The following is a 57,428-nucleotide window of genomic DNA, read 5'->3' on the forward strand; positions in this document are numbered from 1 at the left end:
AACGCACCGCTTTCGCTGAATCCGGATTCAACCAGCACGGTCTGTCCGTAGTACATGATCGAATTGATCCCGGTAAGCTGCTGGGCCACGCCGAGCCCGATGCCGACAAGCAGGATGCGCAGGAGGTTGCGGTTGCTGAGGATGGCACGCCAGCCAACCTCGTTCGACTTCTCGGTCCGCGCAATGTATTCGACCTCGGCAAGTTCGGCCGCCGCCCGCTCCTGGGAGCGCACCGTCTTCAACACGGCAAGCGCCTCGTCCCGGCGCCCCTTCTCCACCAACCAGCGGGGTGATTCAGGCATTCGCAGCATTCCGAAGAAAAGGGCGACTGCCGGCACCGCACACACCGCGAACATGATCCGCCACACGCCCTCAATATGGCCGAACAGCCCGCCGATGATCGCATTGATGATGAAGGCGGCAAGCTGTCCGACAACGATCGCAAGTTCATTCCGGCCCGAGAGGGAACCCCGGATTTCGTAGGGCGCCAGCTCCGCCAGGAAAACGGGGACGACCGCGGAAGCGCCGCCCACGGCAAGGCCCAGCATGATGCGCCCGGCGACCAGCACTTCGAAGTTGGGGGTGAAGACAACAGCGAGCGTTCCTGCGAAAAACAGCACCGCGAGCAGGATGATCGTCTTGCGCCGGCCCCAGCCATCGGAAATCCGCCCGCAGGAAATCGCGCCGAGCGCGGCGGCGAAGACCAGCGAACTGGTGACGATGCCTTCAGTGATGGCGGTCAGGCCAAGCTCCGCAGTCATGGGGCGGAGGGCGCCGTTGATGACCCCGGTGTCGTATCCGAAGAGCAGGCCCCCGAACGTGGCAACGAGGGCCACCAGGCCAAGACGCTTCCGGTGCGGCCCTCCCGTCAGGGGCGGGAGCTTGGCGCCGTTCACAACATTGCGTGCAGTGGAATGGGAACTCATGAGACTCCTTTGTCGTCGCATCCTGCGATGTGGATCACAGCTAGCCTAACGCGCGAAAGAGACTTTGTCAGGTCATACTCTCAAGAAAGTTCATTCTGCCACTGCGCATGCCATCATTGATCCCATGCACAGCTCGGATCCGGCGGCTGCCAGGAAAGCGGTGACACAAAGCGACGTTGCCCGGGAACTAGGAGTTTCACGCACCCTGGTCTCCTTCGCCATGCGCGGTGCTCCCGGCGTCAGCGAAGACACGCGTCAACAGATCCTGCGGACCGCCGGCTTGCTCGGGTACCGCCGCAACGTCGAGGCCGCGGATCTCGCCCGCAAGCGGCCCACTGCCGTGGGCCTGCATCTCATGGATCTGCATAATGACGTCTACGCTGACATCTTCAGTGGCGTCCAGGAAGCACTCAGTGGAACCGGCTCCCGCTTGGTCATCGGCGTCAACGCCGCACCGTACCGGCCCGGCCCCGGCGTCCTGGACCCGTTACTCGAGAGCAAGGTGGGCGTCATCATCGCTGCGACCCTGCTGGATTCCGACGACCATATCCGGGAATTGAACCGCGCGGTTCCGCTGGTCAACGTCACCCGCTCAGTGCCCGGCGTCGACAGCATCCATTCCGACGACATCAGCGGAAGCCGCCTGGCAACGGAGCATCTTCTCGGGCTGGGCCACCGGAGAATTGCGCACCTGTGCGGGCCCTCCTTCGAGGGACACTTGGAGCGCCGCATCGGGTACAGGCGAACCATGCTGGCGCACGGCCGTGATCCCGTGTTCATCGAGGCCCCGGGTTTCGGCCGTTCCGATGCCGCGGCCGTTGCGGTCGAAGCACTTTCCGCGGCTCCGGGCGAACGGCCGACCGCCGTTTTTGCGCACAGCGACGAGCTGGCCCTTGGCGTCCGGGAAGCCGCCGCTTCCCTTGGCCTGTCGGTCCCGGGCGATCTTTCCCTCGTGGGCTATGACAACTCCCGTGTCGCAGCACTTCACGGAGTCGAGCTGACCAGCGTCGACCTGCACGCCCACGAACTTGGCCGCGCCGCGGGACAGGCAGCGCTGGAGCGCATCCGCTACCCCAAGTTAGCGGCCGTCGACCGCGTCCTGACCCCTACGCTCGTTATCCGCTCTTCAACTATGTCCCCGCGCTGAAGCCACCCGCCGCCGTCGTACGGTGATCGAGCCTGTCGAGACCGGGGTTTCGACAAGCTCAACCACCGGATGGACAAGCTCAACCACCGGATGGACAAGCTCGCATTAAACAGCAAACGCGGGGTCACTTCAGGCCCATTCCATGCTCTGGAATGGGCCGTAAGTGACCCCGCGTTGCTGGTTTGCCGGCTCTTAGAGGGCTGCGTAGACCTCACGGAGCAGCTTGGCGGTCTCGGACGGCGTCTTGCCGACCTTCACGCCCGCGGCTTCGAGGGCTTCCTTCTTGGCCTGGGCGGTACCGGCGGAGCCGGAGACGATGGCGCCTGCGTGGCCCATGGTCTTGCCTTCGGGAGCGGTGAAGCCTGCCACGTAGCCGACAACCGGCTTGGTGACGTTGGCCTTGATGAACTCGGCTGCGCGCTCTTCGGCGTCGCCGCCGATTTCGCCGATCATGACGATCGCCTTGGTCTCGGGGTCGGCCTCGAACGCGGCGAGGGCGTCGATGTGGGTGGTGCCGATGATCGGGTCACCGCCGATGCCGATGGCCGTGGAGAAGCCGAGGTCGCGCAGTTCGAACATCATCTGGTAGGTCAGGGTGCCGGACTTGGAGACCAGGCCGATGGGGCCCTTGCCCGTGATGTTCGCCGGAGTGATGCCGACGAGAGCTTCGCCCGGGGTGATGATGCCGGGGCAGTTCGGGCCGATGATGCGGGTGATCTGCTTGCCGTCGGCGTCCACCTTGGACTGGGCCAGGGCCCAGAATTCGGCGGAGTCCTGCACCGGAACGCCTTCGGTGATGACAACCACCAAGCCGATGCCGGCTTCGATGGCTTCAACGACGGCGGACTTGGTGAATGCCGGGGGAACGAAGACGATCGAGACGTCCGCGCCGGTCTCCGCCATGGCTTCCTTGACGGTGCCGTAAACGGTGATTTCCTTGTCGCCGTGCAGAACCGTTGTGCCTGCCTTGCGGGCGTTGACGCCGCCGACGATGTTGGTGCCGGCCTTGAGCATCAGGGCGGTGTGCTTGGTGCCTTCGCCGCCGGTGATGCCCTGGACGATGACCTTGGAATCCTTGTTCAGGTAGATAGACATTCTCGAGTCCCTTACTTCGCTGCGTTGGCGAGCTCGGCGGCCTTGTCGGCGCCCTCGTCCATGGTTGCTGCCAGGGTCACCAGCGGGTGGTTGGCCTCGGTCAGGATGCGGCGGCCTTCGTCCACGTTGTTGCCGTCGAGGCGGACAACCAGCGGCTTGTTGGCGGAAGAGCCGAGCTCGGCCAGTGCACCGACGATGCCCTTGGCCACGGCGTCACAGGCCGTGATGCCGCCGAAGACGTTCACGAAAACGCTCTTGACCTGCTCGTCACCAAGGATGACGTCCAGGCCGGCAGCCATGACCTCGGCGGACGCGCCGCCGCCGATGTCCAGGAAGTTGGCGGGCTTCACGTTGCCGTGGTTCTCGCCTGCGTAAGCGACGACGTCGAGGGTGGACATCACGAGACCGGCGCCATTGCCGATGATGCCCACTTCGCCGTCCAGCTTCACGTAGTTGAGGTCCTGCGCCTTGGCCTTGGCTTCCAGCGGGTCAGCTGCGTCCTTGTCTTCCAGCTCGGCGTGGTGCACGTGGCGGAAGTCGGCGTTCTCGTCGAGGGAGACCTTGCCGTCGAGGGCAACGATGTCACCGGCGCCGGTGCGGACCAGCGGGTTGACCTCCACCAGGGTGGCGTCTTCCTTCTTGAAGACGTCCCAGAGCTTCAGGATGACTTCGGAAACCTTCGGGGCGAGCTCTGCGGCGAAACCGGCGGCGGCCACGATTTCGTCAGCCTTGGCCTGGTCGATGCCGACTGCGGGGTCGATCGCGATCTTGGCCAGGGCCTCGGGGCGTTCAACGGCGAGCTGCTCGATTTCCATGCCACCTTCAACCGAGCACATGGCCAGGTAGTTGCGGTTGGCGCGGTCGAGCAGGATGGAGAAGTAGAACTCTTCGGCGATGTCTGCGCCCTGGGCGATCATCACCTTGTTGACGGTGTGGCCCTTGATGTCCATACCCAGGATGTTGGTGGAGTGCTCAAGTGCCTCGTCGGCGGTCTTGGCAACCTTCACGCCGCCGGCCTTGCCGCGGCCACCGACCTTAACCTGCGCCTTGACGACAGTGACTCCGCCGATCTTCTCGGCAGCTGCCTTTGCTTCTTCAGGGGTGTGCGCCACGATGCCGGCGAGCACGGGTACACCGTGCGCTTCGAACATATCGCGCGCCTGATATTCAAACAGGTCCACGGTTTAGTGTCCTTCTACGTCGAAGTAGTGTCGGTACAGCCGGCGTCCGCGGTGACCACGTAACCAGCTGCGGAAGAGAAGTGTGCAAGATTCCGCCAAAACTGCCGGTCACATTGCGCAAGTTCCTCTGGAACTCTAGCCGCCCGCGGAGGCAAGCCGGTTCTACAGTACCCGTTAAGTGAGTAACCACACACTTCTATGAATCGTAGAAAATCCGCGGAATCACGCGGATTTTTGGTAGTCCATTCCCGCTTGGCGCGCTACGCGGGAGGCATTTTGCCGCTGGTGACGGTGCCGCCGTCGGAGACCAGCATGTAACCGGCACGGTTCACGAAGAAGGCGACCCCCGCCGAGATGTTCCCGCAGGCCACGCCGCCGTTGTAGGTAGAGCAGCGGAGGCCGTTGCGCTCAATGTTCTGGCCTTCGGCAAGGACAGGCAGCTCGGCTATCGGACCCGTGCGGGTGCCCTTGGGGCCGAATTCGGCTTCCATTTCGGTGACGCCGGAGCGGCAGCTTCCGTACGTCACCGTGTCCGGGCGCAACAGGACGGTGCCGCCACGGTAGCCCAGGCGGGTTCCGCTGCAGGTGTCGGCAACATCCTTCGTTTGCGGCTCGGGGTAGACGGCCAATTCGCAGTGCACCACCGGAACGGTGGCGAGCTTGCCGTTGGCACTGTCGCCATAGTTGTTGGCCTCGTAGGGCAGGTTCAGGTGGTTGCCCCGAGCGGAGGTCATGGCGCAGACGATGTTGCGGTCCTCGGTCACGAACGCGATCACGTCTTCGCCGCTGCCCAGCTCGCTGGGCTGGGTGACGGGAACCTGCTTGATCTGCTCCAGCGGCGGCAGGGGTGGCGGCGGCACATAGTCCGGGTCTTTGGTGGCCACGGAGCACGCCGTAGCCAGCGTGAGCAGGCAGGCGGCCAGAATCCCCAACACAGTCTGTCGCATGGCACCCATTATGCCGTGGCGCTTAGCCCTCGAGTTTCGTGAGCGGCGCGTAACGCAGCAGCAGGCGCTTCTCGCCGACGTCGAACACCACCTTGGCGACCGTCTTGTCGCCGCTGCCTTCGACGCCGGTCACGGTGCCGTTGCCGAAGCTGGTGTGGTTGACTTTGTCCCCCACTGCCACCGAAATGACTTCCTTTTGCGGCTGCACCCGGTTGCGCGCGACGGCGGCCGGCACGTCGGCGTCGAACCCTGCGGTGGGGCTGGCGGCGGCACCGCGCGCGGTGCCCGCTCCCCAATAGGAACCGCCGTAGCGGTTGCCGCCCAGGGACGGGCCTCCCCAGCCGCCCAGTTGGCGGGAGCTGCCTTCGCGCTTCCATTCGACCAGTTCGGAGGGGATTTCCTCGATGAACTGGCTGGCCGGGTTGTACTGGCTTTGGCCCCACATGTTGCGGACCTCGGAGCGGGTCACGTATAGGCGCTTGCGCGCCCGGGTGAGGCCCACGTAGGCCAGGCGGCGTTCTTCGGCCAGTTCCTTGGGGTCGGTGGCGGAGCGCTGGTGCGGGAAGATGCCGTGCTCCATGCCGGTCAGGAACACCACGGGGAATTCCAGGCCCTTGGCGGTGTGCAGGGTCATGAGGGTGACCACGCCCAGGCGCTTGGCTTCGGCCACGGCGGCGTCGATATCCGCACCCGGGGCGTCCGGGATCTGGTCGGCGTCCGCCACCAGGGAGACCTGCTCCAGGAACTCGCCCAGCGAGCCTTCGGGGTTGTCGCGTTCGTATTCGCGGACCACGGCCACCAGTTCGGCCAGGTTTTCCACGCGGGATTCGTCCTGCGGATCGTTGCTGGCACGCAGCCCGGCCAGGTAACCGGTCTGTTCGAGCACGGCTTCCAGCGCGGCGGCGGGACCGGAGCCGGCGGCCACCACGGCGAGGTCGTCCAGCAGCTTCACGAAGCCCAGCACCGCGTTCACGGAGCGGGTGGCCATGCCGGGAGCCTCTGCGGCGCGGCGGGCTGCGGCCATGAAGGAGGTGCGGTCGCGCTCGGCGAGGGCCGCCACCGCGCCTTCCGCCCGGTCACCGATGCCGCGCTTGGGTTCATTCAGCACGCGGCGGAGGTTGACGTCGTCGTCCGGGTTCACCAGCACGCGCAGGTACGCGAGGGCGTCCTTGATTTCCTTGCGCTCGTAGAAGCGGGTGCCGCCCACCACCTTGTACGGCAGGCCGACGCGCACCAGCACGTCTTCGATGGAGCGGGACTGCGCGTTGGTGCGGTAGAAGATGGCGACGTCGCCCGGGCGCAGGCCTTCCTCGTCCTGCAGCCGGTCGATTTCCTTGGCGATGAACTGGGCTTCGTCGTGCTCGTTTTCGCCCACGTAGCCGATGATCTTTTCGCCGTCGCCTTCGGCGGTCCAGAGACGCTTTTCCTGGCGGTTCGGGTTGCGTGAAATCACCGAGTTGGCGGCCGAGAGGATGTTCTGGGTGGAGCGGTAGTTCTGCTCCAGCTTGATGGTGCGGGCGTTCGGGTAGTCCTGTTCGAACTCCACGATGTTGCGGATGTCCGCGCCGCGGAAGGCGTAGATGGACTGATCGGAATCGCCGACGACGGTCAGCTCGCTCGGTGGGACGTGTCCGGGACCCGTTTCGGCCGGGTTTGTGTGGGAGCCGGCATCAGTGCCGACAATCTCGCGGACCAGCGCGTACTGCGCGTGGTTGGTGTCCTGGTATTCGTCCACCAGCACGTGGCGGAAGCGGCGGCGGTAGGACTCGGCGAGCGCAGGGAAGGCCCGGAACATGTAGACGGTCTGCGCGATGAGGTCATCGAAGTCCATGGCGTTGGCCTGGCGCAGGCGCTGCGTATAGCCCTTGAAGACCTCGGCCACGGCCTGTTCGAACGGATCGTTGTAATTGGCGGCCGCGGCGTAGGCGTCGTCGTCGATCAGTTCGTTCTTCAGCGCCGAGATCTTGTGCTGGATGGCCTTGGGCGCGAAGCGCTTGGGGTCCAGGTCAAGGTTCTTGGCCACGAGCGTGATGAGCCGCAGGGAATCCGCGGAGTCATAGATGGAGAAGTTGGAGTTCAGGCCCACATTGGCGGCCTCGCGGCGCAGGATGCGCACGCAGGAGGAGTGGAACGTGGAGATCCACATGCTCTTGGCACGGCCGCCCACCAGGGCTTCGATGCGTTCCCGCATTTCGGCGGCGGCCTTGTTGGTGAAGGTGATGGCCAGGATTTCGCCGTGGTGCGCGCGGCCCGTGGCGATCAGGTAGGCGATCCGGTTGGACAGCACACGGGTCTTCCCGGAACCGGCGCCGGCCACGATCAACAGGGGGCTGCCGGCGTGCTTCACGGCCTCTTCCTGCTGCGGGTTCAGGCCAAGGAGCAGGGCCTCTGCACTGGGCATGGACTGGCCGCCGTGCTGCCCTTCACCCCACTGGGCAGGGCTGGCAGGAGCGGCACTGCCGCGCGCCGAATCGCCCGCTGTCGGACCTCCGAGCGCACCGGACGCGCCGGACTCCGGGCCAGGCATTCCGCCCCCGGCAAGGGAACGGGCAGGCTCGGTTGCGGTCTTGTAGGAGCTTCCTGCGTAGGGGTCGAACAACATATCCATGGTGACTACAAGTCTAGGCGGTGGGACTGACAGGAAAGTCCGGGCGCCGGTGCGCCCGCCGCTTTACCGGCGGGCGCACTAAGGCAGCGTTTACCGCGCCTATTTCACTGCGGTGGTGGGCGCCGAAGTCCGCGAGGCCCAGCTGTAGCCGGCCTTGCGTCCTGTAACGGTCACCGTAATGGTCTTGCCGATGTCTGCGGACGCAGGGACATACATGCCCGCAGTCGCCCCCGTAATGGCGAGACCGTTCGCCTTCCATTGGTAAGCGAAGGTGACCGGAGCCGGACCCCAGGCGCCGGGGTTCGCCGTCAAAGCCTGTCCGACGGCGGGCGTACCGGTGATCGTCGGAACTGCAGTGGTGAGCGTCCCTGCCAAAACCGCGGCAGTCGCGGCAGAGGTTTTCGAGACGCTGGTGTACCCCGGCTTGGAGCCGCTCACGGTGACGGTAATTGTCTTGCCACGGTCACTTGCCGCCGGTGTGTAGCTGGGGGCTGTCGCTCCTGTGACAGCTACCCCGTCAACCTTCCACTGATAGGCCAGGGCGACCGGGGACGGCCCCCATGTCCCGGAGCTCGCGGTCAAGGCTACGCCGACTTTCGCCGTGCCGGAGATCGTCGGGACCGGCGCCGTAAGGGTCCCTGCCACGACCGCGGTGGTTGCAGCAGAGGTCTTGGCGGCCGTTGTGTAGCCGTCCTTTGTACCTGTCACGGTCACTGTGATGGTCTTTCCCAGGGTTGTTGAGGCAAGTTTGTGCGTCGATGCCGTGGCTCCGGCAATGGAAACACCGTTCGCCTTCCACTGGTAGCTCAATGCAACCGGGGCCGGCTCCCAGGTGCCGGAATTCGCGGTCAGGGTGAGCCCGACCTTTGCAGTACCGCTGATGGTCGGAACCGGTGCAGTCAACTCACCGCCCGCGGCGACCACCGCAGCGGTGGCCGTTGAAGTCCGTGACGCCCAGTTGTAACCGGCCTTCTTCCCGGTCACGGTCACGGTAATCGTCTTGCCAACGTCCGCCGCCACCGGTTGGTAAATACTGGCCGTGGCCCCGGCGATGGCCGTACCGTTTGCCTTCCACTGGTAAGCGAACGTGACCGGCGCAGGCCCCCAGGCACCCGGGTTAGCCGTCAGCGTCTGCCCGACGGCGGCAGTGCCGCTGATCGTCGGAACTGCGGTGGTGAGCGTCCCCGCCAGAACCGCAGCAGTCGCCGCAGAGGTCTTCGCGGCAGTCGGATAACCCGCCTTGGTACCAGTCACGGTCACCGTGATCGTCTTACCCACGGTTGTCGAGCCAGGCGTGTACGTCGCCGCAGTAGCCCCTGCGATGGCAACCCCGTTGGCCTTCCACTGATACGCCAACGCCACCGGGGCCGGACCCCACGTCCCCGGATTCGCCGTCAACGTCACCCCAACCCTCGCCGTCCCGCTGATCGTCGGAACCGGAGCCGTCAACTCAGCGACGGCCGCGTAGGAAAGGTTCAAGGTGGTGGTGCTTCCGGATGTGCTTGTCACCAGGCTCGCGTTGGCCTCCGAAGTTACGTTCCCGGAGTAGAGGTCTCCAAGTGGGCTCTCGAACGGCAGCACCCTCACGATGTACTTACCTGTGGTGGTTCCGGAGATCGTGTACTTCCCCAGGCTGTCCGTGCCTGTTGATCGCGTCACGAGGGAACCATCGGGCGTGTAAGCCTGAACCATGACGTTGGGCAGCGGGTTGCCTGCTTTATCCAGGACCGTTCCGCTGATTTTCGCTCCGGTTCCCAAGGTCGCGCCGACATTCGACGTGGTCTGGCCCACCTGCACCGGGACGCCGGTGGCCTGCGCAGGCCCTGCGGATTCCGGCTTGTTCAGGTAGAACTGGGCTTCCTCCGTGGTGAACCCGCTGGAACGGTTGAAAGCCACCTTGTAGGTGCCCGAGGCGAGTCCCTTGATGCTGTAGCTGCCATCCACACCCGAATAGGTGTTGCGAACCAACCCGCCAGCGGCATCGAGCACGCTCACCGGGTAGAAGGACTTGGCTCCGGCAACCTTTCCTGAAATAGCCCCGCCGGTCTGGACAGAGAAATCGATCCCGGTACGGCCCGAACCTGCGGTCAGGCTCAGAGCGGATGCATCGGAAAATGATGTTCCACCGAACCATTGGTCCATGGCCCCGCTGGAGCCGCCGTCGAACCGGACTTTGTAGCTGCCGCTCGGGAGTCCGATCGCCTTGTAGCTGCCCTCAGGTGACACCGGAACAGAGAAAGCAGCCTGAGCGGGAGCATCGCTCCTGAATATCAGCACGCCGCTCTCTTGGAGGGCAATGCCGGCTGGAGCTGTAACTTTGCCGCTGAGCGTCGCACCCTTCACCAGGGTGGCGTTGATGCCGGTCAGGTCCTGACCCGTGGTGAGGCTTACCGGAGTCGCGGTCTCGAACGAGGTCTTGTTGTTGTACCACTGGTCAAGGGCACCGGACCAACGGCCGGAGAACTCGACCTTGTAGCTGCCTGCAGGGAGTCCTGAGATCTTGTAGCTTCCATCGGGACCCACCGACGCGCTGCCGGCCCACTCGTTGCTCGCCGTTTTCGCAATGACGGCGACTTCACTGAGCGTGACACCTACAGGCGCAATGACCGTTCCGCTGATGGTCGCACCTTTGATAAGGCTCGCGTTGATGCCGGTCAGGTCCTGGCCGACAGCCAGGGTAACAGCCGTGGCCGTCGCGAACGACGTCGCATTGTTGTACCACTGAGTAAGGACGCCTGTCTCCCATCCGTCGAACTCCAGCTTGTAACTTCCGGACTCGAGGCCTGCGACCTCGTAACTACCGTCGGCGGCAACTGTCGCGCTGGTCACCCAGTTGTTTCCGACTGCCGTGTACACAATTACCGACAATTGCGAGAGGTCAACCCCTGCCGGCGCGGTGATCGTGCCGCTGATGCTGGCGCCCTTCACCAAGGTGGCGTTGATGCCGGTGAGATTCTGCCCGTCCGCCACCTCAACCGCTGTGGCCGTTTCGAACGTGTCCGCGTTGTTGTACCACTGCTCAAGCGCGCCCGAACCGGAACCCGAGAACTTCAGCTTGTAACTACCGGCGGGAAGTCCGCTGATCTTGTAGCTGCCGTCGCTTGCAACGACAGCACTGCCGGCACTGCTCCATTCGTTGTCCGTGTACGCGCCTATCCAGAGCCGGCTCAGATCAACCCCAGCCGGAGCACTGACGCTGCCACTGATAGTGGCGCCTTTCACCAAGGTGGCGTTAATTCCCGCAACGGCCTGACCAGCCGCCACCGCTATCGGCGTCGCATTCTCCGGGCTCGAAGCGTTGTCGTACCACTGGTCAAGGGCGCTTGGGTTGTAGAACTGGACGACGAGGCTGCCTGCAGGTAGGAAATCGACGGCATAGCTGCCGTCGTTATTTACCTGCGCGTCACCAACCCATTCGGGAAATCCTTCAGGCCCTGTTGTCCAGACGGTCACCCAGGTTTCTTCTGCATTGACCCCCGCCGGAACCGTGACCGTGCCGCTGATACTTCCGGTTCCTTCAGCGCTTGCGGGTAATCCTCCCGCCAGGATCAGCAGGAAGCTGGCAACCAGGGCCAGGACAAATCTCGGGCACAGCTTTTGAGCAAGGTGTGGCATCATTTCTCCCCATTTGACGATGACGTCATCGAAATTGTCCAAGCCCTTGAGGAACCCGGAGCAAGCGAAAGAGTAGCATTCAGTTGACTTGACAAAGAAGGGGCGTCGTCTCATGGGGATCTTGCTACGCAATATGTCGGAATACGGTTTGTAAAAAGTGGGAAAGCGAAGAATTCCGAACGGTTTCCAGCAAATCACCACGCTGGCGCCGGTCGCTTGTATTGCGCTGGCGGCCATCTCACTCCTCGTATTCCAACCCGGCGGCCTCTACCGTTTTGTGTGGGCGAAAGTCATAGTCCTGGCCCTGATAATCATCCTTGGTCTGTTATCCCCCCGCGGCGGTTCAGTCCCCCGCGCGCTTTGGCTGGTCCTGTCTGTCATGGCTGCATGGCTCCTTCTCGCAAGCGCTCAGTCAGACAGCCCTGCCGCCAGCCTCATGGGGCGATGGCCCCGCTATGAAGGCTTGCCAGTCCTCGCGATCTACCTTGGCCTGTTCGCAGTCGGGGCAAGGGTCCTTGCGGGCCCGCACTCGGCATACCGCTGGTCGCTTCTTCGCGTCTGCCTCTCGCTGGTCTCATTCGTACTGCTCGCCATAAGCGTCCTTGAGGCAGCGGGCCTGCGCCCTTTGGGCGGTTCCCTTGATTCACGGCCGGGAGCCACACTCGGCAATGCCACTGATCAGGGCTTGATAGCCGTACTGTCGTTCGGTTTGCTGCTCGCCCCCGCCGGATCGACGTCGATGGCTGCGAAATGGACCGTGCGGGCCGGTCGCATCGCGTCGATCCTTGTCGGGTTGCTTTCGGGATCCCGGGCCGCGCTGCTGGGCTTGGTGCTGCTACTCGTCACCGCGTTTCTCTGGCAGCTACGCGAGTCCAAAGGGCGGTCCTGGTCTATCGCCGGGATGGGTTTCTTTGCACTTACTGCGATTGCCGGCGCGGCCTTTCTCCTACCCGGGATCGGCGAACGTCTTCTGAGCGGAGAAACGGTTACAGGACGATGGCTCCTCTGGAAGCAAACGAGCCAGCTGATAGGAGACCATTTCTGGCTTGGCGTCGGCGCAAACGGATTCGTCGACACGTTTCCGAGCTACCTAAGCGCAGAATGGTCCCGGACCGTCGGAAATGATTTTCCCGTTGACTCTCCACATATGTGGGTTCTTCAGGCCGCGGCTGCAGGTGGTATCCCACTTCTCGTGCTGGCTCTTCTTGTGTGCACATTCAGCCTTGCCTTGTGCCTAAGGAACATTCGGTCAGTTGAAAATTCCGAGCGGCGCCGCGGATTGTATTTTTCCCTGTTCGCTGCAGTGGCTTGCGGCGCCGGAATGCTGACCCATTTCACCTCACCGGGAACAACCGGGCTGTTGGCCTTCATTTGCGGTGGCATCCTTGGCACGGCGGGCGCAGCGTCCGCAAAACTCCCGGCACAGGAAACCACCCCAGGAAGATGGTCGGACGGCCTCCGCTTTGCAGGAATGCCGGTGTTCGTCCTCATCCTGGCCATCGCGATTCCGGCGGCTGTAGCGGAATGGCCGATGAAGGCCGGCGTCCAGCAGGCAGCCGCCGGAAGCATGGACGCAGCCAACGAGTCCTTCGAAGCGGCGTACTCATCACGCAATTGGGACTCCGACACTGCCCTGTTGGCGGCACAAGCCTTTGCCGGGCCCGCCGCTGACGGCGATCAGGCAGCGGCGTCCTTCGCCATCAAGTGGGCAGACCAAGCACTACAAGGAACCCCGCACTCTTTTGAAGCGGGACTCGTACTGGCAATCGGCCAACTGAACTCGGGTGAACTGGACACGGCAAGGGAGCGCCTGGACGAACTCATTCGCCGGGCGCCGTTCCACGAGGCTCCGTACATACAGCGCGGAATCGCCAACTTCGGACTCGGAAACGTCGACGCGAGCATTGCCGATCTCCACAAGGCTGCAGAACTGTCGCCACGTTCGGACACCCCGTGGACCATCCTTGCCCGGATCTACGAAAGGATCGGCAACGACGCAGCGGCAGCGTCAGCGTTATCCCGTGCGGTTGCGCTGGCGCGCTAAGAAAGCGAGAAGCCCCGCCGCGGCAACTCCCGCCAACGCGCCCGCGGTGTTCGCGATGACATCCGAAAGCGCCGTGACCCGCCCGGGAATCACCAGCTGTACAAGCTCAATGAGCACGGACGCAGCCGTCCCTGTGAGGGTGATGCGCCAGGCCACCGCCGCCGGCCGCAGCAAGCGCAGGCACAAGCCGAACGGAACAAACAACACGATGTTCGCCAGGAACTCCACAACTGTCACCGCAGGATCGAACGGCATCCCGAGGTACGTCAGCCACCCCGCGATCACCCCCACAAAACCCGTGACCGCCCCGGCTTCGCGCGCAGGCAGGAAGACCACAAAGCCCAAAGCCACCAGGTAGGCGGCAAACGCGGTCTGCAGCCAGCGCCGCGCGGCTCCCGTAAACGAGGCACCCAAAGGAGCCACAGCTAAGCGAACTGCGGCACGGATTGAAGGGCCTCGCCCAAGGCGCGGACCGCCGTCGGGCCTCCCGCGATGAACCAGTCCAGTCCGTTCACGCGGACGACGGCGGTGTCCCCACCGGCTGCGCGGACAATCGCCTTGCCGGGCAGCCAGTCCCATTCGGGGCAGCTGTGCTGGAACCAGCAGCCGAGTTCGCCGTCGGCCACTCGGCCGAGGTCGCAGGAGCCGGAGCCGAACATCCGCAGGGACGCGGCGGAGATGGCGGCGGCGTGCCAGGGCATGGCGGCGCGGGGGTCGGCCAGCCACGTGGGGTGGATGTAGGTGGCGGCGCAGAGTTCCCCGAGCGGTGTTGCGGACGGCCCGGCGATGGTTTCGCCGTTGAGGGTGGCGGGGCGGCTTTCGCCACCGATCCAGAGCTTGTCGGCCTCCGGCTGGTAGACGGCGCCGAGGATCACCTCGGCGTCGGGGTCCGGCGTCCCGTCCGGGGAATCGCGCCTGAGGGCGACGGCGGAGCACCAGTACGAGGAGCCATGCAGGAAGTTGTAGGTCCCGTCAACGGGGTCGATCACCCAGGTGCGGCCGCTCGTGCCGGCCACCGAGCTGCCTTCCTCGCCCAGGATGCCGTCCTCAGGGCGGCAGCGGCGCAGCTGCTCCAGGACATAGGCTTCGGCGGCGCGGTCCGCGGCGGTCACGACGTCGGACACGGAGGTTTTCCGGTCCGCCTGCAGGCCGCCCATCCGCACCAGGAGTGCGAGCTGCCCGGCCTCACGGACGAGCGCCGCGGCGAGGTCGTGGTCGTCAAGCGAAGGGTCAAGTTCAACAGCGGAGTGCCTGCCAGTGGTCATTGATCCAGCATAGGTGGCGGGATAATGGGTGGATGGCCAAGACCCCCGCCCAACGGATCAAGAAGCACGGCGCCAAGGCCGTGGTCCCTTCCACCCAGGCACCTCCTGTCATCAACCCCACCACCAAGCGCACTCCGGCCCAGGCCGAGGGCAACGGCAAGCTGGTGGTGATTGCCGGCGTCGTGGCCAGCCTGTTCCTGTTCTGGTACCTGCACCTGCTGACCCTGAACCAGATGACGCAGCTTTCGGACGGCTTGGCGATGCCGGATTCGCTGATCGGCGGTTTCTCCACGGAGTACGTCCAGCAGCTGCACGGGGCCATGGACGACGACGCCCGCGGGCAGCTCAGCTACATCCACAAGACCGCGGGCACCCTGTTCCCGCTGATTTTCGGTTTCAGCTGGCTGCTGCTGGTGGGCACCAATGTGGCCCGCAAGTCACTCCGCTGGGCCCTGTGGGCCGCTCCCCTGGCCTTCGCGGTGGTCCGTTTGTGGGGCAACGTCGCCATTGATTCGGTGCTGGCCCAGGCAACGCCCGACGCCGGCCAGGTCGCCTTGGCGTCCACGCTCACCGTGCTGGGCTGGGTGCTTTTCCTGCTGAGCCTCGCCGGCGGCGTGCTCGCCGTGTTCCTGGGACGGCGCAAGTCGGTGGAAGCACGCGCGTCCAAGGCCTGATGGGCACGTCTGCCCATGGCCATCTCCGGCCCCTGACCGTAGCGTAACCCCCAACGAACAGTGCCGCGGACGTCGCGGCACCTGGGGCGAACGGGGACGCCATGACCACCCTTGAAGGGCACAAGACCGTCACACTGAGCGCCATGGCCTGGGCTTTGGCCGTGGACAAAGCGGCCCACGCAGCACCGGATACATCCGGTGCTTACCTGGAGTCCGCCGGAGCAGCAACCATCGCCGCCCTGCCACAGGAGCTTCGCGAGCCGCTGGAGCGCGAGCTGTTTGCCGCCGGAATCACCGGCGGAAACGGTGCCCTCAGCGCCGACTGGCTCGCGGTCATCAGCCAGGCAGGCGCGGCGCCCATCACCGGAACTGTTGTCTCGCGGCATGCGGACACGTCCACGCACTGCGAACTGAACCTCTTCCACGGCCTCGGCCTGGCGGTGGAGTTCTCCCGCACGGTCCGCCGGGAGCCCGGCGGCGGCACCGCCGTCGAGCGCGTCCACAACAGCGTGTCGGTCACCCTGTTCCCGGAAGAAAACGTCTGGGCCGTCGTGGCAGCGTCACTTCCGGACCTCCGGGAGCTGACTGCGGACGGGAGCGGCGCCGCCGGGCTGCCGCCTGCCGACAGCAAGCGCCGGGTGCCGGCCGCCGCTCTCGAAGAGCTCGACGCCGGGGCCGAGGCCACCGTGCACTTCGCCCTCACCGCCGGGCGCGGCCCGGAAGACGCCAGGCAGTACCAGGCAGCGCACATCTGGATCCTCAACGATGGCCTCCACGAAGTGAAGACCGTTCCGGGCGGCGCACCGGATGATCCGCCCGGCGAAGCCGTGCTCATCCGGCGGGAACCCGGCGCCATCGCGCTCCAGCTGGTCTGGGACGTGCTGGGCGCCCACGAATTCCTGTCCGCTGCCACCGGAAGCGAGGCAGCGTAATGGGCATCTTCGGGATGGACATCGAACAGGGCAAGGCCCTGGGCAAGCAGATGGAACAGGCTGCCGAACGCTTCACCCAGCTGGGCCGGAACCTCACCCCGGTCATCACGGGCAGCCCGTGGGACGGTCCTGACGGCAGGCGCTTCAAGAACGACTGGGAAGGCCACCGGCACCAACTGCTCAGCACCTCCGAGGCTCTGCGCGCTGCCGCGAAGAAGGTCCAGGAACACGTCCGCGAACAGGAAAAGGCCAGCGGCTTCAAGGGTGCCCAGGGCGGACCCGGATTGTTCGAAAGCTTCGGCAGGCTGCTGTCTTCGGGTGCGTCCCGGGTGGAGTCCGCGGTGGATGGCCTGGTGGACGGGATCAAGGGCGGCATCGATTTCCTGAAGGACGGCGCCGAAGACGTCGCGGGCGGCGTGCGGGAAGGCGCCGAAGACGTGGCGGACGGCCTCAAGGACGGCGCCGGAAAGCTCCTGGGCGGGCTGAAGGACGGCGTCGACTTCTTGAAGGACGGTGCGGAAGACATTGCGGAGGGCGTGCAGGACGGCGCCGAAGACGCGCTCGACTGGGCGATGAACAGCCCCTACTCACCGATCAACAACCTCCTCGACGCCGAAGGCGACGCGCTGGACGCCATCGGCAACATCGGCCGCCTGGGCTGGGACGCGCTGCGCACCGGCGAGCCGCCGTCGATCACCGAACTCGTGGCCGGCGGCGGGCAGCTCCTGGCTGCCGGGGCGAACCTGACGGCGGTCATTGGCAGCGGTGGCTTCTTCCACCCGCACCTGCTCGATGACGGCTCCCCCGAGGCCAGCGAACCCTACGAGGTGGGCGTCGGTGACGCTCCCACGGTCGACGGGCACAAGAACACCCCGGTTCCGGACAGCCTTTCCAGCATCCTGGGCGGCGTCACCGCAGCGTACGACGACGGCGGCAAGGACAACACCCCGGACGCCGCCGTCCGCATCACCACCGTGGACAAGGGGGACGGCAACGGTCCGGCCTACATCGTCAGCATTCCCGGCACCTCCGAATGGAATGTGCAATCGGGCTCGAATCCCCTGGACACCGTAGGCAACCTGTCCGCGGCGTCCGGTGACTCGTCCACCGCCAGCCAGGCCGTCCAGCTTGCCCTGGAGGAGGCCGGAGTCCCGAGCGATGCTCCCGTGATGCTGGTGGGCCATTCGCAGGGCGGAATCATCGCGGCCGGGCTCGCAGCCGATGAGGATTTCCGCAACGACTACAACGTCACGAACGTCCTGACCTACGGGGCTCCGATCGATTCGACCCATATCCCGGACAACATCAACACCGTGGCCATCCAGCACCCGTACGACGTTGTCCCGCGCCTGGACCTCGGCAACGCCAAGCCGAGCCCCTTCGCCGGGATCCCGGCCATCCCGTGGTCCACCAGCCACGACGGTACCGTGGTCACCCTGCCCACCCCGGACGGCGTGGACGCCTGGGACGCCGCCGGCAACCACGATTACAACAACTACGCCGACTCGGTGGCCGCCAACGAAGGCTCCGGTGCCCTGGCCGATTACCGGAACGATCCGTCCACGCAGCGGTTCATCACGGACGATCCCAGCCATGTAACGTCGACGACGTCGAACATCAGCCGGAAGGAATAGCGGCTTTGCGGAAACTCAAGGTGGTCCTGCTTATGGGAATCCTCTCGGCGCTCCTGGGCGCCTGCATGGGAAACAAGGGAACCTCGGACGCCGACTACGCCGGCAAGTACAAGGCCGCGGTGGCCTCCCTCGCGCACGTCGATAGCGTCGAGAGCAGCTACAAGACCGACGCCGGGATGGGCCGCACCGCCAGCCTCTACATCCGGGCGGACACCTCGGACAAAGCTGAGATGATGGGGCTCCTCGAGGAAGCCTTCCCCGCGGTGGTCAAGGCGGCGGAGGGCGATCCCAACGTCAGCCTGGACATCCAGGTCACCGCCGCGGATGGTGCTACCGCCGTCTCGCCGACACATCTGGGCTACTCCGGCACGGGGACCCTGAACAGCTACCGGGACTTCCTGAAGAAGAAGGGCTAGGACCCGGGCTGCAGGGAGCGGAGGGCGCGGAGCCGCCTCCGCTCCCGCTGCACCCGGTACGCGAGCAGGAGTCCCACGAAGGACAGCCCCAGGATGATCGGATACGCCATCATCCGTTCGACCGCGCCGGGCTCCTCCACGCGCAGGCCCGAGGCCAGCACGAACACCGTGGCGCCGAGGGACACCAGGCCGAAGAGCAGCACGAGCCAGGACATCGAGGTGCGGCGCAGCCACACGAGGCCCAGCAGCAGCAAGGCCAGCGGCGCCGCGATGAAGTAGAACCCGGCCCCCGTCAGGTGCCAGGCCAAGAACGTGTCTTCCGGGACCAGGCCCACCACGGCCTGGCCCACCCCGCCCAGCAGGACCAGGGCCCGGAACGCTCCCGCGGCCAGCCACGGAATCCTGCCGGGCCCGCGACGGACCACCCGCTCCCCCGGCTGCGCGGCCACGCTCAGAAGGGGCGAACTCAACAGGACCGCGCCCAGCACCATGGCCACGCCCTGCAGCACGAAGGACGCGTTCATGAGCCAATTCAGCGGGGAGCAGACTTCATAGCCGTTGAACGGTCCGCAGTGGGCCGCGCCGAGGTCGCTGATCACGTGGCTGCGCCGGTCGTACGCAGGATCGCCCTGCCACGCAGTCATCGCCGCGGCCTCCACCACGAAGTAGTGGATCAGGCTCAAGGAGGCCCAGGCACCCACCAGTTCGCGCCGCCCGGCGAGGTCCGGCAAGAGTCCACGGTCCCGCGTGCGCGGGGCACCCGCCGTCGTCATAGCGCCAATTATGGACCCGCGACGGCGGCGCCGCACCGGGGCCGGATGCCCGACGGCGGCCTGCCGCCCTCAGCCGGCGGCGCGGTTCGGGCGTGCGGCGCGGGCCTGCGCCTTCAGGACCTTGCGGACGCGGCGGACACGGCGTCCGATCACCAGGCCCGCGGCGGAAAAGCCGATCGTTACGGGGTAGGCCATGAGGCGTTCCAGGGTCCCTGGTTCAGGGATGTCCATGCGGGTCACCGCGCCCACGATCAAGGCCACCAGTGTGACGCCTCCGCAGGCCAGCAGGAACCAGCTGGCCCGTGTATGTGGAATCCACAGGAAGCCAAGCAGGAGCAGCGCGAACGCGCCGCCGGTGAAGAACATCAGCGCCCCCACGAAGTGCCAGGGCGAATCGAAGTCCTCCGGGACCAGGCCGACGATGATGGTTCCGGCGCCTGCCACCCCGGTAAACACCCTGGCGGCCACGGCGCCGCTCCATCCGCGCCGGAAAGCCAGGCCTTCCCCCGGTTGTGCGCCCGGTCTGGCGGCGATGCTCAGTAGCGAAGAACCCAACAGGATGGCGCCGAGGAGCAGGCCCAGGCCCTGGACCACGAAGGACAGGTTCATGAGCAGGTGCAGGGGCGAACAGACGTTGCGGCCGTCGTAGATTCCGCAGCTGACGGCGCCCAGGTCGCTGATGAAGCCGGTGCGGCGGTCGTACGGTTCGGGGCCGGCCCAGGCGGCAATCACGGCGGTTTCGGCGGCGAAGTACTGCACCACGCTGAGCTCGGCCCAGGCGCCCACCAGCGCCCTCGGGTTGCCAAGGTCCGGCAGGAAGCTCCCCGGTACGGCCCGGGCGGGCATCTGCTTTCTCATCAGGGCCCAGCCTAGTATGGGCTCACTCGCGCAAGCAGCGCGGTGGTTCGGAGGGCCCGCACCCAGCTTGTATGCTTGTATGCGTGTCCGGCGCCTTGCGGTAACCGGGCACATGCCCTCGTAGCTCAGTGGATAGAGCACGGCTCTCCTAAAGCCGGTGTCGTTGGTTCGATTCCAATCGAGGGCACTTGACTGACATGCAGCCCGTCCCGGATCTCCGCGCCTGGCTTGCCGGCCGCTGGACCGTGGAACGCACCTTGTGGGACCGCGGCAGCGGCACCCGCGGAACCTTCACCGGCGTCGCGCACTACTCTGAAACGCCCGACGGCGGCCTCCACTACCGCGAAGACGGAACCCTTGAGTGGGGCAGCCACAGCGGCCCGGCCTCCCGCGAGTACCTTCTGAAGCCGGCGGACTCCCCGGATGCGATGGACATGTTCTTCCCCGACGGCCGGCCCTTCCACCGCATGAGCTTCGCGCCGGACGCCGCGCAGGACCGCCATTGGTGCGATCCCGACGACTACGCCGTGAACTACCGCCGGCTCGGCCCCGATTCCTTCGCGTACAGCTGGGATGTGCACGGCCCGGCGAAGGACCTTTTGCTCGAATCCACCCTGAGGAGGCACCCGTGAAGGATCTGATCGTGGTCAGCGCGGTTTGTGTGTATGACGAAGCCGGCCGGCTGCTGACGGTCCGCAAGCGCGGCACGGACAAGTTCATGCACCCCGGCGGCAAGCCGGAACCCGGCGAAACCGCTGCCCAGGCGGCGTCGCGGGAACTCGCCGAGGAAGTCGGCATCAACGTTGCCCCCGAGGACCTCGAGCTGATGGGCGTCTACCTGGCCACCGCCGCGAACGAGGCCGCCACGGACATCGAGGCCACCGTTTTCACCGCCCCGGGACACTGGGAGGCGCACCCTTCGGCAGAAATCGCCGAGATCCGCTGGCTGGACCTCGGCGCCGAACTGCCGGAGGACCTTGCCCCGCTGCTCACCGAGCATGTCCTCCCGGCCCTCGCCCGGCAGTAGCGTTTACGCCTCCGGCATGGCCTCCTGCGCCACGGCCGTCGCCTCCGCGAACTGCGTGTTGTAGAGCTCCGCGTAACGTCCGCCCGCGGCGAGGAGTTCACCGTGCGTGCCGCGCTCCACGATCCGCCCGTCCTCCACCACCAGGATGGCGTCCGCCGCGCGGATCGTGGACAAACGGTGGGCAATCACGACGGCGGTGCGCCCCTGGAGTGCCTCGCCGAGGGCCGCCTGCACGGCGGCTTCGCTCGTGGAGTCCAGTGCCGCCGTCGCCTCATCGAGGATGACCACGCGCGGCTGGGCGATCAGCAAACGGGCAATGGTGAGCCGCTGCCGTTCGCCGCCGGAGAGCCGGTAGCCGCGCTCCCCCACCACGGTCTCCAGTCCGTCGGGCAAGGACCGGACCATGTCTTCCAGCCGGGCACGCCGCAGCACATCCCACATCTCTTCCTCGGTGGCGTCGGGCCGGGCCAGGCGCAGGTTGGAGGCGATGCTTTCGTGGAACAGGTGCCCGTCCTGGGTGACCATGCCCAGGGTGTCGCGGAGCGAATCGAAGGTGACGTCGCGGACGTCCAGGCCGGTTCCGGGCCCGTGTCCGCCCAGGCGCACGGCTCCGGAGTCGACGTCGTACAGGCGGGAGAGCAGCTGGGCCACGGTGGACTTGCCGGCGCCGGAGGAGCCCACCAGGGCTACGGTCTGGCCGGCCTCCACGCGGAAGCTGATCCCGTGCAGCACCTCTTCGCCGCCGCGGGTGTCCAGCACCGCCACTTCCTCGAGGGAGGCCAGGGACACCTTGTCCGCGGAGGGATATCCGAAGCGGACGTCGTCGAACTCCACGGCAACCGGCCCCTCGGGAACGGCCACGGCTCCGGGCTTCTCCTTGATGAGCGGCTCGAGGTCCAGGATTTCGAAGACACGCTCGAAGCTCACCAGGGCACTCATGATCTCCACCCGGGCGTTGGACAGCGCGGTAAGCGGGGCGTACAGGCGGGTCAGCAGCAGGGCCAGCACCACGACGTCGCCGGCTGCCAACTGCCCTTCCAGCGCCAGCCAGCCGCCCAGGCCGTAGACCAGGGCGAGCGCGAGGGCCGAAACCAGGGTGAGCGCCGTGATGAAGGTGAACTGCAGCATGGCCGTCCGGACGCCGATGTCCCGGACCCGGCCGGCCCGCAGCGCGAACTCGGCGGACTCGTCGTCCGGCCGGCCGAAGAGCTTCACCAGGGTGGCGCCGGGCGCGGAGAAGCGCTCAGTCATCTGGGTGCCCATGGCGGCGTTGTGGGACGCGGCTTCACGGCGAAGGTCGGCCAGTTTGGAACCCATGCGCCGGGCCGGGATCAGGAACACCGGCAGCAGCACCATGGCCAGCACGGTCACCAGCCAGGAGGTGTTGAGCATGACCGCGAGGGTCAGTGCGAGCGCCACCACGTTGCTGACCACGCCGGAAAGGGTGCCGGCGAACGCGGACTGCGCGCCGATGACGTCGTTGTTGAGCCGGCTGACCAGGGCGCCGGTGCGGGTGCGGGTGAAGAAGGCGATCGGCATGCGCTGCACGTGGTCGAACACGCGGGTGCGCAGGTCAACGATCACCCCTTCGCCGATCGTGGAGGACAGCCAGCGGGTCAGCAGCCCCAGCCCGGCCTCGGCCACGGCCACGATCGCGATCAGCACGGCCAGCCACACCACTGCGCCGGCGTCGGAGCCCGCGATGATCGCGTCCACCACGCGCCCGGCGAGCACCGGGGTGGCCACAGCCAGGATGGCGCCGCCGATCGAGGCGAGCACGAAGGCGATCAGCCGGGCCCTGTGCGGCTTGGCGAACGCCAGGACGCGCTTGAGGGTTTCCTTGGAGAACGGCTGCGAACCGCTCTTGGCCCGGGTGATGTTGTAGAGCGACGTCCACGCCACGCGGTCCATGCTCATTGTGTGGGTCCTCCTGTTGCATGCTGGAGTTCGGTGACCTGGCCGTCCTCGACGTGCCAGCGCAGGTCCAGGCGCACGTTGTCGAGCAGCCGGCGGTCGTGCGTGACCAGCAGCAGCGCGCCATCGTAGCTTTCCAGGGCCTGTTCAAGTTGTTCGATGGCGGGCAGGTCCAGGTGGTTGGTGGGCTCGTCCAGGACCAGGACGTTCACGCCGCGGGCCTGCAGCAGCGCGAGCGCGGCGCGGGTCCGCTCCCCCGGGGACAGCGAGTCGACGGTCCGCGAGGTGTGGTCGGCTTTCAGCCCGAACTTCGCCAGCAGGGTCCGCACCTCTGCGGTCGGCCAGTCGGCCAGGACATTTTCGACGGCGGCCGCCAGGGTGAGGTGCCCCGCCAGGAGGCCGCGGGCCTGGTCGATTTCGCCGATGGCGAGTGACGCTCCCAAGGAGGCCTCGCCGTCGTCGGGGGCTGTAATGCCGAGCAGCAGGCCCAGGAGCGTCGACTTTCCGGCCCCGTTGGGGCCCGTGATGCCGATCCGCTCGCCGGCGTTCAGCTGCAGGTTCACCGGTCCCAGCGTGAAGTCTCCCTGGCGTACGACGGCGTCCCGCAGCGTTGCGACCACCGCGCTGGAACGCGGGGCGGCACCGATGCTGAACTGCAGCTGCCATTCCTTCCGCGGCTCTTCGACTTCCTCGAGGCGCGCGATCCGGGATTCCATCTGGCGGACCTTCTGGGCCTGCTTCTCCGAGGATTCCGTGTTGGCGGCGCGGCGGATCTTGTCGTTGTCCGGGTTCTTCTTCATGGCGTTGCGGACGCCCTGGGAGCTCCATTCGCGCTGCGTGCGGGCGCGGGACACGAGATCAGCTTTGGTAGCCGCGTATTCCTCGTAGCGTTCGCGGGCGTGCCGCTTGGCCACGGCGCGTTCTTCGAGGAAAGAGTCGTAGCCGCCGTCGTACACGGCCACCGAGTTCTGGGCCAGGTCCAGTTCCACGATCCGGGTGACGCAGCGGGCCAGGAATTCGCGGTCGTGGGACACCAGCACCACGCCGCCGCGCAGGCCCTGGACGAACTTCTCCAGCCGGGCCAGGCCGTCCAGGTCGAGGTCGTTGGTGGGTTCGTCCAGGAGGACGACGTCGAAGCGGCTGAGCAGCAGGGCCGCGAGCGCCACCCGCGCGGCCTGCCCGCCGGACAGCCCGGTCATCAGGGCGTCGTCGCCGGTCTCCAGGCCGAGTTCACTCAGCACGGCCGGAATGCGTTCTTCGAGGTCCGCGGCGCCGGAGGCCATCCAGCGGTCGAAGGCAAGGGAGTACGCGTCATCGCTGCCGGGGGCGCCGCTGCCCAGGGCTTCGGCGGCGGCTTCCATTTCCGCGGTCGCAGCGGCGCAACCGGTACGACGGGCGATGTAGGCGGCCACCGTTTCACCCGGCGTCCGTTCATGCTCCTGCGGCAGCCAGCCCACGAAGGCATCGGCCGGTGCCAGGCTGACGGTGCCTTCCTGCGGGCGGTCCGCCCCGGCCAGGATGCGCAGCAGGGTGGACTTGCCGGCGCCGTTGGCGCCCACCACGCCCACGACGTCGCCGGGCGCCACCGTCAGGGAGAGCTTGGAGAAGAGGGTTCGGTGACCGTGGCCGCCGGAGAGGTCCTTGGCGACGAGTGTTGCAGTCATTGTCCAATCCTCTCACCGGAAGCGGGCCTGCGTTTCCGGGCAGTCCGTTTCCGGGCATGGAAAAACCCGCTGGTCCGGACTTGGGGGGTGTTCGGACCAGCGGGTTCGAAACACGAGCATAATTCAAGATGATCCGCAAGTAAAATCGGACCGATTACCCTGTTTTTGTTCATGTACCCGTCGCGAAAGTCGAGCATGTCGATTCCTTCCAAGGCGTTCCAGCGCTGGCTTCACGGAGTTGCCCCGGACGTCAGCACCTCCGACGTCTGCAGGGTGTCCGGACTCAAGCGCACCACCCTTGCCCAGCAGCTGGTCCGCGGCAAAGTAGCGGAATCCTCACTGGTGCGGATCAGCCGGGCCTTGGACGTCAATCCTGTGTCGGCCCTCTCAACCTTCGACTCCTACGCGGATTTGCGCGGCACCCCGGTGGCGCCCACGGATGCCGAGCTCCTCAGCCAGGTGGCCACCATGGACCTGCTGCGGGCCGTCATCGCCCGTAACGATCCCGGTGCTCCGCAGGACTTTGAGCTGGCGGCAGCCCCGCACGACACCTCAGTGCGCGCCTGGGTGGAAGCAATCGACGACGGCGGCTTGCGGCACCGGGTCAGCCGCGCCACCGGGATCGCACCGCAGAATTTCTCGGCCCACCTCACAGCCAACAAGCTGCCTCCGGAACTTGCGGTCGCCACGGCCCGGGAGGCCGGCGTCGGGCCCGCAGGCGGACTGATTGCCAGCGGCCTGGTGAGCGAGGAGGAAGCAGGATGGCGGCGCGGCGCGCGCCGCGCCGCACTGGACCGCCTGGGCACCGCCGAGCTCGTGTCCCTGGCCGGGGAACGGCTGCAGGCACTGGGCAAGACGCTGCACCGGCAGGAAAACGAACGCGACCGCACCGAACGGATCTGGGAGAACCTGGGATGACCGCCGCACTGCCGTGGCTGACGCTCATTGTCTGCGTCGCGATGACAGCCGTCCGCATACCCAGCGCCATCAGGGGCCGCAACCGGACCATGTTCTTCCTGTTCGCCCTGCTGTCGGCGGACATCCTGCTCAGCATCAAGGAGCCGTACCTGGCCATCGACGCCGTCCTGGGCGGCTTCAATCTGGCCAACCTGCTGCTGCGCTTCATGCTCTACGGCACGTTCCTCCTGCTGGGCGTAAAGACCGCGGCGGCGTTCGGTTCGGAGGCGGGGCTGCGCGCCATCCGCGGACCGGTCGGCCTGGCGGTGCTGGGGCTCGTCGCAGCACTGACCGCATGGATCTTCTTCACTATGGACACCCGAGGATCCAGCGTGGGACTTTCCGGGCTGCACCAGAACGCGGCACTGGAGAGCTACGCAGCGCTGGGCCGGTTCTATCCGGGCTACGTGGCGGTCTGCCTGCTTCCGGGCATCTGGAAGGCCGTGCGCAGCTCGGCTCCGACGCTGCTGCGGATCGCCTCGGCCACCCTGTTCACGGGCCTTGTCCTGCTGGTGCTGACGCAGGGTTTCCCGCTGCTTCCTGACGGGGCTTCCTGGCTGCGCCCCGTGCTCAATTACTCCGCCGCATTGGCCAGCGCGCTGGGCATGGGAGGCATCTGGCTGTCGAAATCACTTGCCCGGCGGACAGCCCGAGGATAACGTTGGTGACGAATCCATAACATACCGCGTAACCTCTTTCGCAAAATCATTAAAGCGTGCCACAATAATGATTGTGTGAATGAAGCGCAGCCTGGCCCTTGAATCATGAACGGGTTTCGAGAAGCCGTGGCGCGAACAGGAGCACCATTGGGGGGATGAGTGGTGGGCGGGCTGTTGGGGACCGCCCCCCACTCAGCCTTTTTAACGGCCCTTTACGCCGGGCGGCGTGCCCGCCATCTCCCGCTTGCCGCATGGCTAAGATGGCACTCATGAAAAGCCTGCTCACCCGCCGCACCGCCATTTCCGCAGCGTTCGCCGCTGCCGCCCTCACCCTGGCCGCCTGCGGCGGAAGCCCCGCACCGTCGTCGACTGCTTCCGACACCTCCCTCTCCGACATCAAGTCCAAGGGCGAGATCGTGATCGCCACGGAAGGCACTTACCGGCCGTTCAGCTTCCATGACGAGGGCGCCGGCAAGCTCACCGGCTTCGACGTCGAAATCGCCGAGGCCGTCGCTGCCAAGCTCGGCGTCAAGGCCAAGTTCGAAGAGACCCAGTTCGACGGCATCTTCGCGGGCCTGGACTCCAAGCGCTTCGACACGATCGCCAACCAGATCTCCATCACCGACGAACGCAAGGCCAAGTACGCCTTCTCCGCCCCGTACACCGTGTCCACCGGCGTCGTGGTCACCAAGGCGGACAACAACGACATCAAGAGCTTCGAGGACCTCAAGGGCAAGACCACCGCCCAGTCGCTCACCAGCAGTTTCTACAAGGACGCTGTCGAAGCCGGCGCCAACGTGCAGTCCGTGGAGGGCTGGGCCCAGGCAGCCACCCTGGTCCGCCAGGGCCGCGTGGACGCCACGGTGAACGACAAGCTGACCTACCTCGACTACGCCAAGACCACCCCGGATTCCGGCCTGAAGCTCGCCGCCGAGACCACGGAAAAGACCGAAAGCGCCTTCGTCTTCCGCAACGGCTCCACGGAACTGGCCAAGGCCGTGGACAAGGCACTAGAAGAGCTGCGCACGGACGGCACCCTGGCGAAGATCTCGCAGAAGTACTTCGGCGCGGACGTCACCAAGTAGCCGATGACTTTCAACTGGGACCTCGTCTGGAGTTCCTTCGGGCCGATCATCGGCGGCGCCATTGCCGGCACCATCCCGCTGACCCTGGCGTCCTTCGCGTTCGGCCTGCTCCTGGCGCTGTTCGTCGCGCTGTTGCGGCTGAGCCCCAACAAGGTGCTCTCCGCCGTCGCACGCTTCTACGTCTCGGTCATCCGCGGCACTCCCCTGCTGGTGCAGCTGTTCGTGATTTTCTACGGCCTGCCCAGCCTGGGAGTGAAGCTGGACCCCTGGCCCAGCGCCATCATCGCGTTCTCCCTGAACGTGGGCGGCTACGCGGCGGAAATCATCCGGGCAGCCATTCTCTCCGTGCCCAAGGGGCAATGGGAGGCCGGGCACACCATCGGCATGTCCGGCGCGCAGACCCTGCTGCGGATCATCCTGCCGCAGGCCGCCCGGGTGTCCGTGCCGCCGCTGTCCAACACCTTCATCTCGCTGGTGAAAGACACCTCGCTGGCCTCGCTCATCCTGGTGACGGAGCTCTTCAAGAATGCGCAGCAGATCGCCGCGTTCAGCCAGGAATTCATGGTGCTGTACCTTGAGGCGGCGCTGGTTTACTGGGTGATCTGCCTGGTGCTGTCCACCGCGCAATCGGCCCTGGAACGCAGATTGGACCGCTATGTCGCCCACTGATCCCCTCGATGCGTCCCTGGTGTTGTCCGCCCGCGGGCTCACCAAGTCCTTCGGCAGCAATACCGTGCTGCGCGGCATCGACCTCGACGTCCGCCGCGGGCAGGTGGTGGCCCTGATCGGGCCGTCCGGTTCGGGCAAGACCACCGTGCTGCGGTCGCTCAACGGCCTTGAAGTGCCCGACGGCGGCACGGTCACCTTCGGTGCTTCCGTTGCCGGCGGCGCGACCGCGGGCGGTTCCGCTGCTGCAAGCGGCGGCGACCTCGCGCTGGACTTCTCGGTACCTGTCGGCAAGCGCGGGATCGCCGCCCTCCGGGACCGCAGCGCGATGGTGTTTCAGCACTACAACCTGTTCCCGCATATGACGGTGCTGAAGAACGTCACCGAAGGCCCGGTGCAGGTGCAGAAACGCCCCAAGGCCGAGGCCGAAGCGGATGCGCTCCGCCTGCTGACCCGCGTGGGCCTGGCCGACAAGCGGGACGCGTACCCCTTCCAGCTCTCGGGCGGCCAGCAGCAGCGCGTGGGCATCGTGCGTGCACTTGCCCTCAAGCCGCAGCTCCTGCTCTTCGACGAGCCCACTTCCGCCCTGGACCCTGAGCTGGTGGGCGAGGTCCTCGCCGTCATCAAGGAGCTGGCGGAGGAAGGCTGGACCATGGTGATTGTCACGCATGAGCTTGGCTTCGCCCGCCACGTGGCCGACGAGGTCGTCTTCATGGACGGCGGCGTCGTGGTGGAGCGCGGACCGGCCGCCGAGGTGCTAGGCGCCCCGCGGCAGGAACGCACCAAGCAGTTCGTCAAACGGATCCAGCACGACGTCTGAAGGATCAATCACAAGGACCCAGGCCCGCACGGGCCTGGGTCCTTTGTCATTCGCATCCTCATCGGCCGAAGCGCAAGGTCACCAGTTGGAAGGGCCGCAGGGCCAGCTCAGCATTGCCGTCGCCGACCAGCACGCCGGGTGCGTCGACAGGACGCTCCAGCAGATCCACCACGCGCACGGAACGGGCCGCGAAGTTGGCCGAAACCACTCCCCTGGAGCGTTCGCCCAGGGATTCGTAGAGCCGCACGATGACGTCGCCGGAACCGTCTTCGGCCAGCTTCACGGCCTCCATGACCACCGCCTTCCCGGACACCGAGAACAGCGGCTCCGCCGGGGCGGCGCCGGTGACCGTGCGCGGCGCGAGGTTGCGGCGGTAACCCTCCTCGACGGCGTCGGCGATTGCGGCACCGGGGCGCACGCTCAATTCCAGCACGTGCATGCCGCGGTCAGCCTGCGGATCGGGGAACTTGGGGGCCCGCAGCAGCGAGACCCGCACGTTGGTGGTGGTGCCGCCGTCCTCCCGGATGGCCCGGGTGACATCGTGCCCGTAGCTGGAGGCGTTGGCCACGGCCACCCCGTAGCCGGGTTCGCCCACGTGGATCCAGCGGTGGGCGCAGATCTCGAACTTCGCCGCTTCCCAGGAGGTATTCGTGTGGGTCGGCCGGAACACATGTCCGAACTGCGTCTCCGAGGCCGAACGGTCCGCCCGTACGTCGAACGGGAAGGACACCTTCAGCAGCTTTTCGCGCTCCTGCCAGTCGACCGCCGTCGAGATATCCAGCGACGGCGAAGCGGCCGCCAGGCTGATGCGCTGGGTGATCGTGGAGGAACCCACCTCGCGTTCCACCACGACGACGGCGTCCCCGCCGTCGCGCTCCAGGCGCAGCGAACGCGCTTCGGCCAGGGAGCGGACGTTGCGGCGGTAGAACTCGTCGATGTCCCAGGCGTCCCATTCGTTGGGGGTATCGCGGAACAGCTCCAGGTGGTTGCCCGGCAGGCCAGGCGCGATCGCTTCGCGGCCGCTTGCGTAGTCGGACAAGGACGTGAGCAGGCCGTTGGCGTCCAGCACGGCACGGATCACGCCGTTGTCCAGCACATAGCCGCCGTCCTGCTCGATGGCCTCGACAGGCCGTTCCTCCGGCGTTGCCTCGGCCGCGGCCAGGGCCGGTACACCGCGGCGTGCGTGCGGGGCGGCGTTGAGCAGGAACGGGGTACTGCCTTCGCCGAGCAGGGCCTTGGCGGCACCGGCGATGATGCCTTCAAGCTCCCGCGCGATCGCCGCGTAGTTGCGTTCGGCGTCCTGGTGGACCCAGGCGATCGAGCTGCCCGGCAGGATGTCGTGGAACTGCTGGAGCAGCACCAGCCGCCACAGCCTCTTCAGCTCAGCGGCAGGGTACGTGTAATCGCTGCGGACGGCCGCCGTCGCGCACCACAACTCGGCTTCGCGCAGGAGGTGCTCCGAGCGGCGGTTGCCCTGCTTGGTGTTGGCCTGGCTGGTGTAGGTGCCGCGGTGCAGTTCCAGGTACAGCTCGCCGACCCAGACCGGGAGGTCCGGATACTCGGCCTCCGCCTGCCGGAAGAAGTCCTTGGCGGTTCCCATCCGGACCTTCGGCGAACCTTCCAGGTTTGCCGTGCGGTGCGCCGCGGCGACCATTTCGCGGGTAGGTCCGCCGCCGCCGTCGCCGTAGCCAAACGGCACCAGGGACACGGTGCCGCGGCCGTGCTCACGGTAGTTGCGCTCGGCGTGGGCCAGTTCGCGGCCGTGGAGTTCCGAGTTGTAGCTGTCCACGGGCGGGAAGTGGGTGAAGAGCCGGGTGCCGTCGATGCCTTCCCAGTTGAAGGTGTGGTGCGGCATCTTGTTGACCTGGTTCCAGGAAATCTTCTGGGTGAGGAACCAGCGCGAGCCGGCGGACTTCACGATCTGCGGCAGGGCACCGGAGTAGCCGAAGGAATCCGGCAGCCAAGCTTCCTGGCAATCGACGTCAAACTCCTGCAGGAAGAAGCTCTTGCCTTCGACGAACTGGCGGGCCATGGCTTCGCCGCCGGGCATGTTGGTATCCGATTCGACCCACATGCCGCCCACCGGCATGAACTGCCCTGCCTTGACCTTCTCCCGGATGCGGACAAAGAGCTCAGGGTAGAACTCCTTGATCCAGGCCAGCTGCTGGGCGGAGGAGCAGGAGAACACGAAGTCCGGGTTGTCATCCATGAGTGCCACGACATTCGAGAAGGTGCGGGCGCATTTGCGGATGGTTTCGCGGACCGGCCAGAGCCAGGCGGAGTCGATGTGGGCATGCCCGGTGGCCAGGAGTTCGTGGGCCGAAGGATAGGCCGGGCTGGCCAGGACTCCGGCAAGTGCTTCGCGCCCGGCGGCCGCCGTGCCGGCGATGTCGTCCGGGTCCATGACGTCCAGCATGCGTTCGAAAGCGCGCAGGATGGTGTGGCGGCGCGGCAGCTCCATGGGCAACTCGTGCATCAGGCCGCTCAGGGTCCAGATGTCCTGGTTCAGCTCCCACACGGTCTCGTTGAGCTCTGCAATGGCGATGCGGCCCAGGCGATAGCGGGGTTCGTCCCCGGCCGTGGCTTTGTCGCCGAGCGGGGTGGCCGCGAAGGTCCAGCCCTGGCTCAGGTCCGGATTGGCCGCGGCTTCGACGTAGAAGTCCACGGACATGCCGCCGCCGAGCAGCTTCAGCGGCACGTGCTGGTTGCGGGGCGAGATGGCCTTGATGATGGTGGCGTCCGGGCGCCAGGCGATGCCTTCGCATTGGAAGCCGGGGGCATCGTTGTTGAAGCCGAGGTCGACGACGACCTCCACCGTGGTGCCTTCTGCGGCACCCCAGCCGTCCGGGACTTCGCCCTGGAGCCGGATCCACTTGGTGCTCCAGGCGCGGCCCCACTCGGAGCGGTGCTCCAGCGGTTCGTACTCCTGGTGGATGGCCTCGGCCGCCGGCACGGGTTCGCCCGGCACATCCCAGCTGCTCAGGTTCAGGGGTACCGTACGGCCGTAAACGGCGGGCGCGATCCGCTCGCGGACAAAACGGTCCAGGCGCTTTTCGGTCAGTCGCCGGTCGTCGTGCAATTCAGATCCCCCTAGCGCCCCGCCGTGTGTGGCAGCCGGGGCAACGCCCGTTACGAAGCAGGCTTGTCATGGTACGGACCACGCAGTCCCCCGGAAGGGATAACGCTTCCAATCGATGGATAAAAATCTACGTTGTCCGAGGCCAATAGCCAAGTGAATGACGACTCTCCCTGATTTCAGGAGGGTTCAGGAGGATTCAGGCCGGCGACGGCGCCGCGGCCAGGATCCGTCCGCTCCCCGCGTAGACATTCAGGCTGGTCCGGCGGCTGAAGCCCACCAGTGTCACACCGGTTTCCTCGGCGAGTTCCACCGCCAGGCTGGAGGGTGCGCTGACGGCGGCAAGCACCGGGATTCCGGCGAGGGCGGCCTTTTGCACCAGTTCGAAGGATGCGCGTCCGGACACCTGGAGCACGGTCCCCGAGAGCGGAAGCTTCCCTTCGCGCAGCGCCCAGCCCACCACTTTGTCCACGGCGTTGTGCCGGCCCACGTCTTCGCGGAGGCACAGGAGTTCTGCGGAACCGTCGTCGTGGATCCGGAAGAGCCCGGCAGCATGCACGCCGCCGGTCTTGTCGAACACGGCCTGGGCCTCGCGGAGCTTGTCCGGCAGTGCGGCGACGGTTTCCACCGGAAGCCGCAGATCGTCGTCGGCAGTGTTGTACCGCAGCGTCTTGCGCACGGCCTCGATCGAGTCGGTGCCGCAGATCCCGCAGGAACTGGAGGTGTACACCTTGCGGCCGGTGTCCGGCAGTACGACGTCGGGCCGCAGCTGGGCTTCCACCACATTGAAGGTCTGGACGCCGTTCTCGTCCTCACCCGCGCAGAAGCGCAGGGAAACCAGCTGCGCGGGGTCCCAGATGACGCCTTCGGACACGAGGAAGCCGGCCACGAGGTCGAAGTCGTCCCCCGGGGTACGCATGGTCACGGAGAAGGACATCCGCCCGAGCCGGATCTCCAGAGGCTCCTCGACGGCGAGCACATCCTCCTTGTGGCGGACCGGATGTTCGGATGCCTGTGCGGAGCCGTCCAATACGAACTTGTGCACCTTCCGGCGCTGCGTGACGCGTCCCATTCACTTGCCTTCCGGAGTTGAAACGTGGGGTACAAAGCGGACCACCATGGCCTTGTAGCCCGGGGTATTCGATTCACGGGCCACGAGCTCACGGTGCACCAAGGCGTTGGCCTCCGGGAAGTACGCTGCGGCGCAACCCCGTGCGGTGGGGTAGGCAATGAGCCGGAACCTGTCCGCACGGCGCTCGGTGCCGGCGAAGGTGGAAATGACGTCCACCAGGTCCCGGTCTTCGAAGCCAAGCTCCGTAAGATCGTCCGGGTGCACCAGGATGACGCGGCGGCCCTCGGAGATCCCGCGATAACGGTCATCAACGCCGTAGAAGGTGGTGTTGTACTGGTCGTGGCTGCGGACCGTCTGCAGGATCAGATGCCCGGCCGGGGCCTCCAGGTATTCCAGGGGGCTGACGGTAAAGCGTGCCTTGCCGATATCCGTGGCGAAGGTGCGGGTGTCCCGCGGCGGATTGGGCAGCACGAAGCCGTTCCTGCTCCGCACCCGGGTGTTGAAGTCCTCGAAGCCCGGAATGACGCGGGAAATGTGGTTGCGGATGACGTCATAGTCCTCCGCCATGGAGCGCCAGTCCACCTTGTGCTCGTCGCCGAAGACGGCCTGCGCCATGCGGGCCACGATCACCGGTTCACTGAGCAGGTGCTCGGAGACAGGCTCCAGCCGGCCCTGCGTCTTGTGGATGACGGACATGGAGTCCTCCACTGAGAGGAACTGGCGGCCGCCGGGGTGTTTGTCGTCCGTGTCCGTCCGGCCCAAGGTGGGCAGGATCAGCGAGGTCTTGCCGTGCACGACGTGTGCGCGGTTGGGCTTGGTGGAGATGTGCACGGTCAACCCGGCCGTCCGCATCCCCGCTTCCAGGGCCGCAGTGTCCGAGCCAGCGGCGGCGAAGTTGCCGCCCATCGAAACGAAAACGTCCACCTCGCCGTTTTCCAGGGCGTGCTGGGTTTCCACGGAGTCATAGCCGTGCTCGCGCGGCATGGTGAAGCCGAACTCCCGGTCCAGTGCCTGCAGGAACTCTTCCTTCGGCTTTTCCCAGATTCCCATGGTGCGGTCGCCCTGGACATTCGAGTGGCCGCGCACCGGACAGGCGCCTGCGCCGGGCTTCCCGAAATTGCCCTGCAGCAGGAGCAGGTTAATGATCTCGCGCAGCGTGTCCACGGAATGCGGCTGCTGGGTCAGGCCGAGCGCCCAGCAGATGATGGTGGCCTTGGACTTGGCCATCATGTCCGCAAGCTTGGTGATCTCGTCCCGGCGCAGGCCCGTGGCTTTTTCCGTAACTTCCCAGTCCAGGGTGGCGCGTGCTTCGGCGTAGGCTTCAAAGCCGTCCGTCTGCGACTCCACGAAGGCACGGTCCACCACCGTGCCCGGATTGCGCTTCTCCTCTTCCAGGAGCAGGTGGCCCAGGGCTTGGAAGAGGGCGAGGTCGCCGCCGACTTTGATCTGCAGGAACTCATCGGCAATGGTGGTCCCGCTGCCGATCACCCCGTTCACGCTCTGCGGATCCTTGAAGTTCAGTAGCCCGGCCTCGGGCAGCGGGTTCACCGCCACCACCTTGCCGCCGGCGTCTTTGCACTCCTTCAAGGCGCCGAGCATGCGGGGATGGTTCGTCCCGGGGTTCTGGCCAACCACCAAGATCAGCTGGGCGGCGTGGAGATCGTCCAGGGACACCGTGCCCTTGCCGATGCCGATGGTCGGGTTCAGCGCGGAACCGGACGATTCGTGGCACATGTTCGAGCAGTCCGGCAGGTTGTTCGTCCCCAGCGAGCGGGCGAACAGCTGGTACATGAACGCCGTCTCGTTCGCCGTCCGGCCGGAGGTGTAGAACACGCAACGGTCCGGCGTCGTGGCCTTGATGTGCTCGGCGATCAGCGCGAAAGCGTCTCCCCAGCTGATCCGTGAGTAGTGGGTGTCCCCCGGCCGCAGCACCACGGGCTCGGTGATGCGGCCCTGGCTGCCCAGCCAGTACTCGGTCTTGTCCTCCAGCTCCGCCAGGGAATGGCTCGCCCAGAACTCCGGGGTGACAGTGCGCGTAGTGCTTTCCTCGGCGATGGCCTTGGCGCCGTTTTCGCAGAACTCCGCAGGGCTGCGCCGCCCCGTGATGGTTTCCGGCCAGGCACAACCCGGGCAGTCGAAGCCGTCCCGCTGGTTGACGCGCAGCATCGAACGGACGGTGCGGCTGACGCCGGCCTGCGCTATGCCCCGTTCCAAGGCGACCGTGACGGCCTTGACGCCGGCCGCGGAGCGCTTGGGCGCGTGGACCTGGAGGTCATCTTCGTTGATGTCCTGCTGGGGAGCTTGCCTGTTCATACGTCCATCATTGCTCAGGCGTCCAGCGCACTCCAGTCCACCGGACCCGATGGCGTCTTGCGCGCAGCCCTGGCGGACTTCTTCGGCTTGTCCTCGGCAGCTTTCGGGACCGGAAGCGGCGGCCCCCACGGAAGCGGAAACGCCGGAACCATTGCCCCCAGCTGCACGCCGTGCGGCGGAACGACCATGACGCCGTCGGCCCCTGCCAGTCCGCGCATCATCCCGGAGCCGGCGTGCTGCGCCGGGGATGCCAGCCCGTAGACGAGCTTGAACGGAATCAGCCGTGTGCGCCCCGGCAGGGGCTCGAGCGTGGAGCCGCAGGGCACCTCCCCCACCTCGGGCAGGCGGCCATGGCCGAGCGCAGCAAGCAGCGGCGCCCCCACAGTGAACAGTGCCATCATCGCCGCGAGCGGGTTGCCGGGCAGCCCCAGCACGAACCGCCCGTCCGGCAGTTCCGCCAGTACGGCCGGGTGCCCCGGCCGCATCGCGATGCCGTCGATCAGCAGCCGCCCGCCCAGTTCCGCAATCGCCTTGCGGAAGTGGTCGGTGCCGGATTTGCCGGTTCCTCCGGTGGTGATGACGACGTCGGCCGGCGCTGTTTCCGGCGCGTCCTCACCTTCGCGCAGTGCCTCCAGCCATTCCTCATAGGAATCGCCGGCGCGCGCCTGCCCGCCGCGGATACCACCAAGGAGTTCGACGACGGCACCCAGCTGGGGGCCGAAAGTGTCCCGCACCTGCCCCGGGACCGGGACTCCTTCGGTGACGACTTCGGAACCGGTGAAGAGGAACTTGACCAAGGGCTTGCCCAGCACAGTTAGCTCGTCGCGGCCGGCCAGGGCTGCGACGGCCAGGTGCACGGGGTTCAGGACCGTTCCGGACTTGATGAGGACTTCCCCTTCGGCGGCTTCCTCGCCGGCCCGTCGGATGTGCTGGCCGTTGCGGGGCTCCCCCGGCTTCGCGCCGCCGCCCAGGGCCAGGACCGGCAATCCCTCATCGTCGTTGGTGATCACGCCGCTTTCGCTGCGCAGCACCGCTTTGGCGCCGGGCGGGACCAGCCCGCCGGTGACGATGGGACTCGCCTGGTGGGGTGCCAGCCGCTGCCCGGGTTCGGCGAGGATCCAGGGTCCGCTGCCGTTGACCGCCCAGCCGTCCATAGCGGACGACGCATAGTGCGGCAGGTCCCGGGGTGCGCAGACATCCTCGGCGAGGGTCCGGCCCAGGGCCTCGGCCAGGCGGACGGGCCCGGCGGGTATGGGAGTTGCGCAGTCGAACGCCAACTGCCGTGCTTCTTCCCAGAGGTGGTCCAGGTGGCCGTGCCCGTGCGCGGCCTCGGCTTCCGTCATCCGGCGTCGGTCTCCACTGTGTTTCCGGGGGCAGCGCTGTTCTCAGCCGCATATTCCTTGGAAAGCTTCCGGGCAAGCGCAAGCGCGGAATCCATGGCCGCGGCCCGGTCCGAGTCCCCGGAACCCGCTGCCAGGCCGGCGGCAAGGCCGGCAACGAAGGTGGTCAGCGGTGCAGCCGGCCGCACCACCGAGTGGGCCGCCACGCCGGCGAGGGACAATACGGCGTCGATATCGATGTCGGCATCTTCGAGTTCAAAGGCCCGCAACAGCGTCCTGCACCATTCTTCGAGGGTCTCTTCCTGGCTCTTCACGATTGCCTCCACGTCCGGTGCCGGTGTCACGACGGTTCGCCGTGCACGCCGAGCGCAGCGGCATCATCCCAGGTGTCGACGTCGTCGGCGGCGTGATCGGGGACGGCTGCGGTCAGCATCTCAAGACTAGCAAGCAGGCTGAACACGGGCGCGTTCGTTAAGGACGCAGCACCGCACCGCGCCGAAATCGAACGCTGCAGCGCCGCCGTCGAGTACACCGCAAGGAGTGGCTGCTTCCGGCCATCGGGCGAAAGCGCCAGCACGCCGTCTGCGCCGGGATGCTCCCGAAGCTCATCGAACAGCGCTGGGACGGCCGATCCGGCGTGCGGCATATCGCAGGCGAGGACCAGCAGCCACGGCGCTTGGGGCCTGCCGCGTTCCGCGGCATCTTGTTCCAACGCGGCCAATCCGGCGGCGATCGCTGCGGCAGGCCCCGCGAACGGCGGCTCTTCCCGGGCCGTCAATACACCCGCCGGCAAGGTTGCAGGACGGGGCCCGACGACGACGAGCGAGCCAGCGCCGCGCGCCGCGGCCAGTGCACGCTCAAGGAGCGTCACGCCGTCGTGCAGCAATCCCGCCTTGGGCACACCGCCGAGGCGGGAGGACCTGCCTCCCGCAAGGACAACCGCGTCGAATTCCACCCGCCAAGCCTAGCCGCCGAGGGCCCCGAAGTGAGCGTAGCGAGCTTTGGGAGGCGGCTATGCGCGACGGTCCCGCGGGCATGCCGGAAAACGGCCGGTCACGGCCGTGACGCACACCCTGGAATCAGGCTGCCGATTCAGGCAGCAGGAAAGGATCCCATGCAGGAGCAGGCTTCTCGAGCTCCTTGATCTGCCAGATGGTTCCCGTGGGAGCCGCCGGTTTGAACCGCAGCGTCCAGCCCATTTCGGCGGGCGTGTGGTCACTCTTGGCGTTGTTGCAGCGCAGGCACGCCGCCACCAGGTTTTCCCAGGAATCCGCGCCGCCCCTGGATTTGGGGAGGACGTGGTCAATGGTGTGGGCTGCTTTGCCGCAGTAGGCGCACCGGTGCGCGTCCCGCCGCAGCACTCCGCGGCGGGTGACAGCGGTGATCCGGTTGTACCTCGGCCGGATGTAGCGGTTAAGGAGGATCACGGACGGTCGTCCAAGAACCTCCCGAGGCCCGACGACTGGATCGTCGCCTTCGGCCACTACGCTTGCTTTTCCGGTGAGCACAAGGACCAGCGCCCGGCGGAATGTGACTACCGCCAGCGGTTCATATCCAGCATTCAGAACGAGTGTGCGCATGCACGTACCTCTTCACGGCCGCACCCGTCAGGGGCGCGAGGGCCGGCTGCCCTCTGCATGTACGGGCTGTGGATCGACACCTCCAGAGTAAACATTCAAGGGCCGGAACAACGAATCCACGCGCCCGGACACGGGAGGTGTCGGCCAATGTTCATGTCCCGGACATGTCCTCGAGAGGCTGCTTTGGGCTCCCGGAACCGGGTGCCCGCTGCGGCATTGTCCCCGGGTTGAGGCGTTGTCTCCGGATTAAAGCAGGAAGCCCCGCAGGTCCGTGACCTGCGGGGCTTCCCGGAAAGCTCTGAATCAGCCGCCGACGCGGATGAAGACCGGGCCGGAGCCTACGTTGGCGCTGTAGACAACGGTGGTTCCACCGTTCCAGCCGCCGTGCACGGCCTGGCCGTTGCCGACGTACACAGCGATGTGGGCCATGCCCATGCCACCGTCTGCGTAGTAGATCAGGTCGCCCGGCTGAGCCTCGGCGGCGCTGACGGTGCGGCCGAGGGACAGGTAGTCTGCCGGCCAGCCGTGGAAGTTAATGCCGACAGCAGCCAGGGAGTTGCTGGCCAGTGCGGTGCAGTCCTGGGCAACGCCGAGCTGGGCGTAGGCTGCGGCTGCGATGGCGGCACCCTGGCCGCTGGCGACCTTCTTCGGAGCCGGGGCAGCAGCCGGGGTGGTCACGGAGATCTGGGCGGCCGGAGCGGCCTCAACCTCGGCGGCGGGAGCTTCAACGGCTTCCACGGCCGGAGCCTCGGCTTCCTGGACCTCGACCGGAGCCTCTTCGATGACCGGGGCTGCAACGGTCTTGACGGCGGGGCGCTCGAACTTGATGGAAACGCTGGAGCCGGCAGCGATGCTTGCCTGTGCGACAGTCTGGACTTCCAGGGTGGAAGCTGCGCTGGATTCGCGGGAGACGTTGGTCTCGGCGGCGTTGGCGGCGATTCCGCTGGTCAGGACCAGGCCGGATGCAGCGGCGATAACGGCTGCCTGGCGGCCCATGCCGCCGGCGTTGCTGCCGACGGTCTTGGCGATAACGGCAAGCGGTGCAGTCTTGGCGGCTGCGGCGCGATGACGCGCAGGAATAGTGCGTGAAGACACGAAGAAGCCTCTCCCTATGCCCGCGAGGTAAGCTGTCGGATTCGGATGGGAGTCATCCGGCCGCAGGGTATTTCCTTACGGAAATGATCTGCGACTTAACCCCAAGGCCACCGTGATGGTGACCGGAAGTGGGTCCCCCGCCTCTGCCAGACGATGTTTTGCGAACGGGACTTGAGCAGTGGCAGAGCTAGGCAATCCACTCAAGTGCATCAACCCTCTAGAAGTTGACGCGGTTTAGACGGTACAGCAATTCGGATCGAATGTCACATTCAGGTCACGGACGGTGACATTAATACGAGAGGTCACCATCAGATCGGCTTTTTAGAGCCAGCCCAAGGGCTCAACGACGTCGCCGTTGACCATGACCTCGAAGTGCAGGTGGCAGCCGGTAGAGGCGCCGGTGGTGCCGCTCAGGGCAATCACATCGCCGCGGTTGACGCTCTGGCCAACCGTGACGTCAAAGGACGACAGGTGGTTGTACGTGGTTTCCAGGCCGTTGCCGTGGTCCACCACAACGCGGTTGCCGCCACCGTAGGGGTGCCAGCCGGCGAAAGTGACCTTGCCGGAAGCGGCGGCGAAGACCTCGGTGCCGCACTGGGCGGCATAGTCGCGGCCACGGTGGAATTCGCCGTAACCACCCGTGAACGGGTTGATTCGGTAACCGAAGGGCGACACGGAAACCATGTCCGCCAGCGGGGCGCCGAGGCTGCCCTTGGAGGATTCAGCCTGCACGGTGCCGGCGGACTGCGCGCTCAGCAGCTGACGCAGCTTGGCGTCGGGATCGGCCTTGGTGGACACGGCCATGCGGCTAAAATCGACCTTCGCGGCCGCGGATACGGGGATTTCAGGCTGGGAGCCAAGCGCTGCAGCTGCCATGGGGGACCCGGTAACGGCACCGGGCGAAGCGGTCATGGCCCCGGTTCCCGGAAGGGCTACCGTCAGGATGAGACCGGTGGCGGCAAGGGCCACGCCGGCTTTCTGGCCGACGCCGCTCGCTGCGGCGAAGTCGGCAAGCTGCTGGACAGGGGTCCTGCGGCGACGGGATTCACGGTGGATATCACGGGGCCGCTCGACGCCTGCGACGGCCCGAGGCCGCAGTTCAGCAACGGGACCGGACGCGCGCCTGCGGCCCCTGGTGTTCTGCGTGGTCAAAAAGGTTTCCTCTCTGGAAGCCTGCGAGGTTAGCTGTCGGATTCAGGTCAGAGAGTTCAAAGACCTGGCCCACAGGGCAATACACGCGGCACAGAGCTATCCCCCGAAAGGCCCTGCGGAACTTGCACTCCCCATGCGGACTTCACCCCAAGATTGCCTTCCGGCAACCAGTGATGGTTCCCCCGCCCCTGCCAATGAACGGATTCAATCCACCTGATCCGCTGGCAGAGTTCGACTCCGGAACAGGTAACGCTTTGGTATCGGCGCTAGTAGACAACTATAGGTGATTAACGCCCTCAGTAATAAATTCGTTATCTTCGCGGGACGCTCAGGCCACGGTCACAAAGACATGGGCCGCGACTTCCGGCGGCAGTTCAAGGGCGCCTTCGATCCCGGGGACGCGTACCGAAATGTACTCGCCGGCGCGCGCCAGGGAGACCTGGGCGCCGGGGCGGATCCCGCCTTCGTCCAGCTGCACCAGCAGTTCGGGTTCAACCTGGATCGGTTCGGCCAGGCGGCTGACCACAACCTTGGCCTCCGGAGCGTAGTCCTCCATGGCCTGCAGCAGGTTCACGACGCCTGCGCCGAAGGGATGGGACGCGGTCCCACCGATTCCTTCAAGGCCCGGGATCGGGTTGCCGTACGGGGATTCGGTGGGGCGGTCCAGGAGTTCGTAGAGCCGGCGCTCGACACGTTCACTCATCACGTGTTCCCAGCGGCACGCTTCGTCATGGACATAAGCCCAGTCGAGCCCGATCACATCGGCCAGCAGGCGTTCGGCCAGGCGGTGCTTGCGCATGACTTCAGTGGCGCGTTTGCGGCCGGCGGGCGTCAGTTCAAGGTGGCGGTCGTTGGAAACAACCACCAGGCCGTCCCGCTCCATGCGTCCGACGGTCTGGGACACCGTGGGACCCGAGTGGCGGAGGCGTTCGGCGATCCGTGCGCGAAGGGCAACGATGCCTTCTTCCTCGAGCTCCAGGATGGTTCGAAGATACATCTCAGTGGTATCGATCAGATCCGTCATCAAGCTCAGCTCCTCGAGCACAGTATGTTGCGTGATTTCCACCGTACCGCAAGCGGACGGGCTGCCGTTTCGCGGGCGTTTCCGCCCGGACCGGTATACCCCAGCTTAGCTTATTTGGAATTACTCTTGATAATTCCAAAGGCCGTCCGTGGCAGATGGCAGGCCCGTGGCGGACTGTGACAGTTCGGTTCTGCCATCCCCGTGGCGTCAGGCAGAATTGGGGAGGCGACGGAGCACCCAGCCCCCGCCGTGAACCACCAGGCCGCTACACCGTTTGGAGCTAACCCGTGAGCGAGAACAGCATCACTATTCCGGCCGATCTGAAGCCCGTCGACGGCCGGTTCGGTGCCGGGCCGTCGAAAGTCCGCCCGGAGCAGATCGAAGCACTGTCCGCCGCATCCGCAACCATCCTCGGCACCTCGCACCGCCAGGCACCGGTCAAGAACCTGGTGGGCTCGGTACGCGAAGGCCTCAGCGAATTCTTCCGCGCTCCCGACGGTTACGAGGTGATCCTCGGCGTCGGCGGATCCACCGCGTTCTGGGACGTCGCAAGCTTCGGCCTGGTCGAAAAGAAGGCCCAGCACCTCTCCTTCGGCGAATTCGGTTCCAAGTTCGCCGCCGCCACCAACAAGGCCCCGTTCCTGGAAGCCTCCTCCATCATCAAGTCCGAGCCCGGCACGCGCCCGGCAGCGCAGGCCGAGGCCGGCGTCGACGTTTATGCCTGGCCGCAGAACGAAACGTCCACCGGTGTTGCCGCACCGGTCAAGCGCGTGGACGGAGCCGACGACGGCGCGCTGGTCCTGGTGGACGCCACCTCCGCTGCCGGCGGCCTCGACGTCGATGTTGCCGAAGCCGATGTCTACTACTTCGCTCCGCAGAAGAACTTTGCGTCCGACGGCGGCCTGTGGCTCGGCCTGTTCTCCCCCGCCGCGCTGGAGCGCGCCGCCCGCATCAAGGACAGCGGCCGCTGGATCCCGGACTTCCTGGACCTGCAGACTGCGATCGACAACTCGAAGCTGAACCAGACGTACAACACCCCGTCCCTGAGCACGCTGGTCACCCTGGATGCCCAGGTGCAGTGGCTGAACAAGAACGGCGGCCTCGACTTCGCTGCCAAGCGCACCGCCGATTCCGCGCAGCGCGTCTACCAGTGGGCCGAAGCCTCCGAGTTCGCCACCCCGTTCGTCGCCAAGGCCGAGGACCGCTCCAACGTCATCGCCACGATCGACTTCGACGACTCCGTGGACGCCGCCGCGATCGCCAAGGTGCTGCGCGCCAACGGCATCGTGGACACCGAGCCCTACCGCAAGCTCGGCCGCAACCAGCTGCGCATCGCCACCTTCGTGGCAATTGAGCCGGATGACATTTCGGCCCTGCTGGCCAGCATCGACTACGTGGTGGGCGAACTCCGCAAGTAGCAGCCCGCGCACAAGCAGCAGCCCCCTACAGCAGCGCCGCCCGGAATCCGGGCGGCGCTGCTCTTTTAAGCCCGGGGTGGTTCCTCGGAGACCGACGCGATCCTGAAGACCCGCAGCCCCTTGGCGCTGCGGTCGAAGCGCAGGCGCAGCTGCCGCGCGCGGATGATCCAGACCAGGCCCACCAGCGACGCGGAAATTCCCGCCGCAGCTGCCACCCCGAGGGACCACCGCGGTCCGGCAACGTTGGCGATCCAGCCCACCAGCGGAGCGCCAATGGGTGTGCCGCCCATGAAGATTGCCATGTACAGGGCCATGACACGACCACGCATCACCGGTTCGGTGGTGGACTGCACATAGCCGTTGGCGCTGGTGATCATGGTCAGCGCGAAAAGGCCCACCGGAACCAACGCGGCGCCGAACAAGGCATAGTTCGGCGCGAGGGCGGCCAGGAGGCTGGCTGCTCCGAATCCGCCTGCGGCGCCGAAGATCAGGCGCAGGCGCGGACGGCCCCGCCTGGCCGAGAGAAGGGCACCTGTCACCGAGCCGATGGCCATGATCGAATTCATCAGTCCGAAGGCGCCGGCGTCCATGCCGAATTCCGTGCCTACCATGGCCGCGATGAAGAGGACGAAGTTCAGCCCGAGCGTTCCCATGATGAAGATCGCCACGAGGACCACCACGATGTCCCGGCGGTGGCGCACATAGCGGAGGCCTTCGCGGATGCGGCCCTTGCCCGCAGCGGCCCGGGGCTGGGCGCGCAGGGTCCTGGTGGGTATCCTGGCCAGCGCCAGGATCATGGCCACGAAGGTCAGCGTATTAAGCAGGAACACCCAACCGGGTCCGACGACGACAGTCAGCACCCCGGCGACGGCCGGTCCGATCATGCGGGCAACATTGAATGAGGCGCTGTTGAGTGCCACCGCATTGGCGAGGGAGTCATCCCCCACCAGTTCGGAAACAAAGGTCTGGCGGACCGGGGCGTCCAGCGCCGAGACGATGCCCAGTAACAGGGCAAACACATAGACATGCCAGAGCTGCCCCGCCCCGGCCACCACCAGGATGCCAAGGCCGGTGCTCAGCAGAGCCATGATTCCCTGGGTCAGGAACAGGAGACGGCGGCGGTTGTAACGGTCCGCCAGCAGCCCCGCCCACGGCGCCAGGAACAGCTGGGGCCCCAGCTGCAGGGCGAGGGTGATGCCCATGGCACCGGCGTCGTGGTTGCTCAGGTGGTCGAAGACCAGCCAGTCCTGGGCGGTCCGCTGCATCCAGGTTCCGATGTTGGACACCAGGGCGCCGAGGAACCAGACGCGGTAGTTGCGGATGTGCAGGGATTTGAAGGTGGACATCATCTGCCGCCTTCTCCGCTACTCCCCGCCGTACACGCCAAGGGCTATTCAGCCCCGGTTTCGTCGGAGGGAGCTTCGTCGGAGGGAGTTTCGCCGGCGGGAGCTTCGTCCGCCCCGGACTCCTCATCCGGTCCTTCAGCCGCGGAACCGTCGGAGGCCTCGGCGCCGTCGGTTTCCGCGTCGCTTTCCGGATCACTTTCCGGCGCGGGCGCCTCGTCTTCCGGCCGGACGCGCTTGGCCCACGGAATCCATTCCGGGGCCAGGATGGAATCTTCCGACGGCAGCAGTCCGAGTTCGCTGACGGTGACCGTCTTGGAGCGCGAGTTGCGGGTGACCACCGCGTACCACTGCCAGCCGCCATAGCCGGGAAGCCGTGATTCGAACAGGTGGGTGACCACGCGTTCGCCCTCGGACTTCGCCGCGATGTGCGGGCCGATTTCAGAGTCCTTGGCGATGGTTGCCACGGCGTCGCGGGCAACGTCGACGGCGGCAGCCAGGAATGCGTCCGGCTTGCCGGTGCGCCACACCGGTACGCCGGCGCGCGGTTTGGCGGCCGGGTCCTTGGCCGGAGGCTTGGACGTCATGGCCGGCCTAGGCCTCGAGCTCTTCGGCGACCTTGCGCAGCGCTGCCGCGATGGCCTTGCCCTTGGCGCCTTCGGGGTACTTGCCGGCCGAGAGGCTGCCGGAAAGCTTGTCCAGTACGGACACGAGGTCCTGGACCACGGGGGCCAGTTCGCGGGCGCCCATGCGCTTGGCCTTGGCAACGGAGGGCAGCTTGTCCAGCACGCGCAGGCCGAGTGCCTGGGCGCCGCGGCGGCCGTCGGCGACGCCGAACTCCACCCGGGTGCCTGCCTTGAGTTCGTTTACGCCCGCGGGCAGCGCCGATTTGGGCAGGAAGACCTCCTGGCCGTCTTCGGCCGCGAGGAATCCGAAACCTTTGTCCTTGTCATACCACTTGACCTTGCCGGTGGGCACGTATTCAACCTTCTTCGTTCTTGCGTGGAGACACGGCCGGCACGTCGCCGCATCCGCAGGGTCCCTGCGGGATCGGGGGCACTTGCCTGTGTCCGTGTTGGTCTGTTCCCTCAAGGTTATCGTGCCGGGCCGCGATCCCGCGCTTCCGCGCAGGCTGTTAGCGTTGCTTGCATGAGTATCACCGGCTACCGCCGCCCCCTGACGATCGCCGCCGCCGTCGTCGCTTTGCTTTCGCTCGCCGCCGTTGGCGGTGTCATGGCGATTGCCGCCGCGGGCAGTGCCGCCCCGGTCTGGATGACCTCGCTCGCCCTCTACGGCCTGCCGCTCGCGTTCCTGGGCATGCTTGTCCTGGTGGTCGACGCCGTGGTGCTGCGCCGGCGGAAATAAGCCGGGGCGCAGCGGCTCCCGCGGGCGGTAACGTTGAAGTAATGTCCCTCATCCGCGCGCTCAGCAAAGACCTGGAAGCGCGCAGCGACGACTCGCTGCGGGCGCTTTTTGCCGCGCGGCCGGACCTGATGTCGCCGGCGGCCCCGGATTTCGCTGCCCTGGCGGCGCGGGCGAGCGCCCGGGTAAGCGTGCAGCGCGCCATGGAGCGGCTGAACAAACCGGAGATGCAGGTCCTGGAGGCGCTGCATCTGTGCACCAACCCGGATACCGGGCACGGCATTTCGGCTGCGGGGCTCAAGAAGGTGATCGCGGGCGCCACGCTCACGGCGCTGGACGGAATCCTGCACCGGCTCGAGGACCTGGCGCTCATCCAACGCTGCGAGCCTCCTGCGGGGACGCCGCCCGCCCCCAAGCAACGTTTCTACCTGCCGGTCGGCAGCCTCAAGGACGTCGTCGGCATCTATCCCGCGGGGCTGGGCCGTAGTTACACGGAACTGGTCCGCCTGCAGCCGGCCTTCGCGCAGCGGGCGGTGCAACTGGTCACCGAGTTGCGGCACAGCGGTGCCAGCGTGCCGGAGGCCGCCACTCCCATGGACGCCGCGCTGGCCCTGCAGCGCTGGACGTCGGCACCGAAGGCCCTCGAGGGCATCCTCGCGAAAGCGCCGGAGCGTACCCGGGCCCTGCTGGACAAGTTCGGGAGCTGGGCGATGGGCGCCGTGCCGCAGGCGCAGCGGATGGCCTCGATCGCCAATGAAGGTCCCGACGTCGGCCCGATCGACTGGCTGCTGGCCCGCGGCCTGCTCGTCCCCCTGGATGCTTCCCATGTGGAGCTGCCGCACAGCGTGGGCCTGGCGCTCCGGGGCGGCATGATCGTTGACCATTTCACGGTCCACGCGCCGCGCCCGGAGTTGGGCCTCACCAGCGCCCTCCTGCGCAGGAACGCCGCCCTGGGCGCCATCGCCGAAGCGCTGCGGCTCCTGGCGGAACTGCTGGCCGCCGCCCGTGAGCAACCGCTGGCCACGCTGCGCAGCGGCGGCGTGGGCGTCCGTGAGCTCAAGCGCCTCGCAGACCGCCTGCGGGTGGATATGCGCGAGGCGGGGCTGTTCCTCGAAATTGCCGCACTGGCCGGGCTCCTCCGACTGGACGTGGACAGCTCAACGTGGGTCCAGCCTGCTGGCTTGGAGTGGATTTCCCTGCCGCGCCAGGAGCAATGGCTGTGGGTGGTCAATGCCTGGCTGGCCAGTGAACGCGCCCCGTCGCTCGTGGGCCAAGCGGTTTCCGCCTCCGCCGGCCACCAGGGCAGGCCCAGCTCCGCCGGAACCACCATCAACGCACTGTCCGCCGAAGCCCAGCGGCCCGACGCCCCGCTGATCCGGCGTCGGGTGTTGGAGATCCTGCACGAACTGACCGAAGAGGCGTCAGCGCCGGACGGACGGGCACCGGTGCTGGACGCCCGTTCGGTGCTGGAACGCGCGGAATGGTCCCAGCCCCGGATGGCGCGCCGCTTCAGTTCGCTGGTGCCCGGGATCCTGCGCGAGGCAGAACTTCTGGGGCTCATTGGATCCGGTGCGTTGACCCAGCTTGGCGCGGCAGTCGCCGTCGAGCAGCCGGAACGGGCCCTGGACATCCTCGGCGAGCACCTGCCCGCCGCTGTCAACCATGTGTTGCTGCAGGCGGACCTGACCGCCGTCGCGCCCGGCTATCTGTCCCCCGGCCTCGGCGAGCGCCTGGCGCTGCTCGCGGACGCCGAAGGGCAGGGACCCGCCACCATCTACCGTTTCTCCGAAGGTTCCATCCGCAGGGCGCTCGACGCCGGACAGGACGCCGCGTCCATCCTGCAGTTCCTGCGGGAGCACTCAGCCACCGAGGTTCCGCAGCCGCTCGAGTACCTGGTCCAGGACACTGCGTCCAGGCACGGCAGGCTGCGTGTGGCCAGCAGCGCGAGCTTCATCCAGAGCGACGACGAAACGGCCATCGCCGAGCTCCTCCAGGAGTCAGGGACCGCCAGCCTCGGACTGGTCCGGCTCGCCCCCACGGTGCTCACCTCGGCGGCCAGTCCGCGGGAAACGGCGAGGGTGCTGCGCGAGCTGGGACTCTCGCCCACCGTGCAGGAGGCCGAGCCCGCCGTCGTGCGCTACAAGCGGACAACCGCCGTACCCGGTAGCGCGCGGCCGGTGTATTCCGCACCCCGCTCGGCTCCGGCGGAGGACGACGTCGAAGCGCAGCTCGCGGTGCTGCGGCAGCGGCCGGCCGGGCCGCCCGCGACTTCGGGCGAGGCGGCAGCGCAGCTGGGGCTCGAGGCCCTGGAACGCGCGATCCGTTTGAAGCAGGCCGTGACGATGAACGTGGTGGACGGGCAGGGGAATTCCGCGACGGAAACGGTTGTTCCAGTATCCGTGTCCGGCGGCAGGGTGCGGGTGTTCGATCCCGCGCGGGACACCGAACGGGTACTGTCCATCCACCGTATTGTGGACGTCGAGCCCGCGGCAGGCCAGGTGGCCGGGCACGCACACAAGCAAGGCACGTAAGGGAGCAGAGTGAGCGACGGTCCGCTGATCGTACAAAGCGACAAAACCATCCTGCTGGAAGTGGACCATGAACTCGCCACCGAGGCCAGGCATGCCATCGCGGCGTTCGCCGAGCTCGAGCGCGCCCCGGAGCACGTGCACAGCTACCGGCTCACCCCGCTGGGCCTGTGGAACGCGAGGGCTGCAGGCCTTGACGCCGAAAAGGTGTTGGACACCCTGCTGCGCTATTCGCGCTTCCCTGTGCCGCATTCGCTGCTGGTGGACATCGAGGAAACCATGTCCCGTTACGGGCGGCTGCGCCTGGAAAAGGATCCGCAGCACGGCTTGGTGATGCGCACGGACGACTATCCCGTGCTGGAGGAAGTCATCCGGGCGAAGAAGATCGCTCCCCTGCTGGGCCCCCGGATCGACGGTGAAACCGTGGTGGTGCACTCCTCGCAGCGCGGGCAGCTGAAGCAGTTGCTGCTCAAGCTCGGCTGGCCCGCGGACGACCGTGCCGGCTACGTGGACGGCACCCCGCACCTGATCCACCTCAACGAGGACGGCTGGCAGCTGCGCCCGTACCAGAAGCTGGCCACGGAGAACTTCTGGGCCGGCGGCAGCGGCGTCGTCGTGCTTCCCTGCGGCGCGGGCAAGACGATCGTCGGGGCGGCCGCGATGGCCACCGGCTGCACCACCACGCTCATCCTGGTTACCAACACGGTTTCGGCCAGGCAGTGGAAGGACGAACTGCTCAAGCGGACCTCGCTCACCGAAGACGAAATCGGCGAGTACTCCGGCTCGGTCAAGGAGGTCCGGCCCGTCACGATCGCCACCTACCAGGTGCTCACCACCCGCCGCGGCGGCATCTACCCGCACCTTGAACTCGTCGACGGCCATGACTGGGGCCTGATCATCTACGACGAAGTCCACCTGTTGCCCGCCCCCATCTTCCGTATGACTGCGGACCTGCAGGCCCGCCGGCGCCTCGGGCTCACGGCCACGCTGGTGCGCGAGGACGGCCGGGAGGGCGAAGTCTTCTCGCTGATCGGGCCGAAGCGTTATGACGCGCCGTGGAAGGACATCGAGGCGCAGGGCTACATCGCGCCCGCGGACTGCGTGGAGGTCCGCGTGGACCTGCCGCGGGACGAGCGCGTGGCCTACGCCATGGCGGAGGATGCGGACAAGTACCGCTTGTGCTCGACGTCGGAGACCAAGACCGCGCTGGTCGAACAGCTGGTTGCCGCGCACCCGGGCGAACAACTGCTGGTGATCGGGCAGTACATCGACCAGCTCGACGAAATCGGAGCACGCCTGAACGCCCCGGTGATCAAGGGCGAAACGTCGGTGCGCATGCGCCAAAAGCTCTTCGACGCCTTCCGGGCCGGGGAAATCCAGACCCTGGTGGTGTCCAAGGTGGCCAACTTCTCCATCGACCTGCCCGAGGCCTCCGTGGCCATCCAGGTCTCCGGTTCCTTCGGCTCGCGGCAGGAGGAGGCCCAGCGCCTCGGCAGGCTCCTGCGGCCCAAAAAGGACGGCCGGGCCGCGCGCTTCTACGCCCTGGTGGCCCGCGACACCCTCGATCAGGAGTTCGCCGCGAAGCGCCAACGCTTCCTGGCCGAGCAGGGCTACGCCTACCGGATCATGGACGCGAAGGACGCCGGCGCGGCGGAGTAACGGGGCCGGAAAAACGCCGCCGGACGGTACGGCGCCTGAACCCAGACAGCAGCTCACGGGCCGCCAAAATTGCCGCTTTCAGGCAATTGTCGGGCCGTTACCGGATAGCTATAATCGGAGCCGCCGGGGGTAACGCAGGACGGGCTGGATTCAGAACAGCCTGCCGTGTCCCGCCGAAAGGCCGGGCCGGCGTCGCAAGACGCCATCAAGTGCGCACCGCCACCCGTTCCAGCTGATGCCCGGCACATTCCGCATGACTTCCCGCCCGGTACCGGCACGTCCGGCAGTGCCGCTGCTCATTGGGCACCCTCAATGTTGGGAAGCGATCATCATGCAGAAAAAGACACGCGCGCAGATCGGCGTCGGCCTCGCCGTCTTCGCGCTGGCCATGAGCGGCACCACTGCCGCCCGGGCCAACCTCACCGGCAGCAGCTTCGACGCCGGTGACGGCAACCTCGTGGTCAACGACGAGGCAATGGACTGGGCCAACGCCGGCATTGATTGTCCACCCGGATCAGTCCTCGGTTGCGCCATCGACAAACCCACCGGACAAACGGACGATTCCTTCGGCAACGGCACCAAGGAAGACGACGCCGTCCCGTCCGTCGTCGCCGGCTCCATCCCGAACAACAAGAGCGATCTCCTGCGGTTCTACACCCGGCTCATACCTGAAAACGGCGACGATTTCCTGTACCTCGCCTGGGAACGCGTCCAGGAACCGAACGGCACCACCAACATGGACTTCGAGTTCAACCAGTCCAAGGTGCTCTCCGCCAATGGGGTCACCCCGGTCCGCACGGCCGGCGACGTCCTCATCAAGTACGACCTCTCCCAGGGCGGCGTGAACCCGGTTCTCGGCTACCACCTGTGGGTGACCAGCGGTAATCCACAGCAGGTCTGCCAAGCGTCGAACAGCGTCCCCTGCTGGGACAAGGTCCACAGCCTGACCGGCAACTTCGAAGGCTCGATCAATACGGAGCCCGTCACCGATCCGATTGCTCCGGATGCGCCCCGTACGCTGAGCACACGCACCTTCGGTGAAGCCGCCATCAATCTGACCGATTCCGGCATCATCGACCCCGGCGCGTGCCTGCCCTTCGCATCCGCCTACCTGAAGAGCCGCGCGTCCGACTCCTTCACCTCGGCCGTGAAAGACTTCATCGCACCGATCAGCGCCGGCGAATCCCGGTGCGGGACCATCGACGTGGTCAAGCAGGATGACGACAGCCCGGCATCAGCACTCCAAGGCGCGGTCTTCACCCTGTACGCGGACAACGCCCCCGTAGGCGGAACCCTCGGAGCAGAGGACACCGCCACAACCACCACCTGCACCACCGGTGCAGACGGCAAGTGCTCGTTTACGAACGTCCCGGCAGCCAGCTACTGGGTGGTCGAAACCACCACTCCGGCGGGCCACGATACCGCTGCCCCGCAAGCCGTAACGGTGACTGGCGGCTCCTCGGTAACGCTCACCTTCGTCGATCCCCGCGACTTCAAGGTGATCGTCCTGGTCTGCAAGGAAGCAGGCAACACGCTCTACCCGAGCACCGTGACGGTAGACGGCGTGGACAAGACCTCGCTCGCAGCGGCACCGGCCGGCCTGACGGCGGCACAGCTCTGCGGCCTTGGCGGCGCAGCCTACGACGACAAGAGCTACGGAAACCACCCGGCGAACGTCAACATCCCGCAGTAGGCGGGCCCACCCGGCCAAGGCGGTGCGGTCAGCGCCGCCCCGCCTTGGCTTCCGGCTGGAGCAGATAATCGGCAGCCGTTTTCCGCACCACCTCGCTGACGGTGTCCAGCAACGGCGAGGCCGTACGCCAGCGCTGCCAGAACAGGGGCACGTCGAACGGCCGGTCCGGGGCAAGCTGGACCAACCGTCCGGCGTCGATCTCGGGACCGCACTGCACTTCCGGAATCAACGCCCAGCCGAGGCCAAGCCGGACAGCGTCGAAAAAGTCCTGCGACGCCGGAACATAGTGCCGCGGCCCGCGCGCGCGGGCGGTGCGGATGCGGTGCTTCGTGAACAGCCCGTCCAGGAAGACGTCCTGGTAGGTGTCCTTGCGGTCGAAGTCGACGGCGGGAGCGGCGTTGAGCTGAGCGGGGTCCGGATGCTTTCCGGATGCGACGTCCGGGAGCCACCGTTCCAGGAACTCCGGAGCCGCCACCGCGCGGTAACGCATGACTCCCAAGGGCTCCACGCGGCAGCCCTGCACGGGGTCCGGGGTGGCCGTCACGGCGGCCATGACGTCCCCGGAGCGCAGCATGCCGGCGGAATGTTGTTCGTCGTCCCGGCGCAGGTCGAAGACGACGTCCAGTCCCTCCGGCATCTTCGCCAGGGCACGCAGGAACCACACGGACAGGGAATCCGCGTTGACGGCGATCGGCAGGCTATGGTGCCCCGGGGCTGCGGCAGCCAGGCCGAGTTCGCGCCCCGCGTCCTCCTCCAACTGGGCCATCTGGCGGGCGAGCCGCAGCACGACTTCCCCGGCCGCCGTCGCCTCCACCGGATTGCTGCGGCGCAGGAGCACCTGGCCTGCGCCGTCCTCCAGCGCCTTGAGCCGTTGGGAGACGGCCGAGGCCGTGACGTGAAGCTTCCGTGCGGCTGCTTCGAGGGTGCCCTCGCTGACTACCGCGGCGAAGGTGTGCAATTGCTCGGAGGAAAAACGGCTCATAAGAAGAGCTTACGGAAGCTAAGAATATTTAGCTGGTCTAAGTTCATTGGCGCCCGTAGCGTCGATGCTGTGGAAATCAGCGGAATCATTCATGCACTCGTCCTGGGCCTGGGAACAGGCCTCGCCCTCATCGTGGCCATCGGAGCACAGAACGCCTTCGTCCTGCGTCAAGGTTTGCTCGGCCGGCACGTTGCCGCCGTGGTCCTGGTCTGCGCGGCCTCGGACGCCGTCCTCATCGCAGCCGGAGTCGCCGGGATGGGCAGCCTGGTCAGCTCGGCGCCCGGAGTCGTGGTGGTGGTCCGCTATCTCGGCGCCGCGTTCCTGTTCTGCTACGGGGTAATGGCCGCGCGGCGTGCCCTCCGGCCGCATGCCGCATTGCTCCCGACGCCGGCCGGCGGGGAAGGTTCCAGTGCGGGACTTCCCGGGGCCGGATCGTCTGGAACGCGAGCGGGCGCCGCTTCCTCCGGAACAGCCATGGAGGAATCTGCTGCGCCAAGCGCGCTCGCGACGCGGCCCAAGACAGCACCGCGCCCGGCATCAGGCTCACGGCCCGCCGGCCTCGCCGCCACCGTGGCGACGATCCTGGCCCTGACGTGGCTGAACCCCCACGTCTACCTGGACACAGTGGTGCTGCTTGGCTCGGTGGCCAACTCGCAGGGCAGCGGCCTGCAATGGTGGTTCGGTGCGGGCGCCGTGCTCGGGAGCGTGCTGTGGTTCTCGGCCCTGGGTTTCGGAGCGCGGCTGCTGCGCGGCTTCTTCGCCCGGCCCGCATCCTGGCGGGTGCTCGACGGCATCATCGCCGCCACGATGGTTGCCCTCGCCGTCACCCTCGCGTTAGGTGCCTGATACACCCACCGGATTCAGGCCGCCGCGCGTCCCTCGCCCATCGCCGGAACGGCGTCGACCGTGGCCCAGCAATCCGCGGAGACGAGCTTGGAATCTGCGAAGCGTTCGGCCTCCGCCAGGAGCGCGAACGTTTCGTGACCCAGCTTGCCGGACTCGGCGTCGAGGTAATGCACGTGGTATTCGGTGGCGTCCGAAAGGGTTGTGGTGCCTGTCAATGCTGTGTTCTCTGCCATGACTCCAGTGTGGAACCGGGCACTGACATTTTTCCTTCGAGGCGGCGGCGTGTCCGCATTCCGCAGCCTGGACGGCCGACCGGCCTGGATGTTCCTCACAACAACCTTCCAGCCAACTCACAGTATCTGGGAGGATCATGAATGGCATGAAGAAGAACGGTCCCGAAGCCAAACTCCTCGTTGTCGATGACGAACCCAATATCCGCGAGCTGCTCTCCACTTCGCTGCGGTTCGCCGGTTTTGACGTCGTCGCCGCAGCCAACGGACGCGAGGCGCTGGCCGCCGTCGAACAGCACTCCCCCGACCTCGTGGTCCTGGACGTCATGCTCCCGGACATGGACGGCTTCACTGTCACGCGCCGCCTGCGCGCGGCCGGGAAGCACTTCCCGGTCCTGTTCCTCACCGCCAAGGATGACACCGAAGACAAAGTCACGGGCCTCACCGTGGGCGGCGATGACTACGTCACCAAGCCCTTCAGCCTGGACGAGGTGGTAGCCCGCATCCGCGCGGTCCTGCGGCGCACGCAGCCGCTCGAGGACGACGATGCCGTGATCCGCGTGGATGACCTGGAGCTCGACGACGACGCCCATGAAGTGCGCCGCGGCGGTACCGTGATCGAGCTGTCACCCACGGAGTTCAAGCTGCTGCGCTACCTCATGCTGAACCCGAACCGGGTGCTCTCCAAGGCCCAGATCCTGGACCACGTGTGGGAGTACGACTTCAACGGCGATGCCTCGATCGTGGAGTCATACATCTCGTACCTGCGCCGCAAGGTGGACATCGATCCTGATTCGGCTGCCCTTATCCAGACCAAGCGCGGCGTAGGCTACGTGCTGCGGACGGCGGAGAAGCGCTGACCTTGAGCGATCGTTGGAAGTCGGCCTCCCTGAAGTCGCAGCTTGTCGCCATCATCATGGGCCTGCTGCTGCTCGCGCTGGCCGCCACGGGGGCCGGAACCCTGACCCTGGTGCGCAGCTACCTGCAGGACCAGGTGGATGACAAGCTGCAGGCCGCCGTCGAACTGGCACGGCAGCAGCGTTCCTTCGACAAGCTCTCCGAGCGGAACCCGGACGTCGTCCCCACCGACTATTCGCTCATGCTCTTCACGCCGGGGGCGCCGTCCTACGTGTTCGGCGGAGACAAGAAGAACCATCCCGAGATCGATTCGATCTCGCCGGACGCTGCCCACAGCTACGGGCTGGAGCCGTTCCAGGTACGCGGCACGGACGGCAAGAACTGGCGCGTCGTGGCGGTCGTCGTCCTGGACACCAGTACCGGCCAAAACGCGGTGGTGACCGTCGGCCTGCCGCTCACACCGGTGGACAAGGTCATGGAGCACGCCACACTGGTGGTGGTCGGAGTGGGCCTGCTGACCCTGGTCCTGGCATTCTTCATCGCCACCTGGACGGTAGGCCGTTCCTTCCGGCCACTGGGCCGCGTGGAGAAGACCGCCGCCGCCATCGCCGCCGGCGACCTCTCGCGCCGCGTGGACATCGAAAACCCGGCCACCGAGGTGGGCCGGCTGAGCGCCTCCCTGAACGCAATGCTGGCGCATATCGAGGCCTCCTTCGCGGCGCGAGCCGCCTCCGAAGCCCGGATGCGGCGCTTCGCCGCGGACGCCTCCCATGAACTGCGCACCCCGCTCGTCACCATCCGAGGCTTCTCCGAGCTGTACCGGCACGGCGCCCTCGCCACACCGGAAGACGTGGGGACCGCAATGGGCCGGATCGAAAGTGAAGCCAAGCGCATGGGATCCATGGTGGAAGACCTGCTGATGCTCGCCCGCCTCGACGAACAGCGGCCCCTGCAGCTCAACCCGGTGGACCTGCGGCTGCTGGCCAATGACGCCGTGGTGGATTCACTGGCCAACTCCCCCGGCAGGGCCTTCTCCCTGACCGGCATCGACGGGCATCCGGCCACGGCAGCCCCCGTGCTCGGCGACGAAGCGAAGCTGCGCCAGGTGCTCGGCAATCTGGTGGGCAATGCCCTGCGCTACACGCCGGAAGGCACCCCCGTGGAGATCGGAGTCGGAGTCCGCAGCACGGACGCCGGTGAAGTTTCGGTCCTGGAAGTGCGCGACCACGGCACGGGCGTTCCTGTGGAGGAGAGGTCGCGGATCTTCGAACGCTTCTACCGCGCGGATACTTCCCGCACCCGGGAAACGGGCGGAAGCGGACTCGGGCTGGCGATCGTCTCGGCGATCATCGCCTCGCACGGCGGCACGGTACGGGTGGAAGACACCGACGGCGGCGGCGCCACCCTGGTGGTCAGCCTCCCCAAGCGGGACGGGCTGTCCGTCCCCGGCCGCGACGCTGCCGGCGCCACGGCCGCGTCCTGACGCTCTCCGGATACGTTGGGTTTCCACATACGTTGGGTTTCCACATACGGACACCCGGCTCTGGCCGCTGTTGCGTGGCCCTTCCTAGGCTCGTTGGCGTGGACCACAGCAAGCCGCAGCAGCGGACCCGCCAGAGTCGAAAGGCAACACCATGAGTGTCATTTCCGTCGATACCGAACTGCTCCACCTGAAGTCGGGCAGCATGACGTCCACCAGCGAACGCATCAGGGCTGACGTGCAGGCCATGAAAATGGGCCTCGCCGAACTCGAAGGCACATGGACCGGCGCCGCCGCCGCCCAGTTCCAGGCCATCATGGCGGAGTGGGCACTGACGCAGGCCAAGGTGGAAGCGTCACTGGCCTCCATCAACCTCGCCCTTGCCACGACCGCCACGAGCTACGCCCACACCGAGGAGGGAAACGCCCGCAGGTTCAGCTTCTAGGGCACAGCCGCTAGGCCAGGCGTCCGCAGTCCGGCTCTCCCCCAGGCCGGACCGCGGACGCTCTGTTCAGGGACGCTCTGTTCAGGCCGCCGGCCTACTTTTCGGGTGTGCCTTGGTGGAAGCGGAGCCGCCACTGGTCCCGGTCAAGCACCCACAACGAACTGCGGAGTGCGGTCCCCGAGCGTGCCACGGTGCGGTAGGTGAGCAGGATGGACGTGTCGCTGAGCCGGTCAGCGCTGAGGGGTTCGAGCACGACCGCTTCGCCCGGGTTTTCCTCAAGGGCCATCAGCATGGCGTCCCGGGTCCAGTAGCGGCCGGAGCTGCCGATTTCGGCGAAGTCGGGGTGCAACAGCACACCAACCCTGCCGATGTCTGCCCGGACATCGGGGCGAAGCAATTCCCGTTCAAGCTCAAGCACCACGTCCTCGGCAGGAATCCCGCCCGGACGGATTTCGTCGTCGAGTTCGCTGAACAGATCCGCCTGGCCGAAAATGCCGGATTCACCGAAGAGCGCGGGCTCAGCGAGCAAACGTGAAGCCGCGGGCGCCGGCTGGACCGGTTGGCCGGCCGGGGCTGCGGGAGCCGCAACGCCTGGCGTGGCCGGACCTGCCGCAACCGCCTGCAGGGCGCCGGGGAACCCCGGACCGACTGGCGCGGCGGTTCCTTGCTGGTAGGCCAGGGCAACGGCACGGGCACGCTCGTCAGCGGCCTCATTGAGATCGTGGCCTGCGTGGCCCTTGACCCATTCGAAGGTGTACTTGCGGCCGGCGATGGCCTGGTCGATTTCCTTCAGCAGGTCGACGTTGAGGACCGGCTTGCCGTCGGCCTTGCGCCAGCCCTTCCGCTTCCAGCCCGGCATCCACTTGGTGATGCAGTTGATGACGTATTGGCTGTCGCAGAGGATCCGGAGGTCCTCGTGGGGCAGGTGGGCAGTGGACTTGAAGAGGTCCAGCACCGCCATGAGTTCGCCTTGGTTGTTGGTGCCGTGCGGCCAGCCCCCTGCTTGCCAGCAGGAGTCGTCAACA

Annotated in this window: 50 protein-coding genes, 1 tRNA gene and 2 riboswitches (1 of these 53 running past the window's edge); of the genes, 23 read left to right on the forward strand and 28 right to left on the reverse strand. The window is 66.7% G+C overall.

Annotated features, from left to right (window positions below; genetic code table 11):
* On the reverse strand, positions 1-926 hold a 926-nt coding region (locus BIU82_RS04380), incomplete at its 3' end, for an MFS transporter (protein WP_139146508.1).
* 124 nt (positions 927-1,050) lie between these two features.
* On the opposite strand from BIU82_RS04380, the gene BIU82_RS04385 reads away from it, so the two are divergent.
* Positions 1,051-2,073 (forward strand): LacI family DNA-binding transcriptional regulator, encoded by a 1,023-nt coding sequence (locus BIU82_RS04385; protein ID WP_070348259.1) that lies wholly within the window; start codon positions 1,051-1,053, stop codon positions 2,071-2,073.
* 192 nt (positions 2,074-2,265) lie between these two features.
* Here BIU82_RS04385 and sucD read toward each other — a convergent pair whose 3' ends face one another.
* The 5 genes from sucD to BIU82_RS04410 all read right to left on the reverse strand — a co-directional run bounded on the left by sucD (position 2,266) and on the right by BIU82_RS04410 (position 11,756).
* A complete protein-coding gene (sucD, locus tag BIU82_RS04390; RefSeq protein ID WP_070348260.1) occupies positions 2,266-3,168 on the reverse strand; it encodes a succinate--CoA ligase subunit alpha in 903 nt (300 codons plus the stop codon).
* A gap of 11 nt (positions 3,169-3,179) precedes the next feature.
* Positions 3,180-4,349 (reverse strand): ADP-forming succinate--CoA ligase subunit beta, encoded by a 1,170-nt coding sequence (gene sucC / locus BIU82_RS04395; RefSeq protein ID WP_070348261.1) that lies wholly within the window; start codon positions 4,347-4,349, stop codon positions 3,180-3,182.
* Positions 4,350-4,609: 260 nt separating this feature from the next.
* Positions 4,610-5,305 (reverse strand): hypothetical protein, encoded by a 696-nt coding sequence (locus BIU82_RS04400; protein WP_070348262.1) that lies wholly within the window; start codon positions 5,303-5,305, stop codon positions 4,610-4,612.
* Between the two features lie 13 nt (positions 5,306-5,318).
* A complete protein-coding gene (gene pcrA, locus BIU82_RS04405) occupies positions 5,319-7,904 on the reverse strand; it encodes a DNA helicase PcrA (protein ID WP_070348263.1) in 2,586 nt (861 codons plus the stop codon).
* Positions 7,905-8,003: 99 nt separating this feature from the next.
* Positions 8,004-11,756 carry a carboxypeptidase regulatory-like domain-containing protein gene (locus BIU82_RS04410; RefSeq protein WP_083292193.1) on the reverse strand — a complete coding sequence of 1,251 codons (3,753 nt, stop codon included), beginning with the start codon at positions 11,754-11,756 and terminating at the stop codon, positions 8,004-8,006.
* Positions 11,757-12,204: 448 nt separating this feature from the next.
* Between BIU82_RS04410 and BIU82_RS04415 the strand changes: the two genes are divergently transcribed.
* Positions 12,205-13,563: an O-antigen ligase family protein gene (locus BIU82_RS04415; protein WP_253182680.1), complete on the forward strand. Its 1,359-nt coding sequence runs from the start codon at positions 12,205-12,207 to the stop codon at positions 13,561-13,563.
* On the opposite strand, the gene BIU82_RS04420 is transcribed toward BIU82_RS04415, so the two are convergent.
* Together BIU82_RS04420 and BIU82_RS04425 are read right to left on the reverse strand one after the other, a co-directional pair.
* Positions 13,534-13,986 carry a VanZ family protein gene (locus tag BIU82_RS04420; RefSeq protein ID WP_253182681.1) on the reverse strand — a complete coding sequence of 151 codons (453 nt, stop codon included), beginning with the start codon at positions 13,984-13,986 and terminating at the stop codon, positions 13,534-13,536. The genes BIU82_RS04415 and BIU82_RS04420 overlap by 30 nt on opposite strands.
* A gap of 2 nt (positions 13,987-13,988) precedes the next feature.
* Positions 13,989-14,828: an inositol monophosphatase family protein gene (locus tag BIU82_RS04425; RefSeq protein ID WP_070348266.1), complete on the reverse strand. Its 840-nt coding sequence runs from the start codon at positions 14,826-14,828 to the stop codon at positions 13,989-13,991.
* A gap of 32 nt (positions 14,829-14,860) precedes the next feature.
* On the opposite strand from BIU82_RS04425, the gene BIU82_RS04430 reads away from it, so the two are divergent.
* The 4 genes from BIU82_RS04430 (at position 14,861) to BIU82_RS04445 (ending at position 18,484) form a co-directional block, all read left to right on the forward strand.
* Positions 14,861-15,502, forward strand: coding sequence for a hypothetical protein (locus BIU82_RS04430; RefSeq protein ID WP_070348267.1), 642 nt, complete (start codon positions 14,861-14,863; stop codon positions 15,500-15,502).
* Positions 15,503-15,603: 101 nt separating this feature from the next.
* Entirely contained in the window at positions 15,604-16,434 is an 831-nt protein-coding gene (locus BIU82_RS04435) for a hypothetical protein (protein WP_070348268.1), read from the forward strand.
* Positions 16,434-18,068 carry a hypothetical protein gene (locus BIU82_RS04440; protein ID WP_070348269.1) on the forward strand — a complete coding sequence of 545 codons (1,635 nt, stop codon included), beginning with the start codon at positions 16,434-16,436 and terminating at the stop codon, positions 18,066-18,068. Before BIU82_RS04435 ends, BIU82_RS04440 begins: the two co-directional genes overlap by 1 nt.
* A gap of 5 nt (positions 18,069-18,073) precedes the next feature.
* The gene (locus tag BIU82_RS04445) at positions 18,074-18,484 is read left to right on the forward strand and encodes a hypothetical protein (protein WP_070348270.1); all 411 of its coding nucleotides are present in this window, start codon (positions 18,074-18,076) and stop codon (positions 18,482-18,484) included.
* On the opposite strand, the gene BIU82_RS04450 is transcribed toward BIU82_RS04445, so the two are convergent.
* Entirely contained in the window at positions 18,481-19,257 is a 777-nt protein-coding gene (locus BIU82_RS04450) for a DUF998 domain-containing protein (RefSeq protein ID WP_070348271.1), read from the reverse strand. The genes BIU82_RS04445 and BIU82_RS04450 overlap by 4 nt on opposite strands.
* A gap of 69 nt (positions 19,258-19,326) precedes the next feature.
* On the reverse strand, positions 19,327-20,115 hold the full coding sequence (locus BIU82_RS04455) for a DUF998 domain-containing protein (protein WP_070348272.1): 789 nt from the start codon (positions 20,113-20,115) through the stop codon (positions 19,327-19,329).
* A gap of 114 nt (positions 20,116-20,229) precedes the next feature.
* On the opposite strand from BIU82_RS04455, the gene BIU82_RS04460 reads away from it, so the two are divergent.
* The 3 genes from BIU82_RS04460 to BIU82_RS04470 all read left to right on the forward strand — a co-directional run bounded on the left by BIU82_RS04460 (position 20,230) and on the right by BIU82_RS04470 (position 21,142).
* Positions 20,230-20,302 (forward strand) — tRNA-Arg (locus tag BIU82_RS04460).
* Between the two features lies 1 nt (position 20,303).
* Positions 20,304-20,747 carry a DUF6314 family protein gene (locus BIU82_RS04465; RefSeq protein ID WP_139146509.1) on the forward strand — a complete coding sequence of 148 codons (444 nt, stop codon included), beginning with the start codon at positions 20,304-20,306 and terminating at the stop codon, positions 20,745-20,747.
* Positions 20,744-21,142 carry an NUDIX domain-containing protein gene (locus BIU82_RS04470; RefSeq protein WP_070348274.1) on the forward strand — a complete coding sequence of 133 codons (399 nt, stop codon included), beginning with the start codon at positions 20,744-20,746 and terminating at the stop codon, positions 21,140-21,142. The genes BIU82_RS04465 and BIU82_RS04470 overlap by 4 nt, the downstream gene beginning before the upstream one ends.
* 3 nt (positions 21,143-21,145) lie before the next feature.
* Here the strand turns inward: BIU82_RS04470 and BIU82_RS04475 are convergent, their stop codons facing one another.
* A complete protein-coding gene (locus BIU82_RS04475; protein WP_070348275.1) occupies positions 21,146-23,059 on the reverse strand; it encodes an ABC transporter ATP-binding protein in 1,914 nt (637 codons plus the stop codon).
* Positions 23,056-24,720 carry an ABC-F family ATP-binding cassette domain-containing protein gene (locus BIU82_RS04480; protein WP_070348276.1) on the reverse strand — a complete coding sequence of 555 codons (1,665 nt, stop codon included), beginning with the start codon at positions 24,718-24,720 and terminating at the stop codon, positions 23,056-23,058. Before BIU82_RS04480 ends, BIU82_RS04475 begins: the two co-directional genes overlap by 4 nt.
* Before the next feature lie 195 nt (positions 24,721-24,915).
* Here BIU82_RS04480 and BIU82_RS04485 point away from each other — a divergent pair, with 195 nt between their 5' ends.
* The 5 genes from BIU82_RS04485 (at position 24,916) to BIU82_RS04505 (ending at position 28,907) form a co-directional block, all read left to right on the forward strand.
* Complete coding sequence (locus BIU82_RS04485; protein WP_070348277.1) at positions 24,916-25,638, forward strand: hypothetical protein; 723 nt, start codon at positions 24,916-24,918, stop codon at positions 25,636-25,638.
* Positions 25,635-26,336, forward strand: coding sequence for a hypothetical protein (locus BIU82_RS04490; RefSeq protein ID WP_070348278.1), 702 nt, complete (start codon positions 25,635-25,637; stop codon positions 26,334-26,336). Before BIU82_RS04485 ends, BIU82_RS04490 begins: the two co-directional genes overlap by 4 nt.
* Before the next feature lie 269 nt (positions 26,337-26,605).
* Positions 26,606-27,421 (forward strand): amino acid ABC transporter substrate-binding protein, encoded by an 816-nt coding sequence (locus BIU82_RS04495; RefSeq protein ID WP_070348279.1) that lies wholly within the window; start codon positions 26,606-26,608, stop codon positions 27,419-27,421.
* 3 nt (positions 27,422-27,424) lie between these two features.
* On the forward strand, positions 27,425-28,090 hold the full coding sequence (locus BIU82_RS04500; protein ID WP_070348280.1) for an amino acid ABC transporter permease: 666 nt from the start codon (positions 27,425-27,427) through the stop codon (positions 28,088-28,090).
* A complete protein-coding gene (locus BIU82_RS04505; RefSeq protein ID WP_070348281.1) occupies positions 28,077-28,907 on the forward strand; it encodes an amino acid ABC transporter ATP-binding protein in 831 nt (276 codons plus the stop codon). Before BIU82_RS04500 ends, BIU82_RS04505 begins: the two co-directional genes overlap by 14 nt.
* A gap of 58 nt (positions 28,908-28,965) precedes the next feature.
* Here BIU82_RS04505 and BIU82_RS04510 read toward each other — a convergent pair whose 3' ends face one another.
* From BIU82_RS04510 to BIU82_RS04555, 10 genes are all read right to left on the reverse strand, one after another.
* Positions 28,966-31,986, reverse strand: a complete 3,021-nt coding sequence (locus BIU82_RS04510; RefSeq protein ID WP_070348282.1) for a glycoside hydrolase family 38 C-terminal domain-containing protein — start codon at positions 31,984-31,986, stop codon at positions 28,966-28,968.
* A gap of 196 nt (positions 31,987-32,182) precedes the next feature.
* A complete protein-coding gene (gene fdhD, locus BIU82_RS04515; RefSeq protein WP_070348283.1) occupies positions 32,183-33,055 on the reverse strand; it encodes a formate dehydrogenase accessory sulfurtransferase FdhD in 873 nt (290 codons plus the stop codon).
* Complete coding sequence (locus tag BIU82_RS04520) at positions 33,056-35,368, reverse strand: FdhF/YdeP family oxidoreductase (RefSeq protein ID WP_070348284.1); 2,313 nt, start codon at positions 35,366-35,368, stop codon at positions 33,056-33,058.
* Positions 35,369-35,382: 14 nt separating this feature from the next.
* Positions 35,383-36,711, reverse strand: a complete 1,329-nt coding sequence (locus BIU82_RS04525) for a molybdopterin molybdotransferase MoeA (RefSeq protein ID WP_070348285.1) — start codon at positions 36,709-36,711, stop codon at positions 35,383-35,385.
* Complete coding sequence (locus BIU82_RS19820; protein ID WP_253182682.1) at positions 36,708-37,052, reverse strand: DUF6457 domain-containing protein; 345 nt, start codon at positions 37,050-37,052, stop codon at positions 36,708-36,710. Before BIU82_RS19820 ends, BIU82_RS04525 begins: the two co-directional genes overlap by 4 nt.
* Positions 37,049-37,663 carry an NTP transferase domain-containing protein gene (locus tag BIU82_RS19825; RefSeq protein ID WP_070348286.1) on the reverse strand — a complete coding sequence of 205 codons (615 nt, stop codon included), beginning with the start codon at positions 37,661-37,663 and terminating at the stop codon, positions 37,049-37,051. Before BIU82_RS19825 ends, BIU82_RS19820 begins: the two co-directional genes overlap by 4 nt.
* Positions 37,664-37,787: 124 nt before the next feature.
* Complete coding sequence (locus tag BIU82_RS04540; RefSeq protein WP_070348287.1) at positions 37,788-38,288, reverse strand: HNH endonuclease; 501 nt, start codon at positions 38,286-38,288, stop codon at positions 37,788-37,790.
* 303 nt (positions 38,289-38,591) lie between these two features.
* Complete coding sequence (locus BIU82_RS04545; protein ID WP_070348288.1) at positions 38,592-39,383, reverse strand: NlpC/P60 family protein; 792 nt, start codon at positions 39,381-39,383, stop codon at positions 38,592-38,594.
* Between the two features lie 3 nt (positions 39,384-39,386).
* Positions 39,387-39,571, reverse strand: a riboswitch (cyclic di-AMP (ydaO/yuaA leader).
* Positions 39,572-39,704: 133 nt separating this feature from the next.
* Positions 39,705-40,535: a M23 family metallopeptidase gene (locus BIU82_RS04550; protein WP_070348289.1), complete on the reverse strand. Its 831-nt coding sequence runs from the start codon at positions 40,533-40,535 to the stop codon at positions 39,705-39,707.
* Between the two features lie 4 nt (positions 40,536-40,539).
* Positions 40,540-40,755: riboswitch (cyclic di-AMP (ydaO/yuaA leader) on the reverse strand.
* A 108-nt stretch (positions 40,756-40,863) separates the two neighbouring features.
* Positions 40,864-41,559: a metal-dependent transcriptional regulator gene (locus BIU82_RS04555; RefSeq protein WP_070348352.1), complete on the reverse strand. Its 696-nt coding sequence runs from the start codon at positions 41,557-41,559 to the stop codon at positions 40,864-40,866.
* A 287-nt stretch (positions 41,560-41,846) separates the two neighbouring features.
* Here BIU82_RS04555 and serC point away from each other — a divergent pair, with 287 nt between their 5' ends.
* Positions 41,847-42,977, forward strand: a complete 1,131-nt coding sequence (serC, locus tag BIU82_RS04560) for a phosphoserine transaminase (protein WP_070348290.1) — start codon at positions 41,847-41,849, stop codon at positions 42,975-42,977.
* Between the two features lie 65 nt (positions 42,978-43,042).
* Here the strand turns inward: serC and BIU82_RS04565 are convergent, their stop codons facing one another.
* The 3 genes from BIU82_RS04565 to BIU82_RS04575 are packed head-to-tail and all read right to left on the reverse strand — an operon-like array spanning position 43,043 to position 45,298.
* Complete coding sequence (locus tag BIU82_RS04565) at positions 43,043-44,323, reverse strand: MFS transporter (RefSeq protein ID WP_070348353.1); 1,281 nt, start codon at positions 44,321-44,323, stop codon at positions 43,043-43,045.
* 44 nt (positions 44,324-44,367) lie between these two features.
* Positions 44,368-44,907, reverse strand: coding sequence for a DUF3027 domain-containing protein (locus BIU82_RS04570; protein WP_070348291.1), 540 nt, complete (start codon positions 44,905-44,907; stop codon positions 44,368-44,370).
* Between the two features lie 7 nt (positions 44,908-44,914).
* Positions 44,915-45,298, reverse strand: coding sequence for a cold shock domain-containing protein (locus BIU82_RS04575; RefSeq protein WP_070348292.1), 384 nt, complete (start codon positions 45,296-45,298; stop codon positions 44,915-44,917).
* A gap of 171 nt (positions 45,299-45,469) precedes the next feature.
* Between BIU82_RS04575 and BIU82_RS04580 the strand changes: the two genes are divergently transcribed.
* The 4 genes from BIU82_RS04580 to BIU82_RS04595 all read left to right on the forward strand — a co-directional run bounded on the left by BIU82_RS04580 (position 45,470) and on the right by BIU82_RS04595 (position 51,562).
* Entirely contained in the window at positions 45,470-45,685 is a 216-nt protein-coding gene (locus tag BIU82_RS04580) for a hypothetical protein (protein WP_070348293.1), read from the forward strand.
* A 41-nt stretch (positions 45,686-45,726) separates the two neighbouring features.
* Positions 45,727-48,213, forward strand: a complete 2,487-nt coding sequence (locus BIU82_RS04585) for a helicase-associated domain-containing protein (RefSeq protein ID WP_070348294.1) — start codon at positions 45,727-45,729, stop codon at positions 48,211-48,213.
* Positions 48,214-48,222: 9 nt separating this feature from the next.
* A complete protein-coding gene (locus BIU82_RS04590) occupies positions 48,223-49,869 on the forward strand; it encodes a DNA repair helicase XPB (RefSeq protein WP_070348295.1) in 1,647 nt (548 codons plus the stop codon).
* Positions 49,870-50,200: 331 nt separating this feature from the next.
* Entirely contained in the window at positions 50,201-51,562 is a 1,362-nt protein-coding gene (locus tag BIU82_RS04595) for a prealbumin-like fold domain-containing protein (RefSeq protein ID WP_070348296.1), read from the forward strand.
* 28 nt (positions 51,563-51,590) lie between these two features.
* Here BIU82_RS04595 and BIU82_RS04600 read toward each other — a convergent pair whose 3' ends face one another.
* Positions 51,591-52,544 carry a LysR family transcriptional regulator ArgP gene (locus tag BIU82_RS04600; RefSeq protein WP_070348297.1) on the reverse strand — a complete coding sequence of 318 codons (954 nt, stop codon included), beginning with the start codon at positions 52,542-52,544 and terminating at the stop codon, positions 51,591-51,593.
* Between the two features lie 69 nt (positions 52,545-52,613).
* On the opposite strand from BIU82_RS04600, the gene BIU82_RS04605 reads away from it, so the two are divergent.
* Positions 52,614-53,390 (forward strand): LysE/ArgO family amino acid transporter, encoded by a 777-nt coding sequence (locus BIU82_RS04605; RefSeq protein WP_253182683.1) that lies wholly within the window; start codon positions 52,614-52,616, stop codon positions 53,388-53,390.
* A gap of 14 nt (positions 53,391-53,404) precedes the next feature.
* Here the strand turns inward: BIU82_RS04605 and BIU82_RS04610 are convergent, their stop codons facing one another.
* Positions 53,405-53,623, reverse strand: coding sequence for a hypothetical protein (locus BIU82_RS04610; protein ID WP_070348298.1), 219 nt, complete (start codon positions 53,621-53,623; stop codon positions 53,405-53,407).
* A gap of 146 nt (positions 53,624-53,769) precedes the next feature.
* Between BIU82_RS04610 and BIU82_RS04615 the strand changes: the two genes are divergently transcribed.
* From BIU82_RS04615 to BIU82_RS04625, 3 genes are all read left to right on the forward strand, one after another.
* Positions 53,770-54,480 (forward strand): response regulator transcription factor, encoded by a 711-nt coding sequence (locus BIU82_RS04615; RefSeq protein WP_070348299.1) that lies wholly within the window; start codon positions 53,770-53,772, stop codon positions 54,478-54,480.
* A 2-nt stretch (positions 54,481-54,482) separates the two neighbouring features.
* Entirely contained in the window at positions 54,483-55,961 is a 1,479-nt protein-coding gene (locus BIU82_RS04620) for a HAMP domain-containing sensor histidine kinase (RefSeq protein ID WP_171906495.1), read from the forward strand.
* A 151-nt stretch (positions 55,962-56,112) separates the two neighbouring features.
* The gene (locus BIU82_RS04625) at positions 56,113-56,403 is read left to right on the forward strand and encodes a WXG100 family type VII secretion target (protein ID WP_070348300.1); all 291 of its coding nucleotides are present in this window, start codon (positions 56,113-56,115) and stop codon (positions 56,401-56,403) included.
* Positions 56,404-56,497: 94 nt separating this feature from the next.
* Here BIU82_RS04625 and BIU82_RS04630 read toward each other — a convergent pair whose 3' ends face one another.
* Positions 56,498-57,428 carry the 3' portion of a ribonuclease HI family protein gene (locus tag BIU82_RS04630; RefSeq protein WP_070348301.1) on the reverse strand. Its footprint extends 68 nt past the window's final position, so only the last 931 of its 999 coding nucleotides appear in the window; the start codon falls outside the window, past its right edge; the stop codon is at positions 56,498-56,500.

This window comes from Arthrobacter sp. SW1, from assembly GCF_001766675.1.
Taxonomy (GTDB): Bacteria; Actinomycetota; Actinomycetes; order Actinomycetales; family Micrococcaceae; genus Arthrobacter.

Excerpts from the sequence above, each read along its gene's own strand:
- BIU82_RS04385 (WP_070348259.1), top strand. The coding sequence starts at position 1,051 with ATGCACAGCTCGGATCCGGCGGCTGCCAGGAAAGCGGTGACACAAAGC.
- sucD (WP_070348260.1), bottom strand. The coding sequence starts at position 3,168 with ATGTCTATCTACCTGAACAAGGATTCCAAGGTCATCGTCCAGGGCATC.
- BIU82_RS04400 (WP_070348262.1), bottom strand. The coding sequence starts at position 5,305 with ATGGGTGCCATGCGACAGACTGTGTTGGGGATTCTGGCCGCCTGCCTG.
- pcrA (WP_070348263.1), bottom strand. The coding sequence starts at position 7,904 with ATGGATATGTTGTTCGACCCCTACGCAGGAAGCTCCTACAAGACCGCA.
- BIU82_RS04410 (WP_083292193.1), bottom strand. The coding sequence starts at position 11,756 with ATGGCCGCCAGCGCAATACAAGCGACCGGCGCCAGCGTGGTGATTTGC.
- BIU82_RS04425 (WP_070348266.1), bottom strand. The coding sequence starts at position 14,828 with ATGACCACTGGCAGGCACTCCGCTGTTGAACTTGACCCTTCGCTTGAC.
- BIU82_RS04430 (WP_070348267.1), top strand. The coding sequence starts at position 14,861 with ATGGCCAAGACCCCCGCCCAACGGATCAAGAAGCACGGCGCCAAGGCC.
- BIU82_RS04435 (WP_070348268.1), top strand. The coding sequence starts at position 15,604 with ATGACCACCCTTGAAGGGCACAAGACCGTCACACTGAGCGCCATGGCC.
- BIU82_RS04440 (WP_070348269.1), top strand. The coding sequence starts at position 16,434 with ATGGGCATCTTCGGGATGGACATCGAACAGGGCAAGGCCCTGGGCAAG.
- BIU82_RS04450 (WP_070348271.1), bottom strand. The coding sequence starts at position 19,257 with ATGACGACGGCGGGTGCCCCGCGCACGCGGGACCGTGGACTCTTGCCG.
- BIU82_RS04455 (WP_070348272.1), bottom strand. The coding sequence starts at position 20,115 with ATGAGAAAGCAGATGCCCGCCCGGGCCGTACCGGGGAGCTTCCTGCCG.
- BIU82_RS04475 (WP_070348275.1), bottom strand. The coding sequence starts at position 23,059 with ATGAGCATGGACCGCGTGGCGTGGACGTCGCTCTACAACATCACCCGG.
- BIU82_RS04480 (WP_070348276.1), bottom strand. The coding sequence starts at position 24,720 with ATGACTGCAACACTCGTCGCCAAGGACCTCTCCGGCGGCCACGGTCAC.
- BIU82_RS04485 (WP_070348277.1), top strand. The coding sequence starts at position 24,916 with ATGTCGATTCCTTCCAAGGCGTTCCAGCGCTGGCTTCACGGAGTTGCC.
- BIU82_RS04490 (WP_070348278.1), top strand. The coding sequence starts at position 25,635 with ATGACCGCCGCACTGCCGTGGCTGACGCTCATTGTCTGCGTCGCGATG.
- BIU82_RS04495 (WP_070348279.1), top strand. The coding sequence starts at position 26,606 with ATGAAAAGCCTGCTCACCCGCCGCACCGCCATTTCCGCAGCGTTCGCC.
- BIU82_RS04500 (WP_070348280.1), top strand. The coding sequence starts at position 27,425 with ATGACTTTCAACTGGGACCTCGTCTGGAGTTCCTTCGGGCCGATCATC.
- BIU82_RS04505 (WP_070348281.1), top strand. The coding sequence starts at position 28,077 with ATGTCGCCCACTGATCCCCTCGATGCGTCCCTGGTGTTGTCCGCCCGC.
- fdhD (WP_070348283.1), bottom strand. The coding sequence starts at position 33,055 with ATGGGACGCGTCACGCAGCGCCGGAAGGTGCACAAGTTCGTATTGGAC.
- BIU82_RS04520 (WP_070348284.1), bottom strand. The coding sequence starts at position 35,368 with ATGAACAGGCAAGCTCCCCAGCAGGACATCAACGAAGATGACCTCCAG.
- BIU82_RS04525 (WP_070348285.1), bottom strand. The coding sequence starts at position 36,711 with ATGACGGAAGCCGAGGCCGCGCACGGGCACGGCCACCTGGACCACCTC.
- BIU82_RS04540 (WP_070348287.1), bottom strand. The coding sequence starts at position 38,288 with ATGCGCACACTCGTTCTGAATGCTGGATATGAACCGCTGGCGGTAGTC.
- BIU82_RS04555 (WP_070348352.1), bottom strand. The coding sequence starts at position 41,559 with ATGACGGATCTGATCGATACCACTGAGATGTATCTTCGAACCATCCTG.
- BIU82_RS04565 (WP_070348353.1), bottom strand. The coding sequence starts at position 44,323 with ATGTCCACCTTCAAATCCCTGCACATCCGCAACTACCGCGTCTGGTTC.
- BIU82_RS04570 (WP_070348291.1), bottom strand. The coding sequence starts at position 44,907 with ATGACGTCCAAGCCTCCGGCCAAGGACCCGGCCGCCAAACCGCGCGCC.
- BIU82_RS04580 (WP_070348293.1), top strand. The coding sequence starts at position 45,470 with ATGAGTATCACCGGCTACCGCCGCCCCCTGACGATCGCCGCCGCCGTC.
- BIU82_RS04585 (WP_070348294.1), top strand. The coding sequence starts at position 45,727 with ATGTCCCTCATCCGCGCGCTCAGCAAAGACCTGGAAGCGCGCAGCGAC.
- BIU82_RS04595 (WP_070348296.1), top strand. The coding sequence starts at position 50,201 with ATGCAGAAAAAGACACGCGCGCAGATCGGCGTCGGCCTCGCCGTCTTC.
- BIU82_RS04600 (WP_070348297.1), bottom strand. The coding sequence starts at position 52,544 with ATGAGCCGTTTTTCCTCCGAGCAATTGCACACCTTCGCCGCGGTAGTC.
- BIU82_RS04610 (WP_070348298.1), bottom strand. The coding sequence starts at position 53,623 with ATGGCAGAGAACACAGCATTGACAGGCACCACAACCCTTTCGGACGCC.
- BIU82_RS04615 (WP_070348299.1), top strand. The coding sequence starts at position 53,770 with ATGAAGAAGAACGGTCCCGAAGCCAAACTCCTCGTTGTCGATGACGAA.
- BIU82_RS04625 (WP_070348300.1), top strand. The coding sequence starts at position 56,113 with ATGAGTGTCATTTCCGTCGATACCGAACTGCTCCACCTGAAGTCGGGC.